Annotated in this window: 52 protein-coding genes and 1 tRNA gene (2 of these 53 cut by a window edge); 24 read left to right on the forward strand and 29 right to left on the reverse strand. The window is 60.9% G+C overall.

Annotated features, from left to right (window positions below; translation table 11 throughout):
* The 8 genes from ACE3PH_RS07785 to ACE3PH_RS07820 form a co-directional block, all read right to left on the reverse strand.
* Positions 1-177, reverse strand: partial view of a glycine zipper 2TM domain-containing protein gene (locus tag ACE3PH_RS07785; RefSeq protein ID WP_374317572.1) — the beginning only. It extends 321 nt beyond the left edge of the window; only the first 177 of its 498 coding nucleotides appear in the window; its start codon is at positions 175-177; the stop codon falls past the left edge of the window.
* A 96-nt stretch (positions 178-273) separates the two neighbouring features.
* On the reverse strand, positions 274-1,881 hold the full coding sequence (gene ntrC / locus ACE3PH_RS07790) for a nitrogen regulation protein NR(I) (protein ID WP_374317574.1): 1,608 nt from the start codon (positions 1,879-1,881) through the stop codon (positions 274-276).
* A 47-nt stretch (positions 1,882-1,928) separates the two neighbouring features.
* Entirely contained in the window at positions 1,929-2,951 is a 1,023-nt protein-coding gene (glnL, locus tag ACE3PH_RS07795; RefSeq protein WP_374317836.1) for a nitrogen regulation protein NR(II), read from the reverse strand.
* Between the two features lie 143 nt (positions 2,952-3,094).
* Positions 3,095-3,556, reverse strand: a complete 462-nt coding sequence (locus ACE3PH_RS07800; protein WP_374317838.1) for a hypothetical protein — start codon at positions 3,554-3,556, stop codon at positions 3,095-3,097.
* 225 nt (positions 3,557-3,781) lie between these two features.
* Positions 3,782-5,200, reverse strand: coding sequence for a type I glutamate--ammonia ligase (glnA, locus tag ACE3PH_RS07805; RefSeq protein WP_374317577.1), 1,419 nt, complete (start codon positions 5,198-5,200; stop codon positions 3,782-3,784).
* Positions 5,201-5,507: 307 nt separating this feature from the next.
* Entirely contained in the window at positions 5,508-6,305 is a 798-nt protein-coding gene (locus tag ACE3PH_RS07810; RefSeq protein WP_374317579.1) for a competence/damage-inducible protein A, read from the reverse strand.
* A gap of 2 nt (positions 6,306-6,307) precedes the next feature.
* The gene (locus ACE3PH_RS07815) at positions 6,308-7,153 is read right to left on the reverse strand and encodes an EI24 domain-containing protein (RefSeq protein WP_374317582.1); all 846 of its coding nucleotides are present in this window, start codon (positions 7,151-7,153) and stop codon (positions 6,308-6,310) included.
* A 3-nt stretch (positions 7,154-7,156) separates the two neighbouring features.
* Positions 7,157-7,969, reverse strand: coding sequence for a TIGR00266 family protein (locus tag ACE3PH_RS07820; RefSeq protein ID WP_374317584.1), 813 nt, complete (start codon positions 7,967-7,969; stop codon positions 7,157-7,159).
* A gap of 120 nt (positions 7,970-8,089) precedes the next feature.
* Here ACE3PH_RS07820 and ACE3PH_RS07825 point away from each other — a divergent pair, with 120 nt between their 5' ends.
* Positions 8,090-9,364 carry an NAD(P)/FAD-dependent oxidoreductase gene (locus tag ACE3PH_RS07825; RefSeq protein WP_374317586.1) on the forward strand — a complete coding sequence of 425 codons (1,275 nt, stop codon included), beginning with the start codon at positions 8,090-8,092 and terminating at the stop codon, positions 9,362-9,364.
* Positions 9,361-10,092: a bifunctional demethylmenaquinone methyltransferase/2-methoxy-6-polyprenyl-1,4-benzoquinol methylase UbiE gene (gene ubiE / locus ACE3PH_RS07830; protein WP_374317588.1), complete on the forward strand. Its 732-nt coding sequence runs from the start codon at positions 9,361-9,363 to the stop codon at positions 10,090-10,092. The genes ACE3PH_RS07825 and ubiE overlap by 4 nt, the downstream gene beginning before the upstream one ends.
* A 36-nt stretch (positions 10,093-10,128) precedes the next feature.
* On the opposite strand, the gene ACE3PH_RS07835 is transcribed toward ubiE, so the two are convergent.
* Positions 10,129-10,722, reverse strand: a complete 594-nt coding sequence (locus tag ACE3PH_RS07835) for a chalcone isomerase family protein (protein WP_374317590.1) — start codon at positions 10,720-10,722, stop codon at positions 10,129-10,131.
* A 111-nt stretch (positions 10,723-10,833) separates the two neighbouring features.
* On the opposite strand from ACE3PH_RS07835, the gene ACE3PH_RS07840 reads away from it, so the two are divergent.
* Positions 10,834-11,640: a MerR family transcriptional regulator gene (locus ACE3PH_RS07840; RefSeq protein WP_374317592.1), complete on the forward strand. Its 807-nt coding sequence runs from the start codon at positions 10,834-10,836 to the stop codon at positions 11,638-11,640.
* Between the two features lie 15 nt (positions 11,641-11,655).
* On the opposite strand, the gene ACE3PH_RS07845 is transcribed toward ACE3PH_RS07840, so the two are convergent.
* The gene (locus tag ACE3PH_RS07845) at positions 11,656-15,207 is read right to left on the reverse strand and encodes a DUF748 domain-containing protein (protein WP_374317594.1); all 3,552 of its coding nucleotides are present in this window, start codon (positions 15,205-15,207) and stop codon (positions 11,656-11,658) included.
* Between the two features lie 119 nt (positions 15,208-15,326).
* Here ACE3PH_RS07845 and ACE3PH_RS07850 point away from each other — a divergent pair, with 119 nt between their 5' ends.
* Positions 15,327-15,779, forward strand: coding sequence for a universal stress protein (locus tag ACE3PH_RS07850; protein WP_374317596.1), 453 nt, complete (start codon positions 15,327-15,329; stop codon positions 15,777-15,779).
* Between the two features lie 45 nt (positions 15,780-15,824).
* Here the strand turns inward: ACE3PH_RS07850 and ACE3PH_RS07855 are convergent.
* The 11 genes from ACE3PH_RS07855 to aceA all read right to left on the reverse strand — a co-directional run bounded on the left by ACE3PH_RS07855 (position 15,825) and on the right by aceA (position 26,587).
* Positions 15,825-15,901: transfer RNA gene (locus tag ACE3PH_RS07855), tRNA-Pro, on the reverse strand.
* 59 nt (positions 15,902-15,960) lie between these two features.
* Positions 15,961-16,434: a MerR family transcriptional regulator gene (locus ACE3PH_RS07860; protein ID WP_374317597.1), complete on the reverse strand. Its 474-nt coding sequence runs from the start codon at positions 16,432-16,434 to the stop codon at positions 15,961-15,963.
* A 71-nt stretch (positions 16,435-16,505) separates the two neighbouring features.
* Complete coding sequence (locus ACE3PH_RS07865) at positions 16,506-16,871, reverse strand: integration host factor subunit alpha (RefSeq protein WP_374317599.1); 366 nt, start codon at positions 16,869-16,871, stop codon at positions 16,506-16,508.
* A gap of 29 nt (positions 16,872-16,900) precedes the next feature.
* Positions 16,901-19,330: a phenylalanine--tRNA ligase subunit beta gene (gene pheT / locus ACE3PH_RS07870; RefSeq protein WP_374317601.1), complete on the reverse strand. Its 2,430-nt coding sequence runs from the start codon at positions 19,328-19,330 to the stop codon at positions 16,901-16,903.
* A gap of 48 nt (positions 19,331-19,378) precedes the next feature.
* A complete protein-coding gene (locus tag ACE3PH_RS07875) occupies positions 19,379-20,404 on the reverse strand; it encodes an NAD(P)-dependent alcohol dehydrogenase (RefSeq protein ID WP_374317603.1) in 1,026 nt (341 codons plus the stop codon).
* 52 nt (positions 20,405-20,456) lie between these two features.
* Entirely contained in the window at positions 20,457-21,494 is a 1,038-nt protein-coding gene (gene pheS, locus ACE3PH_RS07880; protein ID WP_374317605.1) for a phenylalanine--tRNA ligase subunit alpha, read from the reverse strand.
* Between the two features lie 141 nt (positions 21,495-21,635).
* Positions 21,636-21,995 carry a 50S ribosomal protein L20 gene (rplT, locus tag ACE3PH_RS07885; protein ID WP_374317607.1) on the reverse strand — a complete coding sequence of 120 codons (360 nt, stop codon included), beginning with the start codon at positions 21,993-21,995 and terminating at the stop codon, positions 21,636-21,638.
* 37 nt (positions 21,996-22,032) lie between these two features.
* Positions 22,033-22,236 carry a 50S ribosomal protein L35 gene (gene rpmI, locus ACE3PH_RS07890; protein WP_374317609.1) on the reverse strand — a complete coding sequence of 68 codons (204 nt, stop codon included), beginning with the start codon at positions 22,234-22,236 and terminating at the stop codon, positions 22,033-22,035.
* Between the two features lie 135 nt (positions 22,237-22,371).
* Positions 22,372-22,887, reverse strand: a complete 516-nt coding sequence (gene infC, locus ACE3PH_RS07895) for a translation initiation factor IF-3 (protein WP_374317611.1) — start codon at positions 22,885-22,887, stop codon at positions 22,372-22,374.
* Positions 22,888-23,035: 148 nt separating this feature from the next.
* Positions 23,036-24,955, reverse strand: a complete 1,920-nt coding sequence (gene thrS, locus ACE3PH_RS07900; RefSeq protein WP_374317613.1) for a threonine--tRNA ligase — start codon at positions 24,953-24,955, stop codon at positions 23,036-23,038.
* Positions 24,956-25,270: 315 nt separating this feature from the next.
* Entirely contained in the window at positions 25,271-26,587 is a 1,317-nt protein-coding gene (gene aceA / locus ACE3PH_RS07905; RefSeq protein WP_374317615.1) for an isocitrate lyase, read from the reverse strand.
* Positions 26,588-26,794: 207 nt separating this feature from the next.
* Between aceA and ACE3PH_RS07910 the strand changes: the two genes are divergently transcribed.
* Positions 26,795-28,105: an aspartate aminotransferase family protein gene (locus ACE3PH_RS07910; protein ID WP_374317617.1), complete on the forward strand. Its 1,311-nt coding sequence runs from the start codon at positions 26,795-26,797 to the stop codon at positions 28,103-28,105.
* 99 nt (positions 28,106-28,204) lie between these two features.
* On the opposite strand, the gene ppa is transcribed toward ACE3PH_RS07910, so the two are convergent.
* Positions 28,205-28,738 (reverse strand): inorganic diphosphatase, encoded by a 534-nt coding sequence (gene ppa / locus ACE3PH_RS07915; RefSeq protein WP_374317619.1) that lies wholly within the window; start codon positions 28,736-28,738, stop codon positions 28,205-28,207.
* Positions 28,739-28,967: 229 nt separating this feature from the next.
* Between ppa and phaP the strand changes: the two genes are divergently transcribed.
* The 3 genes from phaP (at position 28,968) to ACE3PH_RS07930 (ending at position 31,190) form a co-directional block, all read left to right on the forward strand.
* The gene (gene phaP, locus ACE3PH_RS07920; RefSeq protein WP_374317621.1) at positions 28,968-29,522 is read left to right on the forward strand and encodes a TIGR01841 family phasin; all 555 of its coding nucleotides are present in this window, start codon (positions 28,968-28,970) and stop codon (positions 29,520-29,522) included.
* 190 nt (positions 29,523-29,712) lie between these two features.
* On the forward strand, positions 29,713-30,450 hold the full coding sequence (gene aat, locus ACE3PH_RS07925) for a leucyl/phenylalanyl-tRNA--protein transferase (RefSeq protein ID WP_374317623.1): 738 nt from the start codon (positions 29,713-29,715) through the stop codon (positions 30,448-30,450).
* A complete protein-coding gene (locus ACE3PH_RS07930; protein WP_374317625.1) occupies positions 30,447-31,190 on the forward strand; it encodes an arginyltransferase in 744 nt (247 codons plus the stop codon). The genes aat and ACE3PH_RS07930 overlap by 4 nt, the downstream gene beginning before the upstream one ends.
* Before the next feature lie 36 nt (positions 31,191-31,226).
* Here the strand turns inward: ACE3PH_RS07930 and ACE3PH_RS07935 are convergent, their stop codons facing one another.
* The gene (locus ACE3PH_RS07935) at positions 31,227-31,961 is read right to left on the reverse strand and encodes an SIMPL domain-containing protein (RefSeq protein WP_374317627.1); all 735 of its coding nucleotides are present in this window, start codon (positions 31,959-31,961) and stop codon (positions 31,227-31,229) included.
* A gap of 221 nt (positions 31,962-32,182) precedes the next feature.
* Between ACE3PH_RS07935 and ompR the strand changes: the two genes are divergently transcribed.
* Both ompR and ACE3PH_RS07945 read left to right on the forward strand, forming a co-directional pair.
* Entirely contained in the window at positions 32,183-32,920 is a 738-nt protein-coding gene (gene ompR / locus ACE3PH_RS07940; RefSeq protein WP_374317629.1) for a two-component system response regulator OmpR, read from the forward strand.
* Positions 32,921-32,932: 12 nt separating this feature from the next.
* Positions 32,933-34,261 (forward strand): ATP-binding protein, encoded by a 1,329-nt coding sequence (locus tag ACE3PH_RS07945; RefSeq protein WP_374317631.1) that lies wholly within the window; start codon positions 32,933-32,935, stop codon positions 34,259-34,261.
* Here ACE3PH_RS07945 and ispF read toward each other — a convergent pair.
* Positions 34,239-34,730, reverse strand: a complete 492-nt coding sequence (gene ispF / locus ACE3PH_RS07950; RefSeq protein ID WP_374317633.1) for a 2-C-methyl-D-erythritol 2,4-cyclodiphosphate synthase — start codon at positions 34,728-34,730, stop codon at positions 34,239-34,241. The genes ACE3PH_RS07945 and ispF overlap by 23 nt on opposite strands.
* A 264-nt stretch (positions 34,731-34,994) precedes the next feature.
* Between ispF and ACE3PH_RS07955 the strand changes: the two genes are divergently transcribed.
* Positions 34,995-36,197, forward strand: a complete 1,203-nt coding sequence (locus tag ACE3PH_RS07955) for an ammonium transporter (RefSeq protein WP_374317635.1) — start codon at positions 34,995-34,997, stop codon at positions 36,195-36,197.
* A gap of 5 nt (positions 36,198-36,202) precedes the next feature.
* Here the strand turns inward: ACE3PH_RS07955 and ispD are convergent, their stop codons facing one another.
* Complete coding sequence (gene ispD, locus ACE3PH_RS07960) at positions 36,203-36,973, reverse strand: 2-C-methyl-D-erythritol 4-phosphate cytidylyltransferase (RefSeq protein ID WP_374317637.1); 771 nt, start codon at positions 36,971-36,973, stop codon at positions 36,203-36,205.
* Between the two features lie 90 nt (positions 36,974-37,063).
* On the opposite strand from ispD, the gene mfd reads away from it, so the two are divergent.
* Positions 37,064-40,540 (forward strand): transcription-repair coupling factor, encoded by a 3,477-nt coding sequence (gene mfd / locus ACE3PH_RS07965; RefSeq protein WP_374317639.1) that lies wholly within the window; start codon positions 37,064-37,066, stop codon positions 40,538-40,540.
* Between the two features lie 6 nt (positions 40,541-40,546).
* Here mfd and ACE3PH_RS07970 read toward each other — a convergent pair whose 3' ends face one another.
* Both ACE3PH_RS07970 and ACE3PH_RS07975 read right to left on the reverse strand, forming a co-directional pair.
* Positions 40,547-42,226 carry an NAD(P)/FAD-dependent oxidoreductase gene (locus tag ACE3PH_RS07970; protein WP_374317641.1) on the reverse strand — a complete coding sequence of 560 codons (1,680 nt, stop codon included), beginning with the start codon at positions 42,224-42,226 and terminating at the stop codon, positions 40,547-40,549.
* 14 nt (positions 42,227-42,240) lie between these two features.
* A complete protein-coding gene (locus ACE3PH_RS07975) occupies positions 42,241-42,876 on the reverse strand; it encodes a TfoX/Sxy family DNA transformation protein (RefSeq protein ID WP_374317643.1) in 636 nt (211 codons plus the stop codon).
* 98 nt (positions 42,877-42,974) lie between these two features.
* On the opposite strand from ACE3PH_RS07975, the gene serB reads away from it, so the two are divergent.
* Complete coding sequence (serB, locus tag ACE3PH_RS07980) at positions 42,975-43,676, forward strand: phosphoserine phosphatase SerB (RefSeq protein ID WP_374317645.1); 702 nt, start codon at positions 42,975-42,977, stop codon at positions 43,674-43,676.
* On the forward strand, positions 43,673-44,962 hold the full coding sequence (locus ACE3PH_RS07985; protein ID WP_374317647.1) for an NTP/NDP exchange transporter: 1,290 nt from the start codon (positions 43,673-43,675) through the stop codon (positions 44,960-44,962). The genes serB and ACE3PH_RS07985 overlap by 4 nt, the downstream gene beginning before the upstream one ends.
* Before the next feature lie 6 nt (positions 44,963-44,968).
* Here the strand turns inward: ACE3PH_RS07985 and rraA are convergent, their stop codons facing one another.
* On the reverse strand, positions 44,969-45,463 hold the full coding sequence (rraA, locus tag ACE3PH_RS07990) for a ribonuclease E activity regulator RraA (RefSeq protein ID WP_374317649.1): 495 nt from the start codon (positions 45,461-45,463) through the stop codon (positions 44,969-44,971).
* Between the two features lie 145 nt (positions 45,464-45,608).
* Here rraA and ACE3PH_RS07995 point away from each other — a divergent pair, with 145 nt between their 5' ends.
* The 7 genes from ACE3PH_RS07995 to ACE3PH_RS08025 all read left to right on the forward strand — a co-directional run bounded on the left by ACE3PH_RS07995 (position 45,609) and on the right by ACE3PH_RS08025 (position 52,600).
* Positions 45,609-46,622 carry a lysylphosphatidylglycerol synthase transmembrane domain-containing protein gene (locus ACE3PH_RS07995; RefSeq protein ID WP_374317651.1) on the forward strand — a complete coding sequence of 338 codons (1,014 nt, stop codon included), beginning with the start codon at positions 45,609-45,611 and terminating at the stop codon, positions 46,620-46,622.
* Between the two features lie 33 nt (positions 46,623-46,655).
* Complete coding sequence (locus tag ACE3PH_RS08000; RefSeq protein WP_374317653.1) at positions 46,656-47,687, forward strand: glycosyltransferase family 2 protein; 1,032 nt, start codon at positions 46,656-46,658, stop codon at positions 47,685-47,687.
* Positions 47,688-47,698: 11 nt separating this feature from the next.
* On the forward strand, positions 47,699-49,255 hold the full coding sequence (locus ACE3PH_RS08005; RefSeq protein ID WP_374317655.1) for an ArnT family glycosyltransferase: 1,557 nt from the start codon (positions 47,699-47,701) through the stop codon (positions 49,253-49,255).
* A 1-nt stretch (position 49,256) separates the two neighbouring features.
* Positions 49,257-50,063, forward strand: a complete 807-nt coding sequence (locus ACE3PH_RS08010) for a phosphatase PAP2 family protein (RefSeq protein WP_374317657.1) — start codon at positions 49,257-49,259, stop codon at positions 50,061-50,063.
* Positions 50,064-50,120: 57 nt separating this feature from the next.
* Complete coding sequence (nadA, locus tag ACE3PH_RS08015) at positions 50,121-51,245, forward strand: quinolinate synthase NadA (RefSeq protein WP_374317659.1); 1,125 nt, start codon at positions 50,121-50,123, stop codon at positions 51,243-51,245.
* A gap of 38 nt (positions 51,246-51,283) precedes the next feature.
* Positions 51,284-52,192 (forward strand): carboxylating nicotinate-nucleotide diphosphorylase, encoded by a 909-nt coding sequence (gene nadC, locus ACE3PH_RS08020; RefSeq protein WP_374317661.1) that lies wholly within the window; start codon positions 51,284-51,286, stop codon positions 52,190-52,192.
* A gap of 123 nt (positions 52,193-52,315) precedes the next feature.
* Complete coding sequence (locus ACE3PH_RS08025) at positions 52,316-52,600, forward strand: late competence development ComFB family protein (RefSeq protein WP_374317663.1); 285 nt, start codon at positions 52,316-52,318, stop codon at positions 52,598-52,600.
* A gap of 21 nt (positions 52,601-52,621) precedes the next feature.
* Here ACE3PH_RS08025 and nadB read toward each other — a convergent pair whose 3' ends face one another.
* A complete protein-coding gene (nadB, locus tag ACE3PH_RS08030) occupies positions 52,622-54,259 on the reverse strand; it encodes an L-aspartate oxidase (protein WP_374317665.1) in 1,638 nt (545 codons plus the stop codon).
* A gap of 125 nt (positions 54,260-54,384) precedes the next feature.
* Between nadB and ACE3PH_RS08035 the strand changes: the two genes are divergently transcribed.
* The 3 genes from ACE3PH_RS08035 to ACE3PH_RS08045 form a co-directional block, all read left to right on the forward strand.
* Positions 54,385-55,269, forward strand: a complete 885-nt coding sequence (locus ACE3PH_RS08035; protein ID WP_374317667.1) for a neutral zinc metallopeptidase — start codon at positions 54,385-54,387, stop codon at positions 55,267-55,269.
* Positions 55,270-55,299: 30 nt separating this feature from the next.
* A complete protein-coding gene (locus tag ACE3PH_RS08040; RefSeq protein ID WP_374317669.1) occupies positions 55,300-56,277 on the forward strand; it encodes an NADPH:quinone oxidoreductase family protein in 978 nt (325 codons plus the stop codon).
* Between the two features lie 61 nt (positions 56,278-56,338).
* Positions 56,339-57,041: the 5' portion of a 1-acylglycerol-3-phosphate O-acyltransferase gene (locus ACE3PH_RS08045; RefSeq protein ID WP_374317671.1), read on the forward strand. The gene runs 17 nt beyond the window's last position; 703 of the gene's 720 nt are visible here — the first part of the coding sequence; it begins with the start codon at positions 56,339-56,341; its stop codon lies beyond the right edge, outside the window.

The following is a 57,041-nucleotide window of genomic DNA, read 5'->3' on the forward strand; positions in this document are numbered from 1 at the left end:
AGCACCGCTTTGCTGACCTTCAATCACGACAGGGCGCACACTCAGCACCACGGCGTCATCAACCTGGGATAGACGTTGCGCATCGCCCGGCTTGATGACATCAGGACTGGCGGTAGAACATGCACCCAGCACCGCAGCCATCGACACAACGGCAGCTGCCATCAGGGATCGTTTCATGACGTCTCTCCTTCTCAAAAGTTCAACGTCACTGTAACGCAGGGCCAAGCCCCTCCGCTGACAGCGGGCATGGCTTTTACACCAGTGAAACAAAGCTCACTCGTCGATGCCCAACTCCTGGATCTTGCGCGTGATGGTGTTGCGACCGATACCCAGCTTTTGCGCGGCTTCGATACGCCGGCCGCGCGTGATGTCCAGCGCCGTGTGAATCAGCCGGGCCTCAAACTGACGCGTCAAGGCATCCCACACATCGGCTTGACCAGCCTCGAGCCGTGCGCGAGCATCGCGCTCCAGATCGTCAAGCCAACCTCCGGAAACGCTGGCTGCAGGCGTGCCTCCAACGTTAGCTGAACCGACAAGGGGAGCAGCCTGCGGCGACCACCCACCGACTGCGGGCGCAGAAGCAACCGTAGAGACATCGGTCGATGCCAGAGCGCTGGACACTTCAGGGACTACAGCGGCTGGCACGACCACAGGCATCACCGGCGGCGCGGCGGGCGCCACACCGGACAGTGCCCCCGAATCTGCCGACTGGGTGACGGCCGCAGAACGCAAACCCTGCAATTCAGGAGGCAAGTCCTTCGGCTCAATCACCTGCGCCGGGGCCATCACGGTCAACCAATGACAGATGTTTTCCAGCTGACGAACGTTACCCGGGAAATCAAACGACACCAGCTTGGCCAGCGCGGCATCCGAAATGCGTTTGGCATCCACGCCCAGTTCACGGGCGCTCTTTTGCAGGAAAAACTTGGCCAGTGTCGGCACGTCCTCACGGCGTTCGCGCAAGGGGGGCAGCCGCAGCCGAATGACGTTCAGCCGGTGGAACAAGTCCTCGCGGAACCCGCCTTGACGAACCCTCTCTTCCAGGTTCTGGTGGGTCGCAGCGATCACCCGCACATTGCTCTTGAGCGGATGATGGCCGCCCACACGATAGAACTGCCCATCACTCAGAACGCGCAACAGGCGGGTCTGCAAATCGAAAGGCATGTCCCCGATTTCGTCCAGGAACAAAGTCCCCCCATCGGCCTGCTCGAAACGGCCGCGGCGCATGGTCTGCGCTCCGGTGAAGGCACCCCGCTCATGGCCGAACAGCTCCGACTCCAGCAGGTCCTTGGGGATGGCCGCCGTGTTGATCGCCACGAACGGGCCACTGGCTCGGGAGCTGTGCTTGTGCAAGGCTTGTGCGACCAACTCCTTGCCTGCGCCGGACTCACCGGTGATCAGCACCGTCACATTGCTTTGACTGAGCCGACCGATGGCACGGAACACGTCCTGCATGGCTGGGGCCTGCCCCAGAATTTCCGGCATCTGGGTCAGGCGCTCGTCCGAGACATCTTCCCGAACGCTCTCATCTACCGCACGCCGGATCAGCTCGACCGCCTTGGTCAGATCAAACGGCTTGGGCAGGTACTCAAACGCACCGCCCTGAAAAGCCGAGACCGCGCTGTCCAGATCGGAATAGGCCGTCATGATAATGACGGGCAAGCCAGGCAAGCGTGCCTTGACCTTACTCAGCAGGTCAATCCCGGAGCCCCCGGGCATGCGGATATCTGACACCAGAACCTGCGGCTCGTCGGTTTCCAGAGCCGTCAGGACATCGCGGGGATTGGTGAAGCTGCGAACGGGAAGGTCTTCTCTCGCCAGTGCTTTTTCAAGCACAAAGCGGATGGATTGGTCGTCATCAACGATCCAGATGGGTTTCATGCCGGCCTGTCATGGTTGCACCACGGCTCGAAAGTCAGGCCAACCCGTCAAGGCAGCGGTATCAGCAGCTTGAATACCGTCCGTCCGGGTTCGCTCTCGCATTCGATGGTGCCTTGGTGCTGTTGAACGAAAGTTTGAGCCAAGGTCAGTCCCAGCCCGGAACCACCGTCACGCCCTGATACCAGTGGGTAGAAGATGCGATCACGGATGGCTTCGGGAATACCTGGGCCGTTATCCTCGATATGCAAGACCAATGCCAACCGATGCAGGTGGCGATTGATCGTCACGCGACGCGCCACACGGGTCTTGAGGGTCAGCACGGCATCCCCCGTTTTCACCCGATCGGACAGCGCCTGCGCCGCGTTGTGGGCGATGTTCAGCACAGCCTGAATCAACTGCTCCCGGTCGCCGCGAAAATCGGGAAGCGACGTATCGTAATCACGCCAGACTTGCAGCCCCTTGGGAAACTCCGCCAGGATCAAGGTACGGACCCGCTCACACACCTCATGGATGTTCACATCACCAACGAGATGGGGTCGACGATGCGGCGCCAGCAAGCGGTCAACCAGGGCCTGCAGTCGGTCCGCCTCATGGATGATGACCTGCGTGTACTCGGTCAGGGACTTGGACTCCAGCTCCATTTGCAGCAGCTGAGCCGACCCACGGATCCCACCCAACGGATTCTTGATCTCATGGGCCAGATTGCGAATGAGCTCTTTGTTGGCCTGTGCCTGGTCCAGCGCCCGCTCTTCACGCTCCTGCTTGGTTTGCTGCTCGACCTCGACCAACTCGATCAGCACGAGGTCGTTGTGCTCCAGTCGGGTCACGATGGCCTGCACAGGCAAGGCATCCAGAAAAACGTTGGGGTGGCGCTTGAGTTGCGCCTGGAGCCGACTGGTGCGGTATTCGTTGGCTGAGACGCAACGCACGATGTCCTGGAGCAACGCCGGCTCCACAAACCAGTCGAAGATCGACTCACGCAGGACGCTGCGCCGTGAGAGCCCCAGCACCTCTTCAAAAGCCGCATTGGCAAACAGACATTGCCCATCGGACTCGATCACCGCCACCATGGTGGCCAGATGATCAAACGCATCCAGGTTGCCTGGCAGCAAGCGCTGCACCTCACCAGGGTCGGCGGTAGACCCGCCTTTCGCCACGCTGACCTGTCGGCCAGCCGCTACCGCAGCACGCGCTGCGCGGGAAGCCGCATTGCTCACTTTGATGCCGCCCCGAACTTGGCCAATTCACGCCGAAGAGCCGCCACATCCGCCTCCTTGCGCGTGATCGCCGCCTTCATCTCGTTCACGCGATCCTGGTACTTCTGGTAATTGCGTTCATCACCGCGTCGTTCTGGTTGGCCGTTGTTGTATTCCTTCTGGAGGGCAGCCAAAGCTTCTTCCTCCTTCTTCAACTCAGCCTCCAGGATGCGGCGAGCATCCGCATCGCGAGCCTTTTGCTCATCGGACTGCACACGCTCCGAAGGCGCACCACCACCTGATGCAGCAGCCTTGGGAGCCGCGGGACGCACGCCAGACTGGATCACCGTGATGGGCGCCCCATCGAGTGTTTTGCAACCCTTCGCTTGCGCCTCCTTGGCGGACAGCGCATCGGTGTAAAGATTGCCAGGACAACGGTAAACCACCTTTTCCTGGGCCCCCACAACCGACGAGGTCATCAACCCCACCAGCAACACACCCACTACACGGGCAGATGAACAAGCAGCGCCCCCCATGGCCACGGGCCACAGCGGCACAGCAATCTTCGTTTCCTTCATCAGGAGCACTCCAGCATCGTTGGCGCCAAGTATGCACTCAAGCACGATGCTTCAACGCGCGAAAAGCAAAAAGGGGCGACTTCCGTCGCCCCTTTGCATCTGCCGTCCGGCAATCCTGAAACAGGATTACAGGGCGTAGTACATGTCGAACTCGATCGGGTGAGTCGTCATGCGGAAGCGGGTCACTTCTTGCATCTTCAGGTCGATGTAGGCATCGATGAAGGCATCAGTGAACACGCCACCCTTGGTCAGGAACGCGCGGTCCTTGTCCAGGTAGTCCAGAGCCTGATCCAGGCTGTGGCAGACGGTCGGCACCAGTGCGTCCTCTTCGGGCGGCAGGTGGTACAGATCCTTCGTAGCAGCTTCGCCCGGATGGATCTTGTTTTCCACGCCGTCCAGACCAGCCATCATCAGGGCTGCGAAAGCCAGGTAAGGGTTGGCAGAAGGATCGGGGAAACGTGCTTCGATACGACGACCCTTCGGGTTGGCGACGTAAGGAATACGGATCGAGGCGGAACGGTTCTTGGCCGAGTAGGCCAGCTTCACCGGAGCTTCGAAACCAGGAACCAGACGCTTGTAGGAGTTGGTGCCAGGGTTCGTGATGGCGTTCAGAGCACGAGCGTGCTTGATGATGCCGCCGATGTAGTACAGAGCGAATTCGCTCAGACCAGCATAGCCGTCGCCAGCGAACAGGTTCTTGCCATCCTTCCAGATGGATTGGTGAACGTGCATGCCGGAACCGTTGTCACCAACGATGGGCTTGGGCATGAAGGTGGCAGTCTTGCCGTAGGCATGAGCCACGTTCTGGATCACGTACTTCTGCAGTTGCAGCCAGTCAGCACGCTCGGTCAGCGTAGCGAACTTGGTACCGATTTCCATTTGACCGGCGTTGGCCACTTCGTGGTGGTGCACTTCAACGGGAATGCCCAGGCTTTCCAGAATCAGGCACATTTCCGAGCGCATGTCTTGGCCGGAGTCAACGGGAGGAACCGGGAAGTAACCACCCTTGACGGTAGGACGGTAGCCGCTGTTGCCGTGCTCGTAGTCCTTGCCGGAGTTCCAGGCGCCTTCTTCGGATTCGATCTTCACGAAGCAGCCGGACATGTCAGCTTGCCAACGCACGCTGTCGAACACGAAGAACTCGGGTTCCGGACCGAAGTAAGCGGTGTCGCCCAGGCCCGAAGCCTTCAGGTAGGCTTCAGCGCGCTTGGCCAGAGAGCGGGGATCGCGCTCGTAGGCCTTGCCATCGGTCGGGTCGATGACGTCACAGGTCAGGATCAGGGTCGGCTCTTCGAAGAAGGGGTCGACGTTGGCCGTGTTCGGGTCCGGCATCAGCAGCATGTCGGAAGCTTCAATGCCCTTCCAGCCAGCGATGGACGAACCGTCAAAAGCATGACCAGAAGTGAACTTGTCTTCGTCAAAGTGGGAAACGGGCACGGACACGTGCTGTTCTTTGCCGCGGGTATCGGTGAAGCGGAAGTCAACGAACTTGACTTCGTTGTCCTTCACCATCTTCATCACGTCGGCGACGGTCTTGTTGGCCATCAGAAGCTCCTAGCAAGAGGCTTTAAGTGAAAGCAAAATCAAAAATGGTCTGTTTCCACATGAGAAACAGCGCGCAGTGTAATAGCAGAAAGCGTGCCGAACACGCTCACAGATCAAGGAATCCTGCCTTCCCCGCGGTGTCGCACACGAGCGTCACACTGCACGGCAACGCCGCCAGTGACTGTGCACCCCGCACCGCCAAGGGGAATGCCTCGTGTGCAACGCCCCCTTATGGCCCAACCCACACCGTGGGAGCCTTACGCCCACCCCACGAAAGCACCATGCTGGTGCAATCTCTCAACACACCTTATTTTCGCACCGTTTCAGGGCCAACATTGGCACCAATACAGTGCAACCCATCTAACAACGCTGCAAAGGCTGGCTGGCAGGCCACCTCTTCACCTTTGACACCCAGTTCAATATGCCTGCCGTACTCAGGATGATCCACGCTTGGCAAGCTGAACACCTTGACGCCTGGAAAGTGCGCCTCAATGTCGAGCATCAACGGAGTCAAGGCTGACTCAGTTCTGGCATACACGATGACCGCTTTCTCGATCATCCGATCGGAACCAAACAGCTCGGCATGGTAGTGATCCAGTGCCCACGCCATCATGGGCCACGCCATCACAGGAAAGCCCGGCAGGAAGTGCACGCGACCATCCATCGAGAAGCCTGGAATCTGGTTGTACGGATTCGGAATGATGTCGGCCCCGACAGGAAAGCACCCCATTTCGAGCCGGCGCAACGTATCAGCACTGCCCTCATCGAAGGCCCGCCCCTCCTGTTCGGCCATGAGCCGAGAACGCTCGATGATCAGAGGCTTGGCCTGCGCATGCAATGCCAGATCGACGCCCCAGGCTGCAGCTGCAGCGGCACGTGTGTGGTCATCCGGCGTGGCACCAATGCCCCCGAACGAAAACACCACGTCATCCGAAGCGCGAACAGCCGCCAGTTCTGACGTGATGCGCTCGGGTTCATCGCCCATATATCGTGCCCACGACAGCCGCAAGCCACGATCGCCCAGCAACTCAATGGCTTTGGCCAGATGCTTGTCTTCTCGACGACCACTGAGAATTTCATCACCGATGATGATCACGCCAATCATGTCTAGGAAACCTCTTCGGCCGGGATGGCCATTGCATCAGGCTCGTTCGCGCGCAAGGTTTGCAGCGCCGCCAGCAGGTAGTGAAGGAACCAGAGCGACGAGAGCACGAACACCAGGGTGTAGGCCCACATCGACACTGCGAGCAAAAGAGGCGCAAGAACCAGGCTCAAGGCCCCCAAGGCCCACACGGCCGCAGGCGCCATGCCAAGGCACCCACAGACGACCCCCATGGCAAGCAATGCACCACGATGCCGGGCCATCAACAAGGTGCGCTCTTCGGGTGTCGCCAGGTCAGCCAGCGCATCAAAGCACATCACCCGGTAGGTCAGCCACCCCCAGATCAGAGAGGGAAGCCACCACCCCACAGTGGGGATCAGCCAGAGTGGCAAGGACGCCAGCAACAAGGCCAGCGCGACCAAGGTCGACCAGATGGACCAGACCGCGCTGTGCCACCACGGTGAGTGATGGCGGCTTCGCAGTAAAGGAAAGCGCCGCGCCCGGACCAGTTCAACCAGGGAAGGCATCGCCAACCCAGCCACCAGCAGCAGCGACAACACCACCAGCACCGGCAACGACAGGGCCACCACGACCAGCGGCGCCACCACAGCCCGCAAACTGGACGAGCCCCATTGGTCGAGCATGCCAAGAAAGCGCTGCCCCCATTCCCACGCCACGAGCCCATGCTGAATGGCCGCCACAGCAGGCTGCCAAAAAAAGTAGCCCATCACAGCAGCAGACACCACGGACAAAACCAGTGGCAGCAGGGTCAACCAGATGACCCTGGGAAAAGCGCAATAGGCCAACGCCCGCCAGAAGGCGTCAGCCACGCGTGTCACGGCAGGAAGCATGCCTTACTCGTCATCGCCCCCCAGCACCGAGCCCAGCAAGCCACCGGCCCCGAAACCGCCCAGCATGGACCCCTCCTCACGGCTGCCACCACGCTGAGGTGCAGCAGCAAAGATGCGTGAAGCCAGGCGGGAGAACGGCAGACTCTGCAACCAGACCTGCCCTGGCCCCGACAGCCGGGCCAGGAACAAGCCTTCACCGCCGAACAACGCTGTCTTGATCTTGCCCACGTACTGGATGTCGAAATCAACCTCTGAGGTATAGGCCACCACACAGCCCGTGTCGATCAGCAGGCTCTCTCCTGCCTTCAGCTCGCGGCGAACAATCGTGCCACCGGCATGGACGAACGCCAGGCCGTCGCCTTCCAGCTTCTCCATGATGAAGCCCTCGCCGCCGAAAAAGCCCGTCCCCAGACGCTTCTGAAACGCAATCCCCAGCGAAACGCCACGCGCAGCACACAGAAACGCATCTTTCTGACAGATCAGTGTGCCGCCCAGCTTGGACAAGTCCATGGGCAAGATCTTGCCGGGATAGGGCGCGGCAAAGGCCACGCGCTTTTTGCCTTGACCCTTGTTGGTGAACACCGTGGTGAAGATGGATTCACCCGTGATCAGCCGCTTGCCTGCCCCAAGCAGCTTGCCGAACAGCCCGCCTTGCTGAGCCGAGCCATCACCAAAGACGGTGTCCATATCAATGCCGGATTCCATGAACATCATGCTGCCGGCTTCACCAATGGCAGCCTCACCCGGGTCGAGCTCCACCTCGACAAACTGCATCTCGGCACCCTTGATCTCAAAATCCACCACATCCATGGCCATGGAATCAACTCCTTTTTCTGTCTGACAGACCGTGCTGGTCACATACTGTCTGACGGCAACGCCACCAGACAGCGGCTGATGGTAGCCGGTTGTCAAGACAATTGCAGCGACAATGCCGTCATGCAGCAATTTGATGTGGTGATCATTGGCGCAGGCGCAGCCGGCCTCTTCTGTGCCGGGGTGGCCGGACAACGCGGACTGAGTGTGCTGGTGATCGACCATGCGGCCAAAGTGGCCGAGAAAATCCGCATTTCAGGTGGCGGTCGATGCAACTTCACCAACCGCGATGTATCCGCTGCCAACTACCTCAGCGAGAACACCCATTTCGCGCGATCCGCACTCGCCGGCTACACCCCCCAGGATTTTCTGGAGCTGGTTGGGCGGCACGGCATCGCCTGGCACGAAAAACACCGAGGTCAGTTATTTTGCGACCGCAGTGCCGATGACATCATCCAGATGCTGCTGGCAGAGTGTGGTGTGGGCGGGGTCACGCGCTGGCAGCCCTGCAAGGTTGAAGCCGTCAGGCAAACCAACACTGATGGCGGGCCTGGCTTTGAAATCGACACCGACCGAGGCCCGGTCACAAGCCATCAACTGGTGGTCGCAACGGGCGGCTTGTGCATCCCGAAGATCGGCGCAAGCGACTTCGGGCATCGACTTGCTGCGCAATTCGGCCTGACCGTCACGCCACTCAAACCGGCTTTGGTGCCATTGACTTTTGATGCAGGAAGCTGGGGCCCGTGGGCTGGTTTGGCTGGCATCTCCATGGAGGTGGACGTTGCCACCCCTGTCGAACAAGGCAAAACAGGCAAACGACGCCAGGCCAGCGACGCCCACTTTCTGGAAGACCTGCTTTTCACGCACCGAGGCCTGAGCGGCCCTGCCATTTTGCAGATTTCCAGCTACTGGGAACCGGGGCAGCCCCTGACCATCAATCTGGCGCCCCATATCGATCTGGCGCAGCAGCTCAAAGACGCCAAACAGGGCTCTCGCAAGCAGTTGAGCACAGCCTGGAGCCAGGCCCTGCCAGATGGCGTGCCCCAAAGGCTGGCGCAGACCTGGCTGGAACAAGCTCACCTGCAACAGCCATCGATCCGAGCCGATGCGTCGCTGGCCGAAATGAAAGACCGCGACCTCGACTGGCTTGGCTCGAGTGCCAACAGTTGGCAGATCACGCCCAACGGCACCGAAGGCTATGCCAAGGCAGAGGTCACCCGCGGAGGGGTGAGCACGCAGGCATTGAGCTCCCAGACCATGGGCAGCAAGACAGTCCAGGGGCTGTATTTCATCGGCGAAGTCGTCGATGTCACAGGCTGGCTGGGCGGCTACAACTTTCAATGGGCGTGGGCCAGTGCCATGGCATGCGCCCGCGCTTTGGGTAAGATGACACCATGAGTTCCACACATTTCGGTTTCGAAACCGTTGAAGAAACCCAGAAGGCATCGCGCGTGCGCGGTGTATTCGATTCCGTCGCCGGCAAATACGACATCATGAATGACCTGATGTCGATGGGCCTGCATCGCGTCTGGAAGGCTTACACCATCGCCGCCAGCGGCGTGAAGGAAGGCCAGAAAGTGCTCGACATCGCGGGCGGCACGGGTGATTTGTCGGAAGCGTTTGCCAAGCGGGTTGGCCCCTCTGGCATGGTGGTGCACACCGACATCAATGAAGCCATGCTGAGCACAGGCAGAGACCGCCTGCTCAATGCCGGCGTGGTGCTGCCTACGACCATCTGTGACGCGGAAAAGCTGCCCTTCCCGACTGGGACATTCGACATCGTCACGGTGGCTTTTGGTCTGCGCAACATGACGCACAAGGACGCCGCCCTGGCCGAAATGTGCCGTGTCCTGAAACCAGGTGGCCGGCTGCTGGTGCTGGAGTTTTCGAGGGTCGCCAAGCCGCTGGAAAAAGCTTACGACTGGTATTCCTTCAATATCCTGCCCAAGCTGGGCCAGATGGTGGCCGGCGATGCAGCCAGCTATAAATACCTCGCCGAGTCCATTCGCATGCACCCCGATCAGGCCACGCTCAAGGCCATGATGAAGAAGGCGGGTTTTGGTCATGTTGATGTGCACAACATGACCGCGGGCGTCGTCGCCCTGCACATGGGCATCAAGTGCTGACTCTCTGAATCAGCACCCGTGGCCGGCTGAGCCAGCTCAGCTGGCCTTGCCCAGCAGATCGTCCTTCAGGTCGCCATCGGACGGCTTTTCGCCGATCCAGATCTTCAACAGGGCCCGATAGAAGTCTTCGCCGGGGATGTCGCGCGGCATGACCTGTGCGCCCGACGTGATGTGGGTACCGGATGCGGGCAGGAAATCCATCTGGATCACATCACCACGCTTGACCTGCCCCAGCGTCTTCAGGTTGGCCTCCAGTTCGTTCAGGCGTGACTGGATGCTCGGCATCTCCGAGCTACTGACGTTGGCCGTGATCGACTTGATCAGGCTGTCGGAAAGGTCTTGTGCAGAGACATCGCGCAGCATCACGATGCGCACGCTCTTGGCACCAGGCTGACTCAGCACGCCGCTGGGGGTCGAGGCTTTGCCATTCAGGTACAAGCCAATCGCGTAGACCTTGATGAACATCTTCTTGCGCAGGCCCGCACCATTCAACTGAAGGCTCTGACCGGCAACTGCATAGCGGTCGTCAAACTTGACACCGGCGATCTCCTTGGCAGCCAGTGCCGAAGAGCTGGAAACAGCCGCGGCAATCAGACCTAGGGACAACACGAATGTCTTCAAACGTTTCATGGGCTTCCTTGCGAAAAAAGAACTCGAACGAGGGGGCAAACCGCCTCATGTTACATCCCAAATGTAACATGGCGAAGGTATCATCATCTCATTGATCTCTGATGTTGAGCAATGAGCGAAGTTCCCGAGCAAAAAGGCCGAATCCGCGAGCGCTGCCATGACACCAACGGCATGACCGTCGAAGAGCTGTCCAATGAGACAGGTGTCAGCGTGCGGAACATCCGCGCCTATCAAACCGCCGGGCTGCTTCCCCCGCCCCGACTCAAAGGGCGACTGGGTCTTTACGACCGGGCGCACCAGGGCAAGCTGGAGTTGATCCGGGATCTGCGCCAACAAGGTTTCGGTCTCGACGCCATCAAGGACATGCTGGCGCAAACCCCGGATGGTGCATGGTCGCAGTACGCCCTGGTCGGCCACCTGTTCACCAAGAGCTTTTTCACGGTTGAGCCGGCCCAGCGCAAGGCTCTGGACGAGATGGCCGGGCATTGGGGCGAGACCGCCACGAACGAGCAAAAGGAACGGCTAGCCCGCAACGGTCTGTACAGAGAAGCCGAGGGCAACGAGGTCGAGATGCTGAGCCCCTCGCTGGAACGCATTGGCATCCAGTTGGCCGAACTCGGTGTGCCGCTCGACACCGTTCTCAATTTGCAAGACGACCTGATTCACCACACCCGTGCGATCGCCAAGGTCTATGTCGAGCAATTGTTCCTGGGGCTGTTGCAAGGCATTGCCCAGAGCAAGCCACATGAAGGTCTTGATCCCGAGCGTCTCGACACCGAGCTCGTCAGACAGATTCGCACCTTGTTCGAGCGCCTGAGGCCCCTGGCCATCGGGTCGATATCGGCGGCCTTCCCTGTCGTGCTGCAACAGGAGTTTGATCGCAGCGTGCACCAGCGGACATCAGCCAATCAGAGCTGATGTCCACCGCCAAGATCATTTGACGGACAGTTGAGCACGGCTGCTCGGGCCCTTGTCGTCCGGCAGGCCATCGTTGTTGGTCTTCGATGCCGTGAGCAAGACACGCTCTGGTGACAACTTGGTCGTCAGATAGGCCTTCACCTGATCTCCCCGGCGGTTGGCCAGATCGCGCAAGGCCTGCTCGTCGGCAGGTGCAGCCGCTTCCAGCAGACGCGTCATCTCGGCCGCCGGCAATGTTTTGGCCAGACCGATCATGTTGCGCGGTTTCTTGATGTCAGCCGCCTTGTAGGCCGCCAGCAGCCACTTGTCGCGCTCTTCGGCACCGATGCTCACCTCGTCAGGCAACTTATCCTGCTCCTTGGCCTTGGCCTTGCGCATCAACGCGTCGACATACTGGTGACGCAGACCGTCCACATCCACAGCCGGATCTGCTCGCCCGGTGGCTTCGAGCTTCAGCGACGTCTTCTCGACCAGCTTGCTGGCGATCTTGTCCAGCTTGTCCTGGGCCTGAGGTGTCAGGCGAGCCGAGCCAGGATCGAAGGCCACGTAACCCATGTCGTCATGCCCGCCGCCAAACAGCAGACTGAACGGCGCAGTGATGGCCTTGGTCAGCAAGTTGACAACCACCCGCCAGATGATGCCCCCAACCGAAAACTGAGGGTCATCCAGAGAGCCGGAAACAGGCAGGTTGATGTCGATCTCGCCACGGGTGTTCTTCAAGAGTGACACAGCGAGCAGCACGGGCAGCTTGGTGGCATCGGGGCTCTCGACACGCTCACCAAAAGTCAACTGATCCAGGAAAATCTGGTTCTGGGCCTCTAGCTTGCCCTGGTCAACCTTGTACTGCACCGACATCGACAGGGAGCCCTTTTCGATGGCGTAGCCAGCATAACGGGCTGCGTACGGAGTCAGTCGGGTCAACTCGATGCCCTTGGCCGAACCCTTGATGTCGGTATAGAGCCGCGGGCCTAGAGGGTGGAGCAGCCCGGTGATTTCAAGCGGTGCGCTGTCATCCACCGTGCCGGAGACCTGCACCGTGGCAGGCTCAGGCTTGGTCGAGGCCACTGCCGAGATCGTGCCTTCGATATGGGTCAACTGCGCGGAGTAGTTGGGCTTGATGTAGTTGTCGGTGAAGTCGACTCGCCCCTTGCTCAACTTGATACCCTGCCAGCGCATGTTCATCGGGGCCTTTGCCGGCGCAGCCGACGATGCAGCCTGGGCAGGCTGAACGGGCGCCGCTGCAGCCACAACGGGCTTGGACTGGTCTGGACCAGGAGCCGCCTGCGGGGTGGTCAGTGATTTGGCAGCCCCACCCTGTTCGCGCCCGACAATCTCCGCAACGTTCAATTGCCCATTGGGGTTGATGATGATCCGGCCATAAAAGTCCTGCAGCGCCACCTTGCCGAGGTCGGCCTGCAGCTCCTGCCCTTTGAGACCAATGTCGACGCCATCCAGACTCAGCGATTTCCACCGCAGGAAATCAGCCTGCGTCACGGCATCAAGGGTGCGCACATCCTGCAGGGCCAGACGCCCCTGATAGCGGACCTGCAAGATCGGCGCTGAAGCAGGGCCCGACTGATCCAGCTGAAGTTTCCCAGCGACACCGGCTTTGGCGGATGTCAGCTCCATGTTCACATAGGGATCGATATAGGACTGGACAGCCTTCAGATCCAGCCCCGCCACCGTGACCTTGGACTTGAGTTGCAGCGGCTGAGGACGCACCTCGCCAGCCAGCTTGATGCGACCATTCCCCTGCGCCAAGGTATCCAGATCGAAGCCCACAGATTGACGCAGGTCGTTCGATACGCCGCTCACCTTCAGATTGGTTTGACGCAAGCTGAAGCGTGCTGCGGGGCTCACAGTTTGGTCCACGACCGCCACTGCGCAGTCCATGCATTGAACCGCCTTGATCGCCATTGCTGGCTCATGTGCTTTGGTAGTCGCACCTTGACGAGCCGGCTCGGCTTTGGCTGCAGACTGCTTCTTGCCACCTGCTGCACCGTCGGCCATCAACAGCCACTCGCCTTGCCGCCCGCGGGTCGCAGCAGCATCCAGTCCGTCCAGCACCACCGTCTCGACCGTCAACGAACGCAAACCGGCCGGCTGATCGCCTTCCGCAGACAGGCTCACAGCAGCAGCCAGCCCGTTGATGTCCACCCCCTTCGCATTCACATGGTCAGAAACACCTTTTGCCAGTGCACGCGACTGGAACTGTGCCAACTTCACATGCCCCTTGTCGACCTGGAGTGTCTTGGGATCCACCTTGACGTGAAACTGCCCTTCCACATCACCCTGCACCACCTCAACCGGCAAGCTCACCAGCGTCTTCAGAGACTGCAGCCAAGGAGCGGGACGCCATGCCTGCATCTGCACATCCAGCTCGGCTGACTGGCTGGCCAACTGAACCGCACCAGACACTGCCAACTTGCCGCCGTGCTCCTCACTGGCGTCTATCTGGAGCTTGGCCGGATGGGCCTGCTCGCGGGTATCGAGCCCACTGACGGCCATTTTCACGGGCCCGATTTTGGGCAAGACACTGCCATCTGGCAGATGGGGGGCGAGTTGCAGGCCATCAAGCTGCAGCGAGCCAAGCCGAGCCTGCTTTTCAAGCGGCAACGCATCGATGTCTTTCAGCTGCAGGGATTTCCAGGCGCCCCCCAGCTTCAGCCCGCCCAATTCGACAGCCATGTCCCCAACCGATGCGCCCCCCTTCACCGACAGCAGCGGCACCGCCGGCGGGCTACGCCGTGCGAATGTGACGCTCAAGTCGGCGGCCAGCACCCCCCCGTTGACATCCAGCCCCAATGAGGCCGGAATGAAAGGCTTGGCCGCGGCGGCCCACTGGTCCAGATGGACATCGCTCCAGTGCAGATCCACCGTCGAGGCCAGATCCTCTTCATAGGGGTGCGTGCTGCCAGTCAACTTGAACTGACTGCCATCCACCACCGCCGAGAGGTGCGGCTGCACATCCACTTCGGTGTAGCTGGGCAGGCTGGAAATGAACGGCACACCGGCACTCAGGCGATCAATCTGATGGGTCTGCCCCAGAACATGGTCAACATAGGCGACCTTGCCCTGCTCCACCGTGATGTTGTAGACGGCAAAGCGAGCCGGCTCCGCGTTGGCCGGTTGCGGCTTTGACTGCGACTGCAGCTTTTCCAGAATCGGCGTGAAATTGAACTGCTTCGGCCCGACCCGCTCAATGTGCACATCAGGACCAACGACGGTGACCCGGCGCAGCACCGGCGCCAGTCGCCACAGTGACTCAATCGACAGGCGAACCGACGCACTCTGCACACGGAGCAATGGGGAAGCAGCAGCACCAACCGAGAGGCCATCGACCTGCACCACCAAGGTCCAAGGCTGGATATGCAAGGCCGTCAGCGTGACGGGCACCCCCAGTGCCTTGCTGGCTTCCTGTTCGATGCGCGGCTTGATGACGCTGGGCAACAGCCAGCCTACTCCCGCACTCCACGCCGCAGCAACCAGCGCCACGCCAGCCCCTACACGCAACCAGCGCGCATTCCGTTTCAACGGAGCCGAAGGGGTCGATGCTTCCTCTGACATGAACTTCACCTGATCTTTCAATATGGAGATTGTCGCCTGATCGGATGACCAAATCGGACAGAACCCCTATGCTTGCAACTTGACATTGCGTGGTATCAAACCATCAGAAAGGTAGCGTCATGTACGAGAAGATTCTCGTTCCGATTGACGGCAGCGACACCTCCAGCCGCGGCCTTCAGGAAGCCATCGGACTGGCCAAGCTGGCCGGTGGCAGCATCAGGCTCATTCACATTGTCGATGAGATGGTGTTCACGTCTGGCATTGATGGCTCTGCCGTCATCATGGGTGACGTCATCAGCTCACTCAAGGAGGCCGGCCAATCCTGCCTGGACAAGGCTCGCGAGAAAGTCGAGCAAGCCGGCATCAAAGCAGACTCTGTGCTGGTCGAAGGCTTTGGCACCCGTGTGTCGGATACCGTGATTGAGCAGGCCGCACGCTGGGGGGCCAGCATCATCGTCCTGGGCACCCATGGACGACGTGGCGTCAGCCGACTGGTTCTGGGTAGCGATGCAGAGCAGATTCTGCGCAGCGCGCCGGTTCCCGTGTTGCTCGTGCGCGGACACAGCGCCTGAAAACACGAAAGGGTCAGTAGGAAACCTACTGACCCTCGTGATTCTTGGTCGGGGCGGCGGGATTCGAACTCGCGACCCCTTGCACCCCATGCAAGTGCGCTACCAGGCTGCGCTACGCCCCGACAAGAATTAGACTATAGCACGCTTTTTTGCCAGATTGCAAGATTGGCCGAAATTTGAATTAATCCAGCAACACGCGGATGGCCACCAGTGCTTCACGCAACTGACGTGCGGCATCAGGATGGGTGGCCACCAGCCCTGCCAGTGCATCACCTTGAAGCGCTGAGAATGCCTCGCCCTCGATCACGGCATGCTGATGCGCCACGTCGTCAGCCGATTGCGCTTGTGGCTCCACAACATCATCCAGGCCTCGGGCGGCCTTGGGTAGCTGGCCATTGGCGCCCAGCTCGGACAGGCGATTCCGTGCGCCACTGATCGTGAAGCCCTCGTCGTACAACAGCTCGCGAATGCGACGGATCAACAGCACTTCATGGTGCTGGTAGTACCGACGGTTGCCTCGCCGCTTCATGGGCTTGAGCTGCACAAACTCCTGCTCCCAATAGCGGAGCACATAGGGTTTGACGAGACACAGCTCGCTGACCTCACCGATCGTGAAGTAACGTTTTGCGGGAATGGGCGGCAGTGCGCTATCCATGACTGAGGCTGGCCTTGCTCAAAGCAGAAATTCCGATCCAAATCAACAGGATCGCAAAAGGGCTTGAGACTTTACTCCAAGTCTTCGTCGATGGGAATCTCACCTTGAACCATGCCCTTCAATTTCTGGCTGGCATGGAAGGTCACCACGTGACGGGCCTGGATGGGGATCACCTCCCCCGTGCGCGGGTTGCGCCCTGGCCGCGGAGCCTTGCGACGAATCTGGAAGTTACCAAATCCGGAAAGCTTGACATCCTGTCCTTCATCAAGGGTTTCATGAACCAGCTCGAAAAAGGCCTCAACCATGTCCTTGGACTCGCGCTTGTTCAGCCCCAGGCGCTCGAACAGCATTTCTGCCAGCTCAGCCTTGGTCAGCGTCGGCGTTTCCAGCGACGGCAGCATCACCACGCTACCCGAATCGGCGGTGTTATCGATCATGTTGCTCCCCCCTCGACTATCCTGACCTGTCACGCCCGAATGCGTGCACCTGCGCGCTCCGCCAGCGATGCCACCACAGCCTTGACCGCGGCCTCTGTGCGCTCGTCAGTCAGGGTCTGCTCGTCATCGCGGAGTTCCAGGCGAATGGCCAAGCTGCGTTCATTGTCACCGATACCCGCCACCGGCGTCTTGGGCTTGTAGATATCGAACAGACGCGCACCGCGAACCAGACCATCGGTCGAGGCGGCAGCAACAGCCGCCATGAGTGCATCGTGGCTGGTGAGGTCATTGACGACCAGGGCCAGATCGCGGAAGACCGATTGCAGACGAGACACCGTCTGATAGCTGGGCACCACACGTTGGGCCAGCACCGCCGCATCCAACTCGAACAGCACCGGCGCGCTAGGCAGCTCGTAAGCCTGGCGCCACTTGGGGTGCAACTCGCCGACGAAGCCGACGGCCTGACCACCCACGACCACACGGGCACAGCGCCCCGGATGGAAAGCCGGGTGCTCAGCAGGCTCGAACGTGGCTCGACGCGGTGCCAGCAAGGCCTCGACATCGCCCTTCACGTCGAAGAAATCGACCTGACGGGCAGCCACGCCCCACTGCAGCGCATCTGCGGCCCCGTATGCCAGGCCGGATACCCGCACCGGCTGGTTGACGCCCGCCACGGTCTGGTCGGAGTCCACCACCGAATCATCACGCCTGAACACACGGCCGACTTCGAAGATGCGAACCCGCTCCGCCTTGCGCGACAGATTGGTTCGCAGCACCTCGATCAGGCTGCCAATCAGGCTGGAGCGCATCACACTCAGCTGGCTGGCAATCGGGTTGAGCACCTTGATCGGCTGGGCATTGCCGGCCAGTTCGTTTTCCCAGCGCTCCTCAACGAAGCTGAAATTGATGGTTTCCTGGTACCCACGGGCGGCCACGGCACGACGCACGGCATACATGCCGACCTGGCCCTCCTGGCGCACCTGCGCCTGAATCGGCGCCTTGGGCGCACGGCTCGGCAGCTTGTCAAAGCCGATGACGCGCACCACCTCTTCGATCAGATCCTCTTCGATCTGCAGGTCGAAACGCCAGCTCGGCGCCGAGACGATCAGGTGCACATCACCCTCGACAGCCTCGGTGCGGAAGCTCAGCCCCAGACGGCGGAACACCTCTTCGCATTGCGCCAGGGTCACCGGCATGCCGATCACGCGTTGCGCACGCGACAAGCGCAAAGTGACATCGCCACGCTGAGCTGGCACCACGATCTGGTCGTCAACCGGGCCCGCTTCGCCACCGCAGATGTCAAGAATAAGCTGGGTGATGCGTTCAATGGCCTGCACCGTGTTGACAGGATCGACCCCACGCTCAAAGCGATGCGAAGCGTCGGTCGAGAAATTGAACCGGCGCGCACGCCCCGCGATGGCACGGGGCTGCCAGAACGCTGCCTCCAGATACACATTGCGCGTGCCATCCCCCACCGCCGTGGCATCGCCACCCATGATGCCGGCGAGCGACTCCACCAGTTGCTCATCTGCAATCACGCCAACCTGTTCATCCAGCGTCACCGTCTGGCCATTGAGCAGCTTGAGGGACTCACCCTGTTTGGCCCAGCGCACCGTCAAGCCACCGTGGATCTTGTCGAGATCAAACACGTGCGAAGGTTGCCCCAGCTCGAACATGACGTAGTTCGAGATATCAACCAGAGCGGACACACTGCGCTGACCACAGCGGGCCAGACGCTCCACCATCCACCCTGGCGTAGCCGCTTTCGGGTTCACACCCTTGATGACACGACCAGCAAAGCGACCGCACAGGTCAGCCGCCTCGACCTTGGCGGGCAAGCGATCAGCCAGCGACACAGGCGCAGCCGGCACGGCCAAGGTATTGAGCGGTGACCCCGTCAAAGCCGATACCTCGCGGGCCACACCCAGCACGCTCAGGCAATGCGCCAGGTTCGGTGTCAGCTTCAGCGTGAACAGCGTGTCATCCAGCTTCAGGTACTCGCGGATGTTGGTGCCCACGGGTGCATCTTCGGGAAGAATGTGCAGCCCGGAGGACTCTTCCGACACCCCCAGCTCACGCGCAGAGCACAGCATGCCCTGGCTTTCCACGCCACGCAGCTTGCCCAGTTTGATCTTGAAGGGCTTGCCGTCCGCACCAGGAGGCAACTCCGCACCCACCGTTGCACAAGGCACCTTGATCCCAGGACGCACATTGGGGGCACCACAGACGATCTGCAACACGGCCCCGGTACCCGCGTCCACTTTGCAGACGTTCAGGCGATCCGCGTCCGGATGCTTGCTCACCTCCAGCACCTGGGCCACCACCACACCGGTGAATGGGGGCGCGACAGGATCAAGCTCCTCCACTTCGAGACCAGCCATGGTCAGCAGATCGGAGAGTTGCTGGGTGCTCAGATCAGGGTTGCAGAATGTACGCAGCCAGGATTCCGGGAATTGCATGAAAAGATCCTTGAAACTTCTATCTGGGAGTGGTTTGAAACAGCACGTTCAAACGGATGCGAAATCGGCATCCAGCACCACTCGGTAACGAGCCTTGCCCGCGCGCAGATGGTCCAGCGCGTCGTTGATGCGGCTCATCGGGAAATGTTCGGTTTGTGGCTTGATACCGTGACGCGCGGCAAAAGCCAGCATCTGGTCGATGTCCGAGCGAGAACCGGTGGGCGAGCCCGAAACGCTGCGCTGACCATCGATGAGCTGCAGCCCATTGACAGACATCGGCTCGCTGAGCACCCCTACCACGTGGAGTCGCCCGTTAGGCGCCAGGGTCCCCATCAACGCTTTCCAGTTGAGCATCACGTTGACGGTCACGATCACCAGATCCAGTTGTCCAGCGATCGACTTCATCGACGCCGCATCGACGCTGGACACCACGCGATGGGCGCCGAGCTGCAGAGCCTCATCTCGCTTGGACTCTGAGGAAGTGAAAGCCGTGACCTCGCACCCCCAGGCCCGCGCGAACTTCAAAGCCAGATGCCCCAGCCCGCCAATACCCACCACGCCAACACGGTGCGTCGGCTTCACATCGAAGGTCAGAAAAGGCGAAAACACGGTAACACCGCCGCACAGCAAGGGTCCGGCATCAGCCGCATCCAGCCCATCGGGAATGGGGGCAACCCAGAGCCAGTGCGCACGCACACGCTCTGCAAAGCCACCGTGGTGGCCCATGATGGTCGGCTGCACCTCATCACACATCTGCTGCCGGCCACTCAGACAGGGCGAACAATGCAGGCAGCTGCCGGCATTCCAGCCCAGTCCCACCCGCTGCCCCAGCCTCAACCCTTTGGCGTGCGACCCCAAGCCGACAACACGGCCAATCACCTCGTGACCAGCCACCAGCGGATAGGTCGAGGCGCGCCATTCGTTGTCCAGCATGGACAAGTCAGAATGGCACAGCCCGCAGTGCTCCACCGCGATCTCGACCTCTTCAGCCCCCAGTTCGCCAGGCTCGAAGGTATAGGGCACCAAAGGCTTGCCGGACTCCATGGCGGCCCAGGCTTGAATGCGTGCGCTCATGATTCCACTCCGATAGCTGGAGCAGGCCTGCGTTGACAGGCCTGCGGGAAGGTCACTGGAACTGCGACAGGAAGCGCAGATCACCCTCGAAAAACAGACGCAGGTCATTGACCCCGTAACGCAACATCGTCAGGCGATCAGGCCCCAGGCCGAACGCAAACCCGATGTACTTCTCGGGGTCCAGACCGAAGTTGCGAACCACGTTCGGATGCACCTGCCCTGAGCCGCCCACTTCCAGCCAGCGCCCCTTCAGGGGCCCGCTGGCGAAAGCAATGTCCACCTCTGCCGAAGGTTCGGTAAAGGGGAAGAAAGAGGGACGGAAACGGATGTCGAGCTCGTCCGTTTCGAAGAATGTGCGGAAGAAGTCGGCAAAGACCGCGCGGAGGTCCGTGAAGCTCACACTTTCACCGATCCACAGGCCTTCGCACTGATGGAACATCGGGGAATGGGTGGCGTCGCTGTCAACCCGATAGGTACGCCCCGGCGCAATCACGCGGATCTCCGGGATGCGCTCACCACGCGCCAGTGCATCGGCATGACGCTTGACGTGTTGTACCGCGTAACGAACCTGCATCGGGCTGGTGTGCGTGCGCAGCAGGTGCCCCCCTTCAACATAGAAGGTGTCATGCATGGACCGAGCAGGATGGTCTTCCGGCGTGTTGAGTGCCGTGAAGTTGAACCAGTCAGCTTCGATTTCCGGGCCATCGGCCACCGCAAAGCCCATCGAGCCGAAGATGCCTTCCATGCGCTCGAGGGTCAGCGACACCGGGTGCAGACCACCTTCGCCGCGGCGGCGACCAGGCAACGTCACATCCAGACGCTCGGCACGCAGTTGCTGTGCAAGTTCTTCGTCGGCCAGGGCCTGACGGCGGGCATTCAGTGCCGCCTCCACGCCTTGCTTGGCCTGGTTGATGGCCGCACCGCGGGTCTTCTTCTCTTCCGGGCTCAGCGCAGCCATGCCCTTGAGCAACTCGGTCAAGCTGCCAGACTTGCCCAGAAAGCGAGCCTTGGCATTTTCCAGATCAGCGGGCGTAGCGGCAGCGGCGAAAGCTTCGCTGGCCGACTGCACCAAGGAGTCAAGATCGTTCATCTTCTTGCGTCGAAAAAAAAGGCCGGACGCAGGGTCTGGCCTTGTTCAGGCGCCCACCGGTCGATGCGGCATGCATGTGGGGTGGGCGTCCGGCCGCCTGCTTGCGCAGACAGCCAGTTCAGCATCATGTGCTTGAGAGGCTTAGGCAGCCAGCTTGGCCTTGGCAGTCTCCACCAAGCTAGCAAAAGCAGCCGGGTCGTTGACAGCCAGATCAGCCAGAACCTTGCGATCGATTTCGATCGAGGCCTTCTTGATGCCAGCCATGAACTTGCTGTAGGTCAAGCCCAGAGCGCGGCTACCCGCATTGATACGGGCGATCCACAGACGGCGGAAGACGCGCTTCTTGGCACGACGGTCACGGTAGGCATATTGCCCAGCCTTCATGACCGCTTGCTTGGCAATGCGGAAAACGTTCTTACGGCGGCCACGGAAACCCTTGGCAAGGGCGAGGACCTTCTTATGACGGGCACGGGCGGTTACACCACGTTTGACGCGAGGCATGGTTTACTCCTTCGGCGTTGAAATCGAGACCGGAAAATCAGAGACCGGCAGAGGGCAGCATCGAAGCGATGTGACCCATGTCGGACACGTGCACGTTAGTAGCACCACGCAGTTGGCGCTTGTTCTTCGTGCTCTTCTTGGTCAGGATGTGGCGCTTGAAGGCTTGACCGCGCTTGACGGTACCACCAGGACGCACGCGGAAACGCTTTTTCGCACCGCTCTTGGTCTTCATTTTGGGCATGTTCTGCTCCTTTTACGTTGTTCCTGCCAGGCGCCGCGAAACTGCTTCGCGTCTTGATGGCCTGCAGGCACTTGGTGTCGATGCGGCGGCGACCAACCACCGCACCGGCTGACATCCCCGGCGAACCGGAGGATGTTATTTCTTCTTCTTGGGGGCCAGAATCATGATCATCTGGCGCCCTTCGAGTTTGGGCATGTTCTCAACGAGCGAGCAATCTACCAGATCGTCGCGCACACGCTCCAGCAATTTCAAACCGATCTCCTGGTGCGTGATCTCGCGACCACGGAAACGCAGGGTGACCTTGCCTTTGTCGCCGTCTTCCAGGAAGCGTCGCAGATTGCGCAGCTTGATCTGGTAGTCGCCTTCATCGGTACCGGGGCGGAACTTCACTTCCTTGACCTCGATGACCTTCTGCTTCATCTTGGCATCGTGAGCCTTCTTCTGCTCCTGGTACTTGAACTTGCCGTAGTCCATCAGGCGGCAGACCGGAGGGTCAGCCTGGGCGGCAATTTCAACCAGATCCACATCGGCTTCAGCCGACATGCGCAGGGCGTCCTGGATGCTGACGATACCAAGGGGCTCGTTTTCGACCCCGTTGAGGCGAACCTCGGGCGCAGTGATCTCACGATTCAGCCGGTGCTTGCGCTCCACATTAGGCGTCCGGCGGTCAAAAAAATTAGCGATCTCGAATTCCTTCAGGCAACGGACTCGCGCCCGCACCGGTTAACCATGATGACGCGCCCTGACTAGGGGGAAGCTTGCCGTCTCTCGAGCCACCGAGAAAAGGCATGCTTCCGCCTCAGGCCTTGCTGGCGATGTCTTGAGCGATCTTCTGGGAGAAGTCATCGAGTGACATCACACCGAGGTTCTGATTGCCTCGGGCGCGCACGGCGACGGTGCCATCGGCCTTCTCCTTGTCACCGACAACGATGAAGTAAGGCACCTTCTGCAACGAATGCTCGCGAATTTTATACGTGATTTTCTCGTTGCGCAAATCCAACTGGACCCTAAGTCCTTGTTTTTGCAGCGCTTTGGCAATGGATTCTGCGTAATCCGCCTGTGCATCGGTGATATTGAGCACCACAGCCTGCACTGGAGCCAGCCAAACAGGCAGCGAACCGGCGTGCTGCTCGATCAAAATCCCGATGAAACGCTCGAGCGAACCCAGGATGGCGCGGTGCAGCATGACCGGGAACTTGCGCTCGCTTGTGTCCGACACATACTCGGCCCCCAGGCGCTGAGGCATGGAGAAATCGACCTGAATGGTGCCGCACTGCCAGTGACGACCCAGCGCATCCTTCAGCGTGTACTCGATCTTCGGGCCGTAAAACGCCCCATCACCCGGGGCGATGGTGAACTCGCTGCCAGTCGCACGCAGCGATTCCATCAGCGCGTTTTCGGCCTTGTCCCAGACCTCATCGGAGCCAATGCGCTTCTCAGGACGCGTGGCCACCTTGTAGATGATGTCCGTGAAACCAAAGTCCTTGTAGACCTTCTGCAACAGCGCGGTGAAGTCCACACACTCCTGCAGGATCTGGTCTTCCGTACAGAAGATGTGGCCATCATCTTGCGTGAAGCCGCGCACACGCATGATGCCGTGCAGACCACCCGACGGCTCGTTGCGGTGGCATTGACCAAATTCGCCATAGCGGATCGGCAGGTCACGGTAGCTCTTGATGCCTTGATTGAAGATCAGGATGTGACCGGGACAATTCATCGGCTTGAGCGCGTAGTCACGCTTTTCCGATTCGGTCGTGAACATGTTTTCACGGTACTTGTCCCAGTGCCCGGTCTTCTCCCACAGGGTCTTGTCGATGATCTGCGGCCCCTTCACTTCCTGGTAGCCGTTGTCGCGATAGACCTGACGCATGTACTGCTCGACAGCCTGCCAGACTGACCAACCCTTGGGGTGCCAGAAGACGACACCAGGCGCATGGTCATCGATGTGGAACAGATCCAGCTCCTTGCCCAGCTTGCGGTGGTCGCGCTTTTCAGCCTCCTCCAGGCGGGTCAGATACTGTTGCAGATCGTCCTTGGTGGTCCACGCCGTACCGTAGATGCGCTGCAGCTGTTCATTGCGGTGATCGCCACGCCAGTAGGCGCCCGCCACTTTCATCAGCTTGAAGTGCTTGAGCTTGCCGGTGCTGGGCACGTGGGGGCCCCGGCACAGGTCCGTGAAGGCCCCTTCGGAATACAGCGACACATCCTGATCAGCAGGAATGCTTTCGATGATTTCGGCCTTGTAGTTTTCACCCAGCCCCTTGAAGTACGCCACAGCCTCGTCACGCGGCAACACCTTGCGCTCGACCTTCTCGTCTTTCTTGGCGAGTTCGGCCATCTTCTTTTCAATGGCCTCCAGGTCTTCTGGCGTGAACGGGCGTTTGTACGAGAAGTCGTAATAGAAACCGTCTTCGATTGTCGGGCCGATGGTCACCTGCGCATCAGGGAACAGTTCCTTGACCGCGTAGGCCAGCAAGTGCGCCGTAGAGTGGCGAATGACATCCAGGCCATCAGCGTCCTTCTCGGTGACGATGGCCAGCGCCGAGTCTGCCTCGATGCGGTAGCTCGTATCCACAAGACGAGCGGCATCGCCGCGCCCTACCCTGCCAGCCAGGGCAGCCTTGGCCAGACCGGCGCCGATCGATGCAGCGACTTCACCGACCGTGACCGGGCCCGGGAATTCGCGTTTGGAGCCATCAGGCAATTGAATCGAAATCATGGTTTCCTCAGAATGGAGCAGGCAACAAAAAAGCGCGGAGGTCGCCGCGCTTTTTGTAGGTGCAAGAAACGCAAAAGCAGCGGCCAGCCGACTAGACCTCAGTCGAGGTAAAGGGGGTGGTCGAAGTTCGCGGTGTCATAACCGTATGTTGCCTTTCTACGCTTCTTACAGTCGATATCCATACGTGTCGCACCAAGCCTGGCGCGAAGAACGCTATTGTAGCCGCCCAGAAAAAAACCCGACACCTTTCGATGCCGGGTTTTTGCATTCCGAATCGGAAACCGAAGCCCACCGCAGCGGGCTTCAGACAGCCGATCAGTGGAATTGTTCTTCTTCGGTCGAGCCGGTCAGGGCCTTCACGGAAGACGAACCGCCTTGGATCACGGTGGTCACGTCGTCGAAGTAGCCAGCGCCCACTTCTTGTTGGTGCGACACGAAGGTGTAACCCTTTTCGCGAGCTGCGAATTCGGGCTCTTGCACCATTTCGGTGTAGTGCTTCATGCCTTCGCCGCGAGCGTAAGCGTGGGCGAACTGGAACGTGTTGTACCAGTTGATGTGGATACCAGCCAGCGTGATGAACTGGTACTTGTAGCCCAGAGCCGACAGGTCGTCCTGGAACTTGGCGATTTGCTTGTCGTCCAGGTTCTTCTTCCAGTTGAAGGAAGGCGAGCAGTTGTACGACAGCAGCTTGCCAGGGCAAGCAGCGTGCACGGCTTGAGCGAATTCACGAGCGAAGCCAATGTCAGGCACGCCGGTTTCGCACCACACCAGGTCAGCGTAAGGAGCGTAAGCAACGCCACGGCTGATGGATTGCTCCAGGCCGTTCTTCACGCGGTAGAAGCCTTCTTGGGTACGCTCGCCGGTCAGGAAAGGCTTGTCGTTTTCGTCGTAGTCGGAAGTCAGCAGGTTGGCAGCTTCAGCATCGGTACGAGCCAGAACGATGGTGGGCACGCCCATCACGTCAGCAGCGAAACGAGCAGCGATCAGCTTCTCGATGGCTTCACGGGTAGGAACCAGCACCTTGCCGCCCATGTGGCCGCACTTCTTCACAGCAGCCAGCTGGTCTTCGAAGTGAACGCCAGCTGCACCAGCGGCGATCATGTTCTTCATCAGTTCGAAAGCGTTCAGAACGCCACCGAAACCGGCTTCAGCGTCAGCCACGATCGGCAGGAAGTAGTCAACGAAGCCTTCGTCGCCAGGGTTCACGCCACGCGACCATTGGATTTCGTCAGCGCGCTTGAACGTGTTGTTGATACGACGAACCATCGTGGGGACGGAGTCGTAAGCGTACAGCGACTGGTCGGGGTACATGGTTTCGGAGGTGTTGCCGTCAGCAGCAACTTGCCAGCCCGACAGGTACACAGCTTCCAGGCCAGCCTTGGCCTGTTGCATGGCTTGACCAGCGGTGATGGCGCCGAAAGCGTTCACGTAACCCTTCTTGGCACCGCCGTTGACCTTTTCCCACAGCTTTTCAGCGCCGTTCTTGGCCAGGGTGTACTCAGGCTGCAGGCTGCCGCGCAGGCGCACAACGTCAGCAGCGGAGTAGCCGCGCTTGACAAGCTTCCAGCGGGGGTTTTCGGCCCAGTCTTTTTCCAGGGCAGCGATTTGCTGTTCACGGGTGAGTTTCGTCATGACGATCTCCGAGGGGTTGGTGGGAGGTACTAGAAAACCCGAATCTTACATGATCCAGGAAAAAATACAAGGACTTATATCTTATATAAGACACATCTTTCACAGACCACCGGACAGCCTGCCAGACGCCCCTGACAACCCTGTGAAGAAGGGTCATGAAGCCGTTGTAAGCTGCCAACGAACCACCTTAAAACAGAAGGAGCAGCAATGAGTACAGGCATGGATGCTTTCTGGATGCCATTCACAGCCAACCGGGACTTCAAACAGGCTCCCCGCATGCTGTCGAAGGCAAAGGACATGCATTACTGGACACCGGAAGGCCGCCAGATCCTCGACGGCACGGCAGGGCTCTGGTGTGTCAACGCAGGCCACGCCCGCCCCCGCATTGTTGAAGCCATTGCACGGCAAGCCGGCGAGATGGACTTTGCCCCGCCATTCCAGATGGGGCACCCGCTTGCATTCGAGTTGGCCGAGCGCCTGATTCAACTGACGCCGCCGGGACTGAACCGCGTGTTTTTCACCAATTCGGGGTCCGAGTCCGTCGACACAGCCCTGAAGATTGCCCTGGCCTATCACCGCGTGCGTGGCGAAGCGCAACGGACCCGGCTGATCGGGCGGGAGCGCGGCTACCACGGCGTCAATTTCGGCGGCACGGCACTGGGCGGCATGGGTCCCAATCGCAAACTGTTTGGCTCGCAACTGAGTGGCGTGGACCACCTGCGCCACACCCACGACCCGGCTCGCAATGCCTTCACGAAAGGGCAGCCAGCACATGGAGCCGAACTGGCAGACGACCTGGAGCGCCTGGTCGCCCTGCACGACGCGTCAACGATTGCCGCCGTGATCGTCGAACCCATGGCCGGCTCCACCGGTGTGCTGCTGCCTCCGCAGGGCTATCTGCAGCGGTTGCGTGACATCTGCGACAAGCACGGCATCCTGCTGATCTTTGATGAGGTCATCACCGGCTTTGGCCGCGTGGGCGCGCCCTTTGCAGCGCAACGCTTCGGGGTGACGCCGGACATCATCACCGCAGCCAAGGGCGTGACCAATGGCTGCATCCCCATGGGGGTGGTGTTTGTGAAACAAGACATTCACGATGCCTTCATGCAAGGGCCCACCGCAGCAATCGAGCTGCCTCATGGCTACACCTACTCTGCGCACCCGATGGCCTGTGCCGCGGCGCTGGCCACCCTGGACACCTACGCCGAGGAATCCTTGCTGACACGTGGCGCAGACATGGAGGCCACGTTTGCCAATGCTTTCCATGGGCTGAAAGGCCTGCCGCACGTCGTGGACATCCGCAACATCGGCATGGTCGCGGGCATCGAGTTCGCCCCACGCCCGGGTGCAGCGCCGGGGCGCCGCGCCTTTGAGGTATTTCTCGGGTGTTGGGAAGAAGGTGTGCTTGTACGGGCCGCCGGTGACAACATCGCCATATCGCCTCCCCTGATCATCAATGAAGCGCAGATCGACCAGATTGCGTCGACCTTGACCAAGGTGATCAAGCGCATCGACTGAATTCAGCTGCACTGAAAACAAAAAAGCCGCGCGGCCATCGCCTGCGCGGCTTTCGGATCCCGTGGTCAGCACTGCCATCAGAGCTGGCCTGGACCTGGCTTACTTGTGGTTGGCAAAAGCAGCCATGCCGGTGGTCACTTCAGCCTTGGCGGCATCGATGCCTTCCCAGCCAACAACCTTCACCCACTTGCCGGGCTCCAGATCCTTGTAATGCTCGAAGAAGTGCTTGATCTGCTGAACCAGCAGCTCGGGCAGGTCTTCCAGCTTCTGGATCGACTTGTACATCGCGCAGATTTTCTCGGTCGGCACAGCCACCAGCTTGGAGTCGCCACCGGCCTCGTCTTCCATCTTCAGGATGCCCAGAGGGCGGCAAGGAATCACCACGCCGGGTTGCAGCGGGAATGGAGTCACAACCAGCACATCGACCGGGTCGCCATCGGCAGCGATGGTTTGCGGAACGTAGCCGTAGTTGCAGGGGTAGTGCATCGACGTACCCATGAAACGGTCAACGAACACCGCGCCGGTCTCATGGTCGATTTCGTACTTGATCGGATCCGCATTAGCAGGAATCTCGATGATGACATTGAAGGCATCGGGCGCCTTGGCGCCAGGGGTGACTTGCAGCAGGCTCATGACTGTGATCAGGCTTGTTGGAATTCAGGACGCGCAAGTGTAGGCCATGCCGATCACTTCCGGCGTAAAACGTGCCGCAAAGATGTTCATGAATTTTTTGTTGCAGCGCACAAAAAACACTTGCATTCGTTCAACAGATGCCTATACTTGCATCCATGTTGCAGCGCAACAAAGCAGTTTGAGCCCCTCGCGCAGCGACCAACCTCATCACTCGATACGGAGAACTGACATGCTGACCGCTGAACAAATCCTGGCAAACCAAAAGGCCAACCTGACCACCCTGTTCGATCTGAGCCAAAAGGCCTTCGAAGGCGTGGAGAAGCTGGTTGAACTGAACCTGCAAGTTGCCAAGACCACCCTGGACGAAGTGTCCGAGCACGCCAAGGCCGCCCTGACCGCCAAGGATGCCCAAGAACTGCTGGCCCTGAACACCAGCCTGCTGCAACCCGCCGCCGAAAAGGCCGCTGCCTATGGCCGTCACCTGTACGACATCGCTTCGGCCACCAGCGCTGAAGTGAGCAAGGTGGCAGAAAGCCAAATGGCTGACGCCCAGAAGAAGGTTCTGGCTGCCGTGGACAACGCTGTCAAGAACGCCCCCGCCGGCACTGAAAACGCTGTGGTGCTGGTGAAGTCGGCCGTCGCCGCTGCCAACAACGCCTTTGACAGCGTGCAAAAAGCTGCCAAGCAAGCTGCTGACGTTGCCGAAGCCAACATCCAGGCCATCACCAACACTGCTGTCAAGGCCAGCCAGACTGCCGCCAAGACTGCTCGCAAGTCGGCCTGATGGCCCTTCTGACGCAAAAGTTTGAACTTTCTGCGTCAGACCGAATCACAGAGATGCCGCCCTGGACAAGCGGCACTCCTGAAAGGTTGTCTCCTCGGTACCTCCTGAACCTGTTCAAGGTACCCTTGAGCCCGATGGTTCGCCATCGGGCTTTTTTTCGTCCGCGCTCTTTCGCTATGCTTGCGGGACCATGATTGCCTGGCTTGACGCGCACACACCCTTCCCCCCGACGCAACAGGCCTGGGGTTCAGATACCGACGCCCCCGGTCTGTTGGCTGCCGGCGCCGACCTGAGTACGTCACGGCTGCGTCAGGCCTACAGCCAAGGCATCTTCCCCTGGTTCAGCGAAGGCCAGCCCATACTCTGGTGGACCCCTGAGCCCCGCATGGTGCTGCCAGTAGATGAGTTCCACCTCAGTCACTCGCTGCGCAAAACCATCGGCCGGTTCAGACGGACACCGGGCTGCGAAATCAGGGTCGACAGCGCGTTCGCGCAGGTCATCGAAGCCTGCTCCAGCACACCACGCGCAGGCCAGGCTGGCACATGGATCGTGCCTGCCATGCAAAAGGCTTATCGTCTGTGGCACCAGCATGGCGCGGTCCATTCGTTCGAAACCTGGATGGATGGTGAACTGGTCGGTGGCCTGTATGGCGTCAACATCGGCCGGATGTTCTTTGGTGAATCCATGTTTGCGTGGCGTACCGATGCATCCAAGATAGCGCTGGCAGCCCTCGTGTGCTTTTGCCGAGCCAATCACATCAGCGTCATTGACTGCCAGCAACGAACCGCACACCTGACGTCCATGGGAGGGCACACCTGGCCTAGAAGCCGGTTTGAAGCCCACCTGAAACAGGTGGTCGAGCTCGATGAGCCGACTGACTGGACCTATCATGACGATCTCTGGTCATTTCTGACAGCCGCCCCGTGACCCACCTGAAGGACCTTCCTCTCGCCTCGCTGCAGTTCTACGCTACAGCACCTTATCCCTGCAGTTACCTGGACGGCAGGATGGCGCGTTCACAGGTCGCCACACCCAACCACCTCATCAATGCGGATGTGTATTCAGGGCTGGTTTCGGCTGGCTTCCGACGCAGCGGGCTGTTCACCTACCGCCCCTATTGCGACGGCTGCCGCGCATGCACACCACTTCGCATACCAGTTGAACGGTTTGTGGCCAATCGCAGCCAGAAGCGCGCCGTCAGGCAACATGAGGGGCTGGAGGCCCGAGTACTGAGGCTGTGCTTCTCCCCCGAGCATTACCAGCTGTATCTGCGTTACCAGGCGGGCCGACACAAGGGTGGCGGCATGGACCACGACTCGATTGACCAGTACACCCAGTTTCTGCTGCAAAGTCGCGCCAACTCCCGCCTGGTCGAATTCCGGCTACCCCCGGAACCCGGCCAGGATGAAGGGCCGCTCAAGATGGTGTCCATTCTGGACATCCTCAACGACGGACTGTCTGCCGTCTACACCTTCTATGAGCCGGAACCTCATACCAGTTATGGCACCTACGGTGTGCTCTGGCAAATCAGGCAGGCGCGCGAGTTGGGCCTGCCCTATGTGTACCTGGGCTACTGGATCGCAGAGAGCCAGAAAATGGCCTACAAAGCCCAATTCCATCCGCACGAACTGTTGAAAGGCGGGGTCTGGCAGGACAGCCTCACCTGACACCCCCGACCCCGACACGCGACGCGCCCAGATGACTCAGGGCTTGAGTACGATTTGACCAGACACCGTGACACTCATGGAACCTTTGCCTGGTTCGACCGGTAGTGGGGCATCTGCCATGTCGACCGACTTGGCTCTGACAGCCATCATGACGGGGCGAGCCTCCATGCCGGCCTCACCGGACTGGATGGCCACCTCACCCAGCGCATAACTCTTGAAACCGAACTCGCGCGACAACTGCGCAGCACGCTCGCGGAATTGCGCAATGGCCTGCGACGTCAGCGCAGACTCGTTTCGTTCGCGCAGGCCACGAGACAAGCCGTAACCAACGTTCACGACATTCAACTGGGTCAAACGGCCCGCAGTCTGGGCGATGCGTGTGGTGTCCGTACCTTGCAAAACGAGCTGCGCACTACCCTGCCAACCCACGATGCGACCGGAACTGCCATAGCGCGGATAGACATGGAACGTGCCCGTTCGCACCTCCAGCCCGCCATCGGCCACTGCTGCGCCACGAGCCTCCTTCAGCGCCCCGTCCAATACCTGCTTGAGCGCGGTCTGCACATCCGCTGCCTGCGTGCCCTCACGCGTGACCTGCAAGGTGACGGTCATCAAATCCTGCGTGAATTCCTGCGTGGCTGTCGACTGGAAGGTCAGCACGTTTTGCCGGGCTTCCTCCGCATGGGCAGCAGTGGCACCCACCAGGGCAAGGGCGGATACCAAGGCACAGACCCAGGACCTGACTGGCCACACCGAAGAAATCGTATTCATGGATGCTCCTTCTCGAACCCCGTTTTCAAAACGCGGCCTGGGTGCAAAACGCACCAGGCACGACACGCGCTGACCGAGCATGCACGAGAAACCCTGATAACCATGCTTGACCGCGTACGCTGAAGGAAGCAATATTTGTAACAAGCAGTCAAGGGGGGTGAATTCGGCCCGTCAAACTGCGCACAATCCCCCTCTGTTACAAAATCACGAGGACAGCAGACATGAACGCGAATGCCACTACCCAGCGCCCGGATCGCATTCTGGTTGTGGACGATGATGCGCGCATCCGGGACCTGCTCCGCCGCTATCTAAGCCAGGAAGGCTTTGAGGTGCTGCTGGCTGAAGACGCCAAGGCACTTAACCGCCTGCTGACGCGCGAGACAGTAGACCTGATCGTGCTCGACCTGATGCTGCCGGGCGAAGACGGCCTGTCCATCTGCCGCCGCCTGCGCGCCGCCAATGACCTGACCCCCATCATCATGCTCACCGCCAAGGTCGAGGATGTTGACCGCATCGTGGGCCTGGAAGTCGGCGCCGATGACTACATGCCCAAGCCGTTCAATCCTCGTGAACTGCTGGCCCGCATCCACGCTGTGCTGCGTCGTCGCCCTGCACCAGAAGCGCCTGGCGCCCCCTCGAAAGAGGCACAAACCGTGACCTTCGGTCCCTTCGAGTTTGATCTGGCGTTGCGACGCCTCAGCAAGGAGGGCGAGCCGATCGCACTGACCACAGGCGAGTTCTCGATGCTGAAAGCCCTGGTCCGGCATCCGCGTCAACCGCTGTCGCGGGACAAGCTGGCCCAACTGGCGCGCGGCAGAGAGTTTGAGCCCTTCGACCGCAGCCTGGACGTGCAGATCTCGCGTCTGCGCAAGATGATCGAGCCCGATCCTTCGCAGCCTCGGTACATCCAGACGGTCTGGGGCGTCGGCTACGTGTTCGTTCCGGACGGCGGGGCTTGATAGCGCAGCACCATGCCTAGGAGCCGCTTCGCCCTCAGTCTGTTCTGGCGCACCTTCATCCTCATGGGCCTGCTGTTGACGGCAGGGATCGTGGCGTGGGTGCAAACATTTCGTGCGCTGGAATTCGAGCCCCGCACCGTTCAGGCTGCCCAACAGATCGCCAGTCTGGTGAACCTGTCCAGGGCGGCCCTGCGGTATTCAGACAGCATCAACCGCGTGGCGGTGGTGAAGACCTTGTCGGAACAGGAGTCGATCACCCTCAAGCCCCGAGAGCCCTCGGATCAGTTCGAGCCTTTCGAGGTCAGCCGCTTCACTGAAGCCATTGGTCGCGAGCTGAAATCGCGTCTCGGCCCCGCCACCATCGTCGCCAGCAGTGTCAACAACGTGCCGGGTCTGTGGGTTGGCTTCCAGATCGAACGAGATAACTACTGGCTGCAAGCCGATGCATCACGGGTTGAGCCGATCACAGGCCGCACCTGGATGATCTGGGTGGGCATCGCCTTTTTTGCGACCATCTTTGGCTCGGCCGCGATTGCACGACTGATCAACCAGCCGCTCAAAGAATTGTCTTTTGCCGCCAGCCGCATACGGGAAGGTGAATACGACTCCGTGCTGGACGAAACCATGATCACCCGCGAGATTCGTGAGGTGAATCAAGGCTTCAACCGCATGGCCCAGCAACTGGCCAAGATCGAAGAGGACCGCGCCGTGATGCTGGCCGGCATCTCGCACGACCTGCGCACCCCACTGGCCCGGCTTCGGCTGGAGGCTGAAATGAGCGTTGTGGACGAAGAGGCCAAGCGCAATATTGCGGCTGACATCGACCAGCTTGATGCCATCATCGACAAGTTCATGGACTATGCACGTCCGGGCGAAGTCACCTTAGTGCCGGTCCATGTGTCCTCGGTGGTTGATCGCGCCATCAGCCAGTTCCGAGACACCAAACGCATCCGGATCACGGCCAAATTGCCCATCGACACCAAAGTCATGGCAGATGAGACCGAACTGGGACGGGTGCTGACCAACCTGTTTGAAAACGCACGGCGTTACGGGCGTAACACCTACACTGGGGTGGCCAACGTCGAGGTGGGTTATGCCCGCTCGGGTTCCTGGGTGGTGCTCAGCGTCCGCGACCACGGCCCAGGTGTCGCGCCCGAGAAGCTGATACAGCTGACGACCCCCTTCTTCCGCGGCGATGCCGCCCGTACAGCCGCAACGGGTGCCGGCCTGGGCCTTGCCATCGTCGAAAAAGCCCTCCAGCGCATGGGCGGAGAACTGGACCTGGCCAATGCACCCGGTGGCGGGCTGCTCGCCCAGATCAAACTGAAGCGGGCAAGCTGACGAGCAGGCACACGGCACGGGCCTCGATGGAGCGCCCCTCGCCGACCGGCCCCATTTTCTCGGCGGTCTTCGCCTTGACGTTCACCTGAGACACAGCCACACCAAGGACCTCGGCGATGCGCGCCTGCATGGCCGGGATATGGGGCGCCATCGTGGGTGCCTGCGCAGTGATCGTGCAATCGATGTTGCCTACCTGCCAGCCAGAGGCTGCCACCCTGCGCACGGCCTCTTTCAGCAATTCGGCCGAGTCGACCCCTTTGAACTGCGGGTCGGTATCGGGAAAGTGCCGACCGATATCGCCCAGCGCAGCCCCACCGAGCACGGCATCGGTGATGGCGTGCAGCAAGGCGTCTGCATCGGAATGCCCCAGCAACCCATGCGTGTGGGGAATCGTCACCCCACCCAACACAAGTGGACGCCCCGTGACCAGGGCGTGGGTGTCCCACCCCTCTCCAACTCGAATATTCATGTTGCACCTCTTTGCAGGGCTTGATTGTCGCAGCAGAAGGCAAGCATCACGACGCACCAACACCGCGCACACGCTCCGCATTGGTGCGCATAGGCAATATCAATCACCAATTGAATGCATCCCCAGCATTGTGCACCCCCCCATTGAGCGCCCCACAATGGCACACAAATTGCATTCATGTGGTGCGATTTCAACCAGTCGCTACACCATGGTGCGTTCTGGTTGCGGTTTTGTCATTCGATCTTTTTGAATTTGGGTATGCCGATGGAGACATTGAAGCAAGGTGCTGATGCACTGTTCATCCTGTTGGGCGCCGTGATGGTGCTGGCCATGCATGCAGGATTTGCCTTTCTTGAGCTTGGTACCGTGCGAGGCAAGAATCAGGTCAATGCGCTGGTAAAGATCCTGGTCGACTTCTGCGTATCGACCATCATGTACTTCTTCATCGGATACACCGTTGCGTACGGGATAGATTTCTTCAGCGGCGCCGATGTGCTTGCCCAGAAGAATGGCTATGAACTGGTGAAATTCTTTTTCTTGCTGACATTTGCCGCGGCCATCCCGGCCATCATCTCCGGCGGCATTGCGGAACGGGCCAAGTTCCATCCGCAGTTGCTGGCGACCGCTGTGATCGTGGGACTGCTGTACCCCCTGTGCGAAGGTTCCGTCTGGGCCAACAAGTTTGGCTTCGAAGACTGGCTTCAGTCGGTCACGGGCGGGCAGTTGCACGACTTCGCCGGCTCGGTGGTTGTGCACGCCTTTGGCGGCTGGATCGCACTGCCAGCCGTGCTGATCCTGGGTGCTCGCCGCAATCGCTACCGCAAGGACGGCGCCATGTCGGCACACCCACCGTCGAGCATCCCGTTTCTCGCGCTCGGTTCCTGGATCCTGGCTGTGGGCTGGTTCGGCTTCAACGTGATGAGTGCACAAACCATCGACAAGATCTCCGGTCTGGTTGCCGTCAACTCGCTGATGGCCCTGGTCGGCGGCACACTCGTCGCCACACTCATGGGCCGCAATGACCCTGGCTTCGTCTACAACGGCCCGCTGGCAGGTCTGGTTGCCGTATGCGCTGGGTCAGACATCATGCACCCCGCAGGTGCCCTGGTGGTCGGCGCCATTGCTGGCGCCATCTTCGTGACGATGTTCACCCTGACTCAAAACAAGTGGAAGATCGACGACGTGCTAGGCGTCTGGCCACTGCATGGTCTGTGCGGGGCATGGGGTGGCATTGCCGCAGGCATTTTTGGTCAGACAGCACTAGGCGGCGCGGGTGGCGTGCACTTTGGCACCCAGTTGCTGGGAACGGTGCTGATCGTGGCCTTTGCCTTGATCAGCAGCGTGCTGGTCTATGGTGTGATCAACAAGCTGTTTGGCCTGCGCCTGTCCCAGGAGGAAGAGTTTGATGGGGCCGACCTGTCGATCCACCGCATCAAGGCCTCGCCTGACCAGGAAGTGTCCTGGTGATGCCGTCAAGCTGTGCCGCGTGACGCCAACAAGCGTTCGGCCAGCGCGAAATCACCCGGCCAGGTGACTTTGAAATTCTCATAGTCACCCACCACCAGCCGAGGCTGATGCCCCAGCATCTCGATGGCGCTGGCCTCATCGGTCACCGCCGCCGCGGTGGCCGGGTCACTCAGCGACAGCCTGAGTGCCGCACGCAACAAGCCAAGGCGGAACATCTGAGGTGTCTGCGCGGCCCATTTGCCCGCACGATCGATCGTTGCGCAGGCCCGCACTTCAGCTTGAGCGCCCGACACAGCCTCCTTGAGCGTGTCGGCCAGAGGCAGCGCCAACAAGCCCCCTACTTCGTCATCCTGACAGGCATCGATCAAGCGATCGATCCAGGCAGGCCGTATCAAGCAGCGTGCGGCGTCGTGGACCAAGACCCAATCATGCGCCTGAGCCCCTTGAGCCAGCAAGGTTTCAAGGCCATTGGCAACGCTGTCCGCTCTGGTCGCGCCCCCTACCCGGGCCACCCACGCCCGCTCGCCTGCGAACTCGGGCGCATGCGTCTCGAACAGATCATCCTGAGGAGACACCACCACCAGGGTAGCGGCCAGACGGGGCACTTGCTGCAATGCTGCCAGGGTGTGCGCCACGACAGCCCGCCCAGCTACTGGGTGATACTGCTTGGGGCCACCTACGCCGGCCCGCTCTCCCACCCCGGCACAAGGCACCAAGGCAAAACAGGCTGGCCGGTAGTCGTGTGATGAAAAATTCAGTGGGCTGACTTCTGACATGGGGATATTGTCCCCCACCTACAATGGCAACCAGTCCATTTCAACGCCCGGCACACCTCGTGTCCGGGCGCTTTGTCATTGCTGCGCGCCATGTTGCCATCCTTCCCGCTCCCGCCCGTCTCTGTCGGTAAACGCTTCCACGTGCCTCGCCCCATCGGCTCTGCCGATGCGCTGCTGCTGGCGCGGTTCACACAGGCGCGCAAGGCCGAGGGGCTGGTCACAGCCTTGATCTGTGCCGACCCGGGCGACGCACAGCGCCTCGTCGATGAAGTGGCCTTCTTTGCGCCGGAGTTGCGCTCGGCCATCTTCCCGGATTGGGAAACACTGCCCTACGACACGTTCTCGCCCCACCATGATCTGATCTCAGAGCGACTCGCCACCTTGTGGCGGGTGCAGCAAGGCGTCAAGGCTGACACGGGCGTCGATCTGGTGCTGATGCCTGCCACCACTGCGCTCACGCGGCTGGCGCCCCCTTCGTTCCTTGCTGCCTATACCTTTCATTTCAAGGCCAAGCAAAAGCTGGATGAGGCAGCACTCAAGAGTCAATTGACACTGGCTGGCTACGACCATGTCAGCCAGGTGATGTCGCCTGGCGAATATGCGGTACGAGGTGGCTTGATCGACATTTTCCCGATGGGCTCTCCGGTGCCTTATCGCGTCGACCTGTTCGACAACGAGATCGACTCGATTCGGACATTTGACCCCGACAGCCAGCGCAGCCTGTACCCCGTGCCAGAGGTGCGCCTGCTGCCTGGTCGTGAGTTCCCGATGGACGAAGAGTCGCGGGCCGCCTTCCGCAACCGCTGGAGAGAACGGATTGAGGGTGATCCGAGCAAAGCCCGCGCATACAAGGACATGGGCAACGGCGTCGCCGTAGGCGGCATCGAGTACTACCTGCCGCTGTTCTTTGATGAGACCGCCACCATCTTCGATCATCTGGGCCACACCGCTGTATTGATCCTGCACGGTGACATCGACGAAGCGCTCAGCCGGTTCTGGACTGAAACCCGTGAGCGCCATCGTTTCCTGCAGCATGACCCCGAGCGCCCCCTGCTGCCCCCGGAAGACCTTTACCTGAAGCCAGACGAGTTTTTCACGCGTGCCAACCGCCACGCACAGCTGGCTGTTCGCGGGTCGGATCCTGTGGACTGGGCTCGCCCGCTGCCGGACCTGGCGGCCGAGCGCGGCGCCCAAGAGCCCTTGCGCAAGTTGCAAAGCCACCTTCGCCAGGCCAGCCAGCGTGTGCTGGTGATCGCCGAAAGCAATGGCCGGCGAGAAAGTCTGCTGGAGTTGCTCCGCGACCATCAGATCAGCCTGCCTAGCATCGACGGTCTGGACGCCTTCGTGGCGAGCGACCACGCCATGGCCATGACGGTCGCGCCTTTTGCCGGCGGCTTCATCTGGCACGACCCAAGCGGACAAACCCCCGGTATCGAGTTCATCACCGAAACCGAACTGTTTGACGCTGCGCCCACAGTGCGTCGCCGCCGCAAGCAGGAACAGACCACGGATGTCGACTCCCTCATCAAGGATCTCTCCGAGCTGAACATCGGTGACCCGGTGGTCCATGCCAACCACGGGATTGGCCGCTATCACGGGCTCATCAACCTCGATCTGGGCGAAGGCCCGACAGAGTTTCTGCACCTGGAATATGCCGACAAGGCCACGTTGTATGTGCCCGTGTCGCAATTGCAGTTGATCAGCCGCTACACCGGTGTCAGCCCCGAAGAGGCCCCCCTGCACAAATTGGGATCAGGTCAGTGGGACAAAGCCAAACGCAAGGCAGCCGAGCAGGTGCGCGATACCGCGGCCGAATTGCTCAATCTCTACGCACGCCGAGCTGCTCGCGAAGGCTACGCCTTCCGTTACTCGCCCAACGACTACGAGGCGTTTGCAGCAAGTTTCGGCTTTGAAGAAACCCCCGACCAGCGCGCGGCGATCCATGCTGTGGTGCAGGACATGATCAGCCCCCGTCCCATGGACCGGCTGGTGTGCGGTGACGTGGGCTTCGGCAAGACCGAGGTGGCCCTGCGCGCGGCCTTTGTGGCTGTGACGGGTGGCAAGCAGGTGGCCCTGCTGGCACCAACCACGCTGTTGGCTGAGCAGCATTACCAGAACATTGCCGACCGCTTTTCGCAATGGCCTGTGAAGGTGGCCGAGATGTCGCGCTTCCGATCTGCCAAGGAAGTGAAAGCCGCCATGCAGGGCCTGGAAGACGGCACCATCGACATCGTCGTGGGCACCCACAAGCTGCTCAGCGAGTCGGTCAAATTCAAGCGGCTGGGGCTGTTGATCATCGACGAAGAGCACCGCTTCGGTGTCCGCCATAAAGAGGCCATCAAGGCCATGCGCGCCGACATCGATGTACTGACCCTCACCGCCACGCCCATACCTCGCACACTGGGCATGGCCATGGAGGGCTTGCGCGACCTCAGCGTGATCGCCACCGCACCGCAACGTCGACTGGCCATCAAGACCTTCGTGCGCAGCGAAAACAGCAGCGTGATCCGCGAAGCGGTCCTGCGTGAGCTCAAACGCGGTGGCCAGATCTACTTCCTGCACAACGAAGTCGAGACCATCGAAAACCGACGTGACAAGCTCGCCGAGTTGATTCCGGAGGCGCGCATTGCCATCGCCCATGGCCAGATGCCCGAGCGCGAACTGGAACGGGTGATGCGTGACTTCGTGGCCCAGCGCTACAACATCCTGCTGTGCTCCACCATCATCGAGACCGGCATTGACGTGCCAACCGCCAACACCATCATCATGAGCCGCGCCGACAAGTTCGGCCTGGCGCAGTTGCACCAGTTGCGCGGTCGTGTCGGGCGCTCTCACCACCAGGCCTACGCCTATCTGCTGGTGCCTGATGTCGAGGGGCTCACCAAACAGGCGGCCCAGCGGCTCGATGCCATCCAGAACATGGAAGAACTCGGCTCCGGCTTCTACCTGGCCATGCACGACCTGGAAATCCGAGGGGCGGGCGAAGTGCTGGGCGACAACCAGAGCGGCAACATGATGGAAGTCGGCTTCCAGCTCTACAACGAGATGCTGGCCGAAGCCGTGCGCTCATTGAAGGCCGGGAAAGAGCCAGACCTGCTGTCCCCGCTGGGCATGTTCGGCGGCGGCACCGACATCAATCTGCATGCACCTGCCCTGTTGCCAGACAGCTATTGCGGCGATGTGCATGTGCGCTTGAGCCTGTACAAGCGCATTGCCACCACCGACTCGCTCGACAAGATCGACGCCATGCTTGAGGAGATCGTCGACCGCTTCGGCAAGCTGCCACCTCAAGGTCAGGCCTTGTTCGACACCCATCGCCTGCGCGTCATGGCCGGTCCTTACGGCGTGCAGAAGATCGACGCCGCACCTGGGGTGATCAACGTCACCTTCCGCCCCAACCCGCCGATTGACCCCATGCGGATCATCGAACTGGTGCAAAAGAACCGGGCCATCAAGCTCGCCGGCAACGACAAGCTGCGCATTGAAAAGGCCCTCAGCGACCCGAAGGACCGCGCCCAGTATGTGCGTGACCTCTTGCGCTCCCTGGGGCAGCCGCTCAAAGCCTGAGCCTGATCAGCCCAGGTCCTTGATGCCTGGGGCTTTGACACCGAGGATGGCGGCGCCAACGGCTTCTGCCGCCTCGATGCCATCGACCCCGGCCGACATGATGCCGCCCGCATAACCGGCGCCCTCACCGGCCGGGTACAAGCCCTTGACGTTGAGGCTCTGGTAGTCCCGACCGCGGGTGATACGCAGCGGTGACGACGTACGGGTCTCCACCCCGGTCAGCACGGCATCGGCCATGCCAAACCCCTTGATCTGCTTGTCAAAGGCAGGGAAAGCCTCTTTCAGAGCCGCCAGAGCGTAATCAGGCAGACTTCCCAAGCCGGACTGAGCCAGATCGGTCAGCGTCACCCCAGGCTTGTATGAGGGCTGCACATTGCCAAGCACACGGCTGCGCTGGCCTTTGACAAAATCGCCCACCAACTGGGCCGGCGCCATGTAGTTGCCCTCACCCAACTCGAAAGCACGCGACTCCCAGATGCGCTGGAACTCGATGCCATCCAGCGGATTGACCGGGCCGTCATGCAGACCATCCTGCCGGTAATCCTGCGGGGTGATGCCCACCACGATGGCCGCATTGGCATTGCGCTCCGCACGCGAATACTGGCTCATGCCATTGGTCACCACCCGATTGGGCTCGGACGTGGCCGCCACCACCGTTCCCCCAGGGCACATGCAGAAGCTGTAGACCGAGCGGCCATTGCTGGCATGGTGCACCAGCTTGTAATCGGCCGCGCCCAGGATCTCGTTGCCGGCGTTGGGGCCGAAACGGGCCTTGTCGATGATGCTTTGCGGGTGCTCCACCCGGAAACCGACCGAGAACGGTTTGGGCTCCATGAACACGCCTCGGGCGTGCAGCATCTTGAAGGTGTCGCGCGCACTGTGGCCCAGTGCCAGCACCACGTGGTCGGCTTCGATGTGCTCGCCCGACTCCAGCACCACGCCGCGGATGTGGCCCTGGTCAATGACCACGTCCGTCACGTGCTGCTCGAAACGGATCTCGCCGCCCAATTGCTCAATATCCTCGCGGATCTTCTCGACCATGCTCACCAGCCGGAAGGTACCGATGTGGGGTTTACTGACGTACAGAATTTCTTCCGGCGCCCCTGCCTTGACGAACTCGGTGAGCACCTTGCGCGTCAGGTGTCGCGGATCGCTGATCTGGCTGTAGAGCTTGCCGTCAGAAAAAGTGCCTGCACCGCCCTCGCCAAACTGCACGTTCGACTCGGGGTTGAGGACACTTTGGCGCCAAAGGCCCCACGTGTCCTTGGTTCGTTCACGCACCTGCTTGCCTCGCTCCAGCACAATGGGTCGCAATCCCATCTGCGCCAGAATCAGCGCGGCAAAAATGCCGCAAGGCCCGAAGCCGATCACCACCGGGCGCTTATCCTGCTGGAAATCGGCAGGCGCATGTCCCGCAAACTTGTACGAGGTATCCGGCGTAGGACGGATGTGTGGATCTTTCTCCAGCCTGGCCAACACGCCTTGCTCGATGTCATCGCTGACGAATTCGCAGTCGATCGTGTAGATCAGCACGATGGCGCTCTTCTTGCGCGCGTCGTAAGAGCGCTTGAACACGACGAAGCTCTCGAGCTGCGCGTCCTTCACCCCCAGTCGGGTCACGATGGCCGGGCGCAGTGCGTCCTCGGCATGGTTGAGGGGGAGACGGAGTTCGGTGATTCGCAGCATAGGGGCGGATTATCTCAAACGAGATGCCGCTGGACATCCTCCAGGGCCATCAGCAAACTGGCTCGGTCCTGCTCGGCCACGTCCTTCCAGTTGCGCCCAGTCAAGGCGCCCTCCAGGGCCCACAGCAAATTCAGGCTGGTACGCGGATAGGCGGCCTTGACGCGGGCATAAGCCAGCACAGCCCCGGCACGGCGCAATGCCGTCTCACTGCCCAAGCCGACCTTGGTCAGCAGCGCCAGGCTTTGGGGGCCCAGATTGGGCAAGGCTGCCACATCATGCAAGGTCGCCGACCGTCTGGGCTTGCGGGCCTTGGCCTGCTGCTGCCTCAGTGCGCAGTCAAACCCGCGGCGCGCCCACAGCACCATGTGGCCGGGGTCGTCATAGGCCTCCGCCGGTGCAGCCCGGTACCTCAGCGAGCCCGGCCGGCCAGCCGACACGTAGGTAAACCGTGGCAGGTTCAGCGCCGCAAACAAGGGCTCCGATTCATCATCCACCTTGAAGTACAGCCGGTCTTCGATGATGAGCGCAAACATCAAGCCATCAAGGAAGAGCCCAAAGCCGCCGAACATGGCCTTCGACTGAACATCTGCGAACCCTGACATCAGCTCCACCGCATGGTTAGCCAGAGCTTGTTGACGCGCCTTCGACATGGATACCCTCCTGAACGGGGAATGCCCGCGAGCATAACGCGCCCCAGGCGTCAGGGGATAATGGTGCCCCTGTCTAGTCCGTGCCATGTCCTTGCCCCATGTCTGCCCGAGAAATCACCCCCGGCCTTGTCATCCAGCGTTTTGAGCCGCCGCTGAATCTGTGCGACTTCAAAGCCATAGCCTTTGACATGGACTCCACCCTCATCAGCATCGAGTGCATCGATGAAATTGCCGATGTGGTGGGCAAAAAGGCCGAGGTGGCAGCCATCACGGAAGCCGCCATGCGGGGTGAGATCACGGATTTCCAAGATAGCCTGCGCCGCCGCGTGGCCCTGCTCAAGGGGGTGCCTGCCGCCTCACTGAATGAGGTCTACGAAAGCCGCCTGCGCATCAATCCCGGCGCCCATGCCCTGATCGATGCCGCCAAAGCCGCAGGCCTGCAGACCTTGCTGGTCTCTGGCGGCTTCACGTTCTTCGCCGATCGGGTCAAAGACACCCTGGGCATGCACGAAGCCCACTCGAACGTGCTCGAAGTTCAGGATGGCTTGCTGACCGGTCACGTCCTGGGGCCCATTGTGGATGGAGAAGCCAAGAAGCAGCATCTGCTGAATCTGTGCGCTCGCGTGGGCTGTGCTCCATCGCAAGCCATTGCCGTGGGCGACGGCGCCAATGACCTGCTGATGATGGGTGTGGCGGGACTGAGCGTGGCGTATCACGCCAAGCCCAAAGTCCGAGAGCAAGCCATGGTCGCCATCAACTCGGGTGGCCTGGACCGCGTACTGGAAGTTGTCACACCGTGACCCAGACGGGCTGGCTGCACAAGCTCTCGCGCGCTCAGGCCAGAGAGCTGCCCGCAGCCTTGTGGTCTTTCGTATTTTTCTTCGCCCTGCTGGCTGCGTACTATGTGCTGCGTCCGCTGCGCGACGAAATGGGCATCCAGCTCGGCCCGGACGCACTGCATGAGCTGTTTTCAGCGGTCTTTCTGACGATGCTGGCCATCGTGCCCGTTTTTGGCTGGCTGACCCGACGGTTCGAGCGCAGACACCTTCTGCCCTGGCTGTACGCTTTTTTCATCATCAACCTCCTGGGCTTCTATGAGGTGCTGATGTTGAGCGGTACCCAATCGCCGTGGGTCGCCCGCGCCTTCTTCGTCTGGGTCAGCGTCTTCAACCTGTTCGCCGTGTCGATTTTCTGGAGCTTCATGGCCGATCTGTTCACCACGGAACAGGCCAGACGGCTGGTAGGCTTCATTGCCGCAGGTGGCACTACCGGCGCGCTCACAGGTCCGTCACTGGCCTGGCTGCTGGCGCGCCCCATCGGCGCAAAAGGGCTGGTGCTGGTATCGGCAGGCTTGCTGACGCTGTGCATCGTGTCCAGCCTCGCCCTGAGGCGGTGGGCTTCCAGCAACCCGCGCGCCGATGCCTGCCAGCAGGAGCCGGCGTCCCCGGCTTTCTCAGGCAATCTCTGGAGTGGCCTGCTGGACGTGGTGCGCAGCCCCTATCTGCTGGGCATCTGCCTGTTTCTCTTCTGCTATTCCTTGCTGTCCACGTTTTTGTATTTTCAGCAAACAGAACTGGTGCCCCAGCACATCAGCAACAGTGGGGAGCGCACACAGTTGCTGGCCAGCGTTGACCTGCTGGTCAATGTGGTAACTCTGCTGGTTCAGGTTCTGGCTTTTGGCAAACTCATCGAACGCCTGGGCACCCGGGCCTTGCTGATCACAATGCCGGTGATATCGGTCATGGGCTACAACGCGCTGGCGATGTCCCCTGTGCTGAGCGTACTGGTCACACTGGGCGTGCTCCGCCGAGCCGGCGAATATGCCATCAGCAAGCCGGCGCGAGAAACCTTGTTCAATGCCCTGCCCGTTGAACAGCAATACCGTGCCAAGAATGTGATCGACACCCTCGTACACCGCACAGGCGACACCAGCTCGGCATGGATTTTCAATGGCCTTCGAAGCCTGGGCATGAGCACCAGCCAGATCAGCTGGCTGGCCGTACCCATCAGCCTGGTCTGGCTGGTCACTGCCTGGAAATTGGGGGGAGCGGCCGAACGACAAGCCCCACCAAATGCCCCAAAGTGAGACTGATCAGGCCTTCGGTGTCGGCATGATCACGATGCCGTCCTCATCGGCATACAGCCAATCGCCAGGACGCACCCAGACGCCCTGAATCTGCACCGCCACATCGGTCTGACCTTCATTGCGCTTTTCCGTGGGAAGGGGCATCAGGCCCAGGGCCCGGATGCCTACATCGCACTCAGCCAGCTCGGCAGAGTCACGCACGCAGCCATCCACCACCACGCCAGCCCAGCCATTCTTGGCCGCAGCCTTGCCCAAGTTGCCCCCCACCAGCGCCCGACGCAGCGAAGCGCCACCATCAACCACCAGCACACGGCCATTCCCCGGAGAGTCGACAGCCGCCTTGACCAGGGTGTTGTCCTCAAAGCACTTGACGGTGCTCACCTGACCGGAGAACTTGATGCGCTTGCCATAGTCCTTGAAAACCGGCGGCAGCACGCGGAAAGCGCCGTCGGAGTCGTTCTTGTGCTCGTCACACAGATCACAGGTCGCAAAGGAGGTCATCGTTACAAATTCCAAATAGTTAAAGGATCATAGCGAAGGTTGATTTTGGCCTGCTAAATTTCTACAGGCCTGATTTTGGTCATGCCTGCAGCCATGACAAAGATACGGGACAATAGAGGGTTAGCCCAGCCACCCGAAACAACACGTGACCACCTCGACCGAATCTCCGCAACGCGCTTCCCGCTGGAAGCAGGCCTTGGCCTGGGCGTTCGGTCTTGGCTTGCTGGCATGGCTGCTGTACCGCGCACCCATGCAATCCGCCTGGGAGGCCGCCCAAGCCACCCCTGCCTCTATCTGGGCACTGACCATTGGTGGGCTACTGGTGAGTTATGGCCTGCGTGCCGCACGGCTGCAAGTGGTGCTGAATCTCGATGACATGCACCAACCTCCCTCCCGATGGCTGGGTCTGAGAACCGATGCGCTGAGGGTCATCCTGCAACACAATGCGGCCATCAACCTGCTGCCCATGCGTGCCGGTGAGCTGAGCTTTCCCTGGTTTGCCGCCCGCGAACTGAACCTGCCGGTTGCACGTGCCGTGGTGTGCCTGATCTGGATGCGCCTGCAGGATCTGGTCATCCTGATGGGGTTGGGGCTGGCCTTGTGGCCAGGCATCACCTGGTGGCTGCGTGTCGCCGGCATCGGCTTGCTGCTGGGAGGCTGGCATGCTGGATGGTGGCTGCTGCAGCGTCTGCTGAAGAATGCTCAATCCATCACACCTCATGCGGGCGGTTGGCGAGCCATCGCAGCCAAACTCCAGTCTGCCCTGCTTGAACGCGCACACCATCGACCAGCGGCCTGGCTGTTGACACTGGCCAACTGGGCGCTCAAGCTGGCTGCGGGCGCCACATTGCTGGCTGCCATCAGCCACGCGCCGTGGTCCACCGGATGGGGAGGCGCGCTGGGCGGGGAACTGGCCGCCGTATTGCCGCTTCAGGGCCCAGCAGGTTTTGGAACGTACGAAGCCGGCGTATGGGCTGGCATGGCTGCATTGCTGCCGGCTCAGTCACCATCCCTGGGTCAGGCTGTTGGTGCTGCATTGGCCTTGCACCTGTGTTTTCTTTTGTGCGCCGTGCTCGCCGGCGCCGTGGCTGCCGGTTTGTCGCACCTGAATCGGACACACCAGCTGGTAGACCGGCCTGGCACCGGGCCCACCCTCTGAATTTTCAAATTGATCTGGCTTGAGAGCTGATACATGACTGCTGTTTTGACACCTGATACCCACCAGCACCCCGCTGCTGCACCGCACCGCCTGTCGGTGGTCGTACCGATGTACAACGAGGTTGACAATGTGGAGCCGTTTGTCACGGCGGTGCACAACGCCCTCGACAGCTACCCCTACGAGTGGGAACTCATCATCGTCAACGACGGCAGCCGCGACGGCACCCGCGAAGCACTGGATGAGCAGGCCCGCCTTCGTGGCCCGCACGTGCGCCCGGTCCATCTGTGGCGCAATTTCCGCCAGACGGCTGCCATGCAGGCTGGTATCGATGCAGCCCGTGGTGACGTGATCGTGACGCTGGACGGCGACCTCCAAAACGACCCGAAGGACATTCCGGCCATCGTGGCGAAGCTGGTCAATGAAGATCTGGATCTGGTGGCTGGCTGGCGTCAGAACCGTCAGGATGGCCTGTGGCTGCGCAAGGTACCCTCCCGCATTGCCAACCGTCTGATCCGCAAGATCACGGGCCTGGAATTCCAGGACCTGGGCTGCAGTCTCAAGGCCTACCGTGCGAGCGTGCTCAAGCGGGTGCGTCTGTACGGTGAAATGCACCGTTTCATCCCGGCATGGATGGCCACCGTTACCTCCCCTGCCCGCATGGCAGAGATGCCCGTGAGCCACCACGCCCGTACCCGTGGTGAGTCGAAGTACGGTATTTCCCGCACCTTGCGTGTGGTGCTGGACTTGCTGGCCGTCAATTTCTTCCTGCGCTTTGCGGGACGCCCTGGTCACTTCTTCGGCGGCGTCGGTCTGGGTGTTGGCCTCATTGGTGGCCTGATCCTGACCTACCTGGCCGGCTTGAAGCTGTTGGGTTACAGCATTGGCGGCCGACCCTTGCTGTGGCTGGGCTTCTTCTTTGTTCTCGGTGGCTTGCAGTTCCTGACCACCGGCGTCCTGGCTGAGTTGCTGATCCGCATCTACTATGACCGTGGTGAAGTGTCGCCCTATCACACCACGGCGGCCCCTGAGCAGGCCCCCGACGAAGGCTGGCACCATCAGGCTTGATCAGGCACGGCATGTCGGACACCCCCTTGTCGCCCGCCTCGCCCAGCAAGCAGTCTGCCGGTTGGGCTTTGTTCGTGTTGCTGGCTGGCCTGCTGACGCTGTACAGGCTGTGGGCTGTGCAGCACAGCGGCATCTCGCTGTTCTTTGACGAGTCCCAATATTGGGACTGGTCTCGCCGCATGGACTGGGGTTATTACTCCAAGCCCCCCATGGTGGCGGCCGAGATCTGGCTGAGCACGGCACTGCTGGGCTCTGGCGTGCTGGGCGTGAAGACCCTTTCCATGCTGCTTTACCCGCTGACAGCGGGTGTTCTGGCAGGTCTGGCGCGGGCATTGTGGCCTGGCGAGGTCGGGGTGCGATCTGGATGGGTTGCTGCTGCACTGTTCCTGACCATGCCTTTGGTCGGATTGCTGGGCATGGTCGTCAGCACAGACGGCCCCTTGCTGCTGTGCTGGGCGCTGGCGTCCTGGGCACTGTGGCGCGCACAGACCCAAGACAAGCCGCTTGACTGGCTGGCCTGCGGCCTGGCTGTCGGCCTGGGTGTGATGAGCAAGTACACCATGGGGGCCTTCGCATTGACTGCCCTGTGGGTCTTGTGGGCTGTACCTGGCCCTCGAAAAGGTCTGTGGCGGCCAGGCCCCTGGATGGCAGCGCTGGCCGCGGCCGTGGTGGTCGCGCCCAACATCTGGTGGAATGTCCAGAACCACTTCCCCACTTTGCAGCACACGGCTGACATCACCACCAAATCGGCCCGCAGTGGGGGCATCGTTCCGGCAATGATCTTCCTGCTGGGTCAGATTGCAGCACTCGGGCCCTTCGCGGTTCTGGCCGCCTGGCTGGCTGGTCGTGGTCACCGCTCTGACGAAGAGTCGGGTAAAACGAACCAAGGTGTCAGCACCTTCCTGCTGGCGGGCAGCGCCCCGTTGCTGGCCCTGGCGGTACTGCAGGCCTTCAAGGCGGATGCCCATGTCAATTGGGCTGCGCCAGCGCTGCTTGGCGTCATCTTGATCCTGGCATACCGCTTGGCCACCGCCGGCAAAGCCATGACAAGGTGGGTGGGACTGGCTGTGGTCAGCAACCTGCTGCTGACCGGTGCGGTGTTTCATGCACAAGAACTGGCGCACGGCACATTGCCCGGCAAATTCGACATCCTGGTTCGCATGCGCGGCTGGCAGACCGCCTATGACGCCCTGGCACCCGTTCGAAACCAGGATGACCTTGCCCGCTTGCCCGTGATGGCAGACAGCCGCCTGATCCTGACCCAGACGGCATACCACTGGCGTCAGTTCGATGTACACCCGATGGCATGGAACCCGAAGGGCACCCGCCTGGACCACTATCAGATGACCAACAGCATGCCTGGCACGCCCGGCCAGGACGTGCTCTATGTGACCGACCGCATGGCATCGCCATCGGTGCTCGATCGGTTCCAGTCGAGCCAGTTGTTGCGTACGGTGCAGGTCCCGATCGCACCAGACAGGATGCTGTCGCTGCGCGTGTATGTGGCCCGCGGTTTCAAGGGCTATGGCTCGGCATCAGGCCCCGCACCGACCCCATCTGAAGATTGACATGCGCACACCGACACACGAAGGTGATCTGGATGAGGCCGGGCAAGACGGCCGTGGCAGCATGCTGATTTGGGCAGGCCTGTTCTTGTGCATGGCCTTGTATGCGAAAGTGCCCCAGATCGATCTGGCGTTTTCAGCTCGCTACTTCTCTACAGGACAAGGGTTCGTCCACGCCAACGACCCGCTGGTGCGCCTGCTGTACGTCTGGACTCCTCCGATCGGCCGAACCATCCTGGCTGTGCTGGCCGTGTTTGCGCTGGCCGCCCCCTTGTTGGCCCGCCTGGCCGCTCGACTTGGCCACAGCCAACTGGCTCGCCAATGCGTTCACAGCTGGCGACACATGGCCGTGATTGCCGTCATTTGCGGCGTGATCGGGCCTGGTCTGCTGATCGAGGGCATCTTCAAGAATACGGTCGGGCGCCCACGCCCCGTGCAGGTAGAGCAATTCGGCGGCAACCAGCCCTTTCACGGCCCCTTCCAGCCCGGCGATGATCCGGACTCTCACCGCAGCTTTGTCAGCAGTCACGCTGCCACCGGCTTCTGGCTGATGAGCCTGGGGCTGACCGCCGGCCCCGTCTGGCGCCGCCGCTGGTTGCTCATCGGGGTGGTAGCGGGCGCCATCATTGGCATGGGTCGCATCATGCAGGGCGGCCACTTCCTCAGTGACGTCATTTTTGCGTTTTATGCGGTGTGGGTGCCCTGCGAACTGGTGGCTTTGATAGACCGCTGGCGCTTGACACGCCATTTGCCGCCCCCATCTCGCCCTCATCGCCCCCAGGTATTCAAATCGGACGACCTGTCCGACTGACCAACTGGGCTAGCATCCCTGTTCACAGCCCCTGCTCATTTGCGCTGAGATACGACCATGAGTTCCGCCCCCGACACCATCGTCTACGACTACGACCGCCAGGATGCGTCCGGCGCCACGTGCACGGCTCACGCCTGGGCCAAAGTCCCTGCGCCGCTGACCCCCGACGTCAAAGCCGAGGTCAAAGCCCGCATCAAGGCACAACTGAAGGCACAGAACGCCGTGCTGGTCGCCCATTACTACGTTGATGGCGACCTGCAGGATCTGGCCATGGAAACCGGCGGCTGCGTGTCCGACTCGCTCGAGATGGCCCGCTTCGGCCGGGACCATGCCGCACAAACGTTGATCGTCGCTGGCGTGAAATTCATGGGTGAATCAGCCAAGATCCTTAGCCCCGAAAAACGGGTACTGATGCCGGACCTGGATGCCACCTGCTCGCTGGATCTGGGCTGTCCTGCCGATGACTTCATCCAGTTCTGTGACGCCCATCCTGATCGCAAGGTCGTGGTCTATGCCAACACCAGCGCGGCCGTCAAGGCGCGGGCCGACTGGATGGTGACCAGCTCCTGTGCGCTGTCCATCGTCAAGCACCTCAAAGATCAAGGCGAGAAGATCCTCTGGGCACCTGACCGCCACCTGGGGCGCTACATCCAGCGCGAAACTGGCGCCGACATGCTGATGTGGAACGGTGCCTGCATCGTTCACGATGAGTTCAAGGGGCTGGAACTCGACCTCCTCAAGAAGGAGCACCCCAAGGCTCTGGTGCTGGTGCACCCCGAATCACCCGAAAGCGTGGTGGCCCAGGCTGATGTGGTCGGCTCGACGTCCCAACTGCTCAAGGCTGTGGTCGAGTCGGATGCCCCCGCGTTCATCGTGGCCACCGACAACGGCATCCTGCACCGCATGCGCCAGATGGCGCCCAACAAGGTGCTGATCGAGGCCCCGACGGCCGGCAACAGTGCCACCTGCAAGAGTTGCGCGCACTGCCCGTGGATGGCCATGAACGGACTGCAAGGTGTGCTCGACTGCCTCACCCAAGGGGTGGGTGAGATTGCCGTGCCGGAAGATATCCGCATCAAGGCGCATGGCTGCATCGACCGCATGCTGGCCTTTGTGGCCCAGCATCCCGCCGCTATCACCAAGCCTGCCCAGGGGTTTGTCCCCCATATCGGCGCAGCCTGATGCTGCCCCTTACGACTGATTTCAGATTGATTCCGGCCATGTTTGACCACAACGAAACACTTCAAGAAGCCCGTGATCGCAACGTCCGTGATGCGCTGTTCGAAGACGTCGGCATTTGTGACTGGACCGCGCAACTGGTGCCCGCCAATCAGCGCGTCAAGGCCCGACTGATCGTCCGGGAGGAAGCTGTGCTGTGCGGGCGCGCGTGGTTTGAAGCCTGCCTCTTCCAACTCGACCCACAGGCCACCATCACCTGGGCCTACGAGGAAGGGGCCTTGATGGCGCCGAACACCGAGGTGTGCGCCATTCAGGCCGATGGCCGTGCCCTGCTGACGGCCGAGCGCCCCGGCATCAACTTCCTGCAAACGCTCTCTGCGGTATCCACCCTCACCTACCGCCACATGAAAGCGATCGAGGGCGCATCGCCCAACCCGCGTGGGTGCGTGGTTCTTGACACCCGAAAGACCTTGCCCGGGCTGCGCCTGGCGCAGAAATATGCTGTACGGGTTGGTGGTGGCGCCAACCAGCGACTGGCCCTGTATGACGGCATCCTGATCAAGGAAAACCACATCGCGGCAGCCGGCAGTGTCACCGCCGCTGTCAAGAATGCCCAGACACTGGTGTCAGCTCAAACAGCCCCCTTGCGCGATCAGATCACCATCCAGGTAGAGGTCGAAAACCTCGAAGAGCTGCGCGAAGCCCTGGCCGCAGGTGCCAAGAGCGTGCTGCTCGACAACTTTGATTACGACATGATGCGTGCCGCCGTCGCGATCAACAAGGAAGTCGCCCAGGGCGAAGCCTTGCTGGAGGTATCGGGCGGCGTCACCCTCGATCAGTTGCGCGACATCGCGGCGACAGGCGTGGACCGGATCTCCATCGGCAAACTGACCAAGGACGTGAAGGCTGTGGACTTCTCGCTGCGCGTGCTGGAGCGCATTGGCAGCTGAGATGCCGAAGCGGCCAGGGGTGGGACTTTGTCCACGAACTGGCCGTTTTCACGGCTGGTTTTTGTGCACCATGATCGAGCACTTCGCGCGACACTGAGGGGGATTCTCTGAGGAACCCTTTCCATGCCGACCGACTTCACCTCGATCCAGAACTACTACGAACACCTCGTCTTTGAAGCCGTGCTGGATGCCGCCAGCCGCTACCCCGCGGTGAAAGATGACCAGCTGGCAGACGTGGCCTGTGTGGCCTTGAACCGTCTGCCCGCCCGCTACATCCGTCACAAGGTGGATTTCGCCTTCTATCAGACCGAAAAGGAACGCGCGGACACCGAGGCCAGCATCAAGGAAGCCATTGGCTACGCCTTTGAATTCGTGCAGGCGCGCGCCGCCATGCGTGCGCGCCGCTGAACCGGATCAACGCACACCTTTTCAGGGCAGCCAGGCGTCCTTTTTCTTGGCTTTCTTGCACAAGATGGTCGGGAAACTGACCGGCAAGGTACGTGGATAGTCGCGGCTGAAGTGCAGACCGCGGCTTTCCTGGCGCGACAAGGCCGATCGCACGATCAACTCGGCGCAATCGACCAGGTTGCGCAACTCCAGCAGGTCACGCGTCACGCGGAATGCAGCGTAGTAGTCGTCAATCTCACTGCGCAGCAACTTGATGCGGTGCAGCGCACGCTCCAGACGACGGGTCGTCCGCACAATGCCCACGTAGTTCCACATCAGCAGACGCAACTCGTCCCAGTTGTGGGCGATGACGACCTCTTCGTCGGCATTGGACACCTGGCTTTCATCCCAGTCGGGCAAAGCCGGCACCGATGAGGGCTTCTGGGCCTCGATGTCATCCGCACAGGTTCTACCCAACACCACACACTCGAGCAAAGAATTGCTGGCCAGCCGGTTGGCACCGTGCAGCCCTGTGTAGGTGGTTTCGCCCACAGCATACAGGCCAGGCAGATCGGTACGGCCATGCAGATCGGTCACCACGCCACCGCAGGTGTAGTGCGCCGCGGGGACAACGGGAATGGGCTGCTTGGCGATATCGATACCCAGCGACAGGCAACGGGCATAGATGGTCGGGAAGTGCTCCTTCAGGAAGGCTTCGCCGAGGTGGGTCGCGTCGAGCCAGACATGGTCCAGGCCATGCTTTTTCATCTCGAAGTCGATCGCGCGGGCAACGATGTCACGCGGGGCCAGCTCGCCACGCGGGTCATGCGCCGGCATGAAGCGTGTGCCGTCGGGCAGGCGCAGCATGCCACCTTCTCCACGCAATGCCTCGGTGATCAGGAAGCTGCGCTCCTGGGGGTGATACAGGCAGGTGGGGTGGAACTGGATGAACTCCATGTTGCCAACCCGACAACCTGCTCTCCAAGCCATGGCAATGCCATCGCCCGTCGATGTTTCCGGATTGCTGGTGTAGCGGTATACCTTGCCAACACCGCCCGTTGCCAGCACCACAGCCGTGGCAGAAATCGTCTCCACACGCTGGGTTTCAATATCCAGGGCATAGACGCCATGACAGCGACCGCCGCCCCCGGCACCCAGGCCCCCCTTGCGCAAATGGCGGTCCGTGATCAGATCGATCGCCATCCACTTCTCGCGCAGCGAGATGTTAGGGTGCTGCTTGACCTCATCAAGCAGCACATCGTGAATGGCTTTGCCGGTGGCATCGGCTGCATGCGCAATACGGCGCACGGCATGCCCGCCTTCACGCGTCAGGTGCAAGCCCAGCGGGCCATCGGGATCGGGTGAGAACGGCACCCCCCGCTCGACCAGCCACTCGATTGCATCTGCGCTATGCCGGGCAATGAACTCGGCCGTACGCTCATCCACCAGACCGGCTCCGGCCTCCTGGGTGTCTCGGACGTGAGATTCGATGCTGTCATCGTTGCCGAGCACGCCAACAATGCCGCCCTGGGCCCAGGCGGTGGCGCTTTCTTCCAGCTGGCGCTTGGCCAGCACGATCACGGGTTGGGTTTCGGCCAGATGCAGGGCCACCGTCAGACCGGCCAGCCCCGCACCAATGATGACGACGGGCAGATCGGTTGCCGAAGAATGGGCGGACATGTGCTTGAGCGAACAAGGTCGCGTAGGAATGAACTGCCCCATTTTATAGTTGTGTGACAGCTGCGCGCGGAACCGCACTGCTAACATGCAACGCGCCATCAGGTATACGGATACGGGAGTCAAACATGCGCTGGGAAGGCAATCGCCAAAGTGACAACGTCGAAGACGTGCGGGACAGCTCGACCGGAGGCGGTGGTGGCCTGCCCATTGGCGGTCGCGGCATCAGCCTGGGCACCGTGGCCATCGCCCTGGTGGCCAGCTATTTTCTGGGCGTCAACCCGCTGACCGTGCTCAATGTCATCAGTGGAGGCGGCAACCCAACACAGCTGGGCTCTCAGCAGCAACCCACGCCACACCAGACCGCGCAGGATGAGCAAACCCGCTTTGTCTCAACCGTGCTGGCCGACACCGAAGACGTGTGGCGCGCGCAATTTCAGGCCATGGGGCGCACTTACGAAGACCCCAAGTTGCGGCTGTTCCGCGGCAGCACACCGACTGCCTGCGGTCAGGGGCAAGCCGCGATGGGGCCCTTCTATTGTCCCGGTGACCACAAGGTCTACATTGATCTGGCGTTCTACGACACCTTGCGCGACCGCCTGGGCGCACCGGGCGACTTTGCTCAGGCCTATGTGATTGCCCATGAGGTGGGTCACCATGTTCAAAACCTGCTGGGCACCTCCGCCAAGCTGGACGAAGCGCGGGGCCGCATCAGCCAGCGCGCCTACAACGCCCTGAGCGTGCGCCTGGAATTGCAGGCCGACTGCTATGCCGGCGTGTGGGCCAACCACGCCCAGCGGACAAGACAGATTCTGGAATCAGGTGACCTGGAAGAGGCCCTCAACGCCGCATCACAGATTGGCGACGACACCTTGCAGCGCAAGTCGCAAGGACAAGTCGTGCCAGAAAGTTTCACCCATGGCACCAGCCAGCAGCGTGTGACCTGGTTCAAACGCGGCTTTGAATCCGGTGACATGCAGCAATGCGACACTTTCACACCAAGGTCCATCTGAGACCCTTCTATAACGAGGAGACGCGACAACATGCAAGCCTGGATCTGTGACGAGCCAACCGGCCCCGATGCCCTGACCTGGAAAGACATTCCTACGCCCGAGCCCACCAAGGGCCATGTGCGTGTGGCCATCAAGGCAGCCAGCCTGAATTTCCCGGACCTGCTGATCGTTCAGGGCAAATACCAGATGAAGCCCAACCCACCGTTCGTGCCCGGCGCCGAGTTCGCGGGTGTGGTGGAAGCCGTCGGTGAAGGGGTGACACACCTCAAGCCCGGCATGTCCGTGGCGGGCTTCGCCGGTCTGGGTGGTTTTGGCACGCACACCGTGGCACCGGCCGCGCTGCTGATGCCCCTGCCACCGGCCTTCAGCTTCGAAGATGGTGCGGCCTTCCTGTGCACCTATGGCACGTCCTACCACGGCCTCATGGACCGCGCTGCCCTGAAAGCCGGGGAAACCGTGCTGGTGCTGGGCGCGGCCGGTGGTGTCGGCACCGCCGCCATCCAGATTGCCAAGGCTGCTGGTGCGAAGGTCATTGCCGCAGCATCAAGCGACGAAAAGTGCGCGCTGTGCAAGGAGTTGGGCGCTGACGCGACCATCAACTACAGCACGGGCAACCTGCGTGATGAACTGAAAGTGCTGACCGAGGGCAAAGGCCCCGACGTCATCTATGACCCCGTCGGGGGCGACCTGGCCGAACAGGCCTTCCGCTCCATCGCCTGGCGTGGCCGCTACCTGGTCATCGGTTTTGCACAGGGAGAGATCCCGGCCATTCCCTTGAACCTCCCCTTGCTCAAGGGTGCTTCCATCATGGGGGTGTTCTGGGGCGAGTTTGCCAAGCGCGAGCCGCAGAACAACGCCGCCTGTCTAATGCAACTGGCTGCCTGGTACATGGAGGGCAAGATCAAGCCCGTCGTGGAACAGAAGATGCCCATGTCGCAACTGAAGGAAGCCTTCACGCTGATGGGCTCGCGCAAGGTGCGTGGCAAGCTGGTGCTGACCAACGACTGAGCGCTGCGCTTAGACTCGCGGCTTTCGTTTGTTGATAGAGATTGGCGCTTAGATGCTTTACGTGATTCGCCTGCTCCTGGTTGGAGCCTGGTTCGTGGTGGCCGGGGTACTCAATGTGCTGGTGGTGCTCCTGCGCCCGTTCAACCCCGACAACAGCCGCATCTGTGCCGCCATCTACGCCTTCCCTGCTCTGCGCATCATGGGGCTGAAGGTGCGCCACGAAGTCGACACACTTCGTGGCCAGCCCCGCCCATTCGTGGTTCTGGCCAACCACCAGTCCAATCACGACCTGTTCGTGATGGGCTCGGTGGTGCCACGTCGCACGGTCAGCATCGGCAAGAAGAGCCTGAAGTGGGTTCCCATCTTCGGTCAGGTCTACTGGCTGTCTGGCAACGTCATGATCGACCGCGGCAATGCCCGCAAGGCCAAGGAAGCCATGCTGGCCACCAGTGACACCCTGCTCAACAAGGACACATCGATCTGGGTATTCCCCGAAGGCACCCGCAACCACGGCAAGGGCCTGCTGCCCCTCAAGAAAGGGGCTTTTCACACGGCGGTGACGGCCGGGGTGCCCATCATGATGGTGTGTGCCAGCTCCTATCTGCGGCACATGAACCTCAACCGCTGGCACAGCGGCGAGATCATCATCCGATCGTTACCGCCTGTAGAAACCAAGGGGCTGACCATTGAGGACGTTCCAGCCTTGATCGCCCGGTGTGAGCAAGATATGAAAGCCTGCATCGCCGAACTGGACCACCGGATCG

Source organism: Aquabacterium sp. (assembly GCF_041909175.1).
Taxonomy (GTDB): Bacteria; Pseudomonadota; Gammaproteobacteria; order Burkholderiales; family Burkholderiaceae_C; genus Aquabacterium.

Coding starts and splice junctions, on each gene's coding strand:
- pheT (WP_374317601.1), bottom strand. CDS start 19,330: ATGCAATTCCCGGAATCCTGGCTGCGTACATTCTGCAACCCTGATCTG.
- ACE3PH_RS07875 (WP_374317603.1), bottom strand. CDS start 20,404: ATGAGCGCACGCATTCAAGCCTGGGCCGCCATGGAGTCCGGCAAGCCT.
- ompR (WP_374317629.1), top strand. CDS start 32,183: ATGAACGCGAATGCCACTACCCAGCGCCCGGATCGCATTCTGGTTGTG.
- mfd (WP_374317639.1), top strand. CDS start 37,064: ATGTTGCCATCCTTCCCGCTCCCGCCCGTCTCTGTCGGTAAACGCTTC.
- thrS (WP_374317613.1), bottom strand. CDS start 24,955: ATGATTTCGATTCAATTGCCTGATGGCTCCAAACGCGAATTCCCGGGC.
- phaP (WP_374317621.1), top strand. CDS start 28,968: ATGCTGACCGCTGAACAAATCCTGGCAAACCAAAAGGCCAACCTGACC.
- ACE3PH_RS07840 (WP_374317592.1), top strand. CDS start 10,834: ATGAGCGAAGTTCCCGAGCAAAAAGGCCGAATCCGCGAGCGCTGCCAT.
- rplT (WP_374317607.1), bottom strand. CDS start 21,995: ATGCCTCGCGTCAAACGTGGTGTAACCGCCCGTGCCCGTCATAAGAAG.
- ACE3PH_RS07910 (WP_374317617.1), top strand. CDS start 26,795: ATGAGTACAGGCATGGATGCTTTCTGGATGCCATTCACAGCCAACCGG.
- ntrC (WP_374317574.1), bottom strand. CDS start 1,881: ATGAAACCCATCTGGATCGTTGATGACGACCAATCCATCCGCTTTGTG.
- ppa (WP_374317619.1), bottom strand. CDS start 28,738: ATGAGCCTGCTGCAAGTCACCCCTGGCGCCAAGGCGCCCGATGCCTTC.
- ACE3PH_RS08005 (WP_374317655.1), top strand. CDS start 47,699: ATGTCGGACACCCCCTTGTCGCCCGCCTCGCCCAGCAAGCAGTCTGCC.
- nadC (WP_374317661.1), top strand. CDS start 51,284: ATGTTTGACCACAACGAAACACTTCAAGAAGCCCGTGATCGCAACGTC.
- aat (WP_374317623.1), top strand. CDS start 29,713: ATGATTGCCTGGCTTGACGCGCACACACCCTTCCCCCCGACGCAACAG.
- ACE3PH_RS07825 (WP_374317586.1), top strand. CDS start 8,090: ATGCAGCAATTTGATGTGGTGATCATTGGCGCAGGCGCAGCCGGCCTC.
- ACE3PH_RS07860 (WP_374317597.1), bottom strand. CDS start 16,434: ATGGATAGCGCACTGCCGCCCATTCCCGCAAAACGTTACTTCACGATC.
- aceA (WP_374317615.1), bottom strand. CDS start 26,587: ATGACGAAACTCACCCGTGAACAGCAAATCGCTGCCCTGGAAAAAGAC.
- ACE3PH_RS07800 (WP_374317838.1), bottom strand. CDS start 3,556: ATGACCTCGTCGGTTGTGGGGGCCCAGGAAAAGGTGGTTTACCGTTGT.
- ACE3PH_RS08010 (WP_374317657.1), top strand. CDS start 49,257: ATGCGCACACCGACACACGAAGGTGATCTGGATGAGGCCGGGCAAGAC.
- ACE3PH_RS07970 (WP_374317641.1), bottom strand. CDS start 42,226: ATGCTGCGAATCACCGAACTCCGTCTCCCCCTCAACCATGCCGAGGAC.
- ACE3PH_RS07955 (WP_374317635.1), top strand. CDS start 34,995: ATGGAGACATTGAAGCAAGGTGCTGATGCACTGTTCATCCTGTTGGGC.
- ispD (WP_374317637.1), bottom strand. CDS start 36,973: ATGTCAGAAGTCAGCCCACTGAATTTTTCATCACACGACTACCGGCCA.
- ACE3PH_RS07835 (WP_374317590.1), bottom strand. CDS start 10,722: ATGAAACGTTTGAAGACATTCGTGTTGTCCCTAGGTCTGATTGCCGCG.
- ACE3PH_RS08025 (WP_374317663.1), top strand. CDS start 52,316: ATGCCGACCGACTTCACCTCGATCCAGAACTACTACGAACACCTCGTC.
- serB (WP_374317645.1), top strand. CDS start 42,975: ATGTCTGCCCGAGAAATCACCCCCGGCCTTGTCATCCAGCGTTTTGAG.
- ACE3PH_RS07845 (WP_374317594.1), bottom strand. CDS start 15,207: ATGTCAGAGGAAGCATCGACCCCTTCGGCTCCGTTGAAACGGAATGCG.
- ACE3PH_RS08000 (WP_374317653.1), top strand. CDS start 46,656: ATGACTGCTGTTTTGACACCTGATACCCACCAGCACCCCGCTGCTGCA.
- ACE3PH_RS08040 (WP_374317669.1), top strand. CDS start 55,300: ATGCAAGCCTGGATCTGTGACGAGCCAACCGGCCCCGATGCCCTGACC.
- ACE3PH_RS07810 (WP_374317579.1), bottom strand. CDS start 6,305: ATGATTGGCGTGATCATCATCGGTGATGAAATTCTCAGTGGTCGTCGA.
- glnA (WP_374317577.1), bottom strand. CDS start 5,200: ATGGCCAACAAGACCGTCGCCGACGTGATGAAGATGGTGAAGGACAAC.
- ACE3PH_RS07815 (WP_374317582.1), bottom strand. CDS start 7,153: ATGCTTCCTGCCGTGACACGCGTGGCTGACGCCTTCTGGCGGGCGTTG.
- nadB (WP_374317665.1), bottom strand. CDS start 54,259: ATGTCCGCCCATTCTTCGGCAACCGATCTGCCCGTCGTCATCATTGGT.
- ubiE (WP_374317588.1), top strand. CDS start 9,361: ATGAGTTCCACACATTTCGGTTTCGAAACCGTTGAAGAAACCCAGAAG.
- ACE3PH_RS07975 (WP_374317643.1), bottom strand. CDS start 42,876: ATGTCGAAGGCGCGTCAACAAGCTCTGGCTAACCATGCGGTGGAGCTG.
- nadA (WP_374317659.1), top strand. CDS start 50,121: ATGAGTTCCGCCCCCGACACCATCGTCTACGACTACGACCGCCAGGAT.
- rraA (WP_374317649.1), bottom strand. CDS start 45,463: ATGACCTCCTTTGCGACCTGTGATCTGTGTGACGAGCACAAGAACGAC.
- pheS (WP_374317605.1), bottom strand. CDS start 21,494: ATGAACGATCTTGACTCCTTGGTGCAGTCGGCCAGCGAAGCTTTCGCC.
- ACE3PH_RS07865 (WP_374317599.1), bottom strand. CDS start 16,871: ATGATCGATAACACCGCCGATTCGGGTAGCGTGGTGATGCTGCCGTCG.
- rpmI (WP_374317609.1), bottom strand. CDS start 22,236: ATGCCCAAAATGAAGACCAAGAGCGGTGCGAAAAAGCGTTTCCGCGTG.
- glnL (WP_374317836.1), bottom strand. CDS start 2,951: ATGGTGGCGGTGATCGAGTCCGATGGGCAATGTCTGTTTGCCAATGCG.
- ACE3PH_RS07820 (WP_374317584.1), bottom strand. CDS start 7,969: ATGGCCATGGATGTGGTGGATTTTGAGATCAAGGGTGCCGAGATGCAG.
- ACE3PH_RS08035 (WP_374317667.1), top strand. CDS start 54,385: ATGCGCTGGGAAGGCAATCGCCAAAGTGACAACGTCGAAGACGTGCGG.
- ACE3PH_RS07945 (WP_374317631.1), top strand. CDS start 32,933: ATGCCTAGGAGCCGCTTCGCCCTCAGTCTGTTCTGGCGCACCTTCATC.
- ACE3PH_RS07850 (WP_374317596.1), top strand. CDS start 15,327: ATGTACGAGAAGATTCTCGTTCCGATTGACGGCAGCGACACCTCCAGC.
- ispF (WP_374317633.1), bottom strand. CDS start 34,730: ATGAATATTCGAGTTGGAGAGGGGTGGGACACCCACGCCCTGGTCACG.
- ACE3PH_RS07935 (WP_374317627.1), bottom strand. CDS start 31,961: ATGAATACGATTTCTTCGGTGTGGCCAGTCAGGTCCTGGGTCTGTGCC.